Origin of the sequence: Arthrobacter sp. FB24, assembly GCF_000196235.1 — a bacterium.
In the GTDB taxonomy this organism is placed as follows: Bacteria; Actinomycetota; Actinomycetes; order Actinomycetales; family Micrococcaceae; genus Arthrobacter.
Window position 1 is genome coordinate 1 of record NC_008537.1, and the last position, 55,607, is coordinate 55,607.

Genomic DNA, 55,607 nt, shown 5'->3' on the forward strand with positions numbered 1-55,607 from the left:
TGGAGGGCCACTCCCGTGTCAGCGTGCGACCCCTCCGTTGAAAGGAACCCTTTGGCTGCGACCCCTCAGGAGCCCGGGAAACCGGTCATTCCAAGGGCACTGGCCTTTGCGCTCCGGCAGCTGCGCCGCGCGCCGGCCACACTTGGCTGGATTTTCATCTTTTGGGCCGCCGGAGCTGTGTCGTCCAGTCTCATCGACGGCCCGTCCGGGACCCTGCGACCGAACGTGGCCGCGGCGGCACACTCTGTGCCCGGCCACTGGTGGGCGCTGCCCGCCTCAGGTTTCTGGGCGCATAACCTGACCGGGTACCTGCTCGGAAGTGCCCTGATCCTGGTGGTGGGGCTGGCCCTGGAACCACGGATGGGCAGTGCGCGGTTCGCTACAGCCGCCCTCGGCTCCCAGATCCTGGGAATCGCCGCCGCTCTTGGCTTCCTGGCCGCCGCGCACCAGGTGATGGGTGCCTGGACACGCGAAATGAGCGGGCACCTCTTCATCGGCCCCAGTGCACTCATCACCGGGGCACTGATGGCCGGCACGGCGGGGATGCCAACGCTCTGGCGGCGGCGGATCCGCCTGGCCGTCTTCGCCCTGCTGATTCTGCTGGCCCTCTATACAGGCGGGTTCGCGGATTTGGTCCGGCTCGGAGCCGCCGTTGCCGGCGCCCTCCTCGGCCCGGTCCTGCATGGCAGGGCACCCCGGTTCGGCCGTCCCGTCACCTCCCGGCACGAAGGCCGGGTCCTGGTCGCCCTGCTGGTGGCCGTTTCCGCCGTCGGACCTGTCGTCGCCGGCCTGGCCCCGCACGCCGCCGGGCCCCTCTCGGTGTTGCGGTTCCTGTTTACGAACATCCAGCCCGTAGACCCGCAGACACTCCAAAGCCTCTGCACAGACCCTGGACAGGCCAAGGAATGCGCGAGGGCGCAGCTGCAGCTGCGCGCCGGTGCCGGTGGGATCTTCATGGCCGTCCTCCCGTCGATTTTGCTGCTGCTGCTCTCCGACGGGCTGCGGCGGGGACGCCGCTTCGCCTGGGCCGGCGCCGTGCTGATCGAGCTGGCATTGTCCGTTCTGGCAGGAATCACCATTGCCGCAGCGTTGTCCCCGGCGCCCCCAAACACCGCTGCCGGCGAAGCGGCCGGCCCTATCGAGGTCCCCGGCTACACGCACCCGCTGGCCCTGATACTGCCGCTGCTGCTGCCGGTGGCACTGACGCTGGTGCTGCTGCTGACCCGCAAATTGTTCCCCCTCACCGCCCCGGCAGGAACCTACCAGCGCCTCGCGGTCAGCGCCGGGAAAACAGCCGCCGCCCTGGCCTCGGTCTACCTGCTCGCCGGCATCCTCCTGGCCCCCGGCTTCACGCCCGTTCCGGCGCCGCTTGACCTGCTGGCCGATATTCCCGACAGGTTCCTGCCGCTGGGATACCTGCTCGATCTCTCCCCGGCGTTCTTCCCCCAAAGCACCCCCGCGGTCATCCTCTATGAAGGCACCGGCACCGTATTCTGGGCCGTCACCGCCGTCCTGATTCTCAAAACATTCCAGCACCCGGTCCCGGCCCAGCACGCCGCTGGGACCGCCCGGGCCCGGGAAATTCTGAAAACAGGGCAGGGCAGCACCCTGTCGTGGATGACAACCTGGCCGGGGAACACCTACTGGTTCTCCGCCACCGGAGAAAGCTTTATCGCCTACCGGACCATCGCCGGGATTGCCCTGACCCTTGGAGGCCCGGTCGGCCCCGGACACCAGGGAAAGTCCTCTTTGGCGGAGTTCACAGCATTCTGCACCGGTCACGGCTGGACCCCGTGCTTCTACTCCGTACCCCAACACCTGCGCGACCACGCAGCTTCTCTTGGCTGGGGATCCGTGCAGGTAGCCCAGGAAACCATTCTGGAACTGGACACGCTGTCCTTCAAAGGAAAAAAATTCCAGGACATCCGCACGGCCCTGAACAACGCGGCCAAAAACGGGATCCGCGCCGAATGGACCACCTACCATGACGCACCCCTCACCGTGTCCGCCCAGATCCAGGAAATCTCCGAAGAATGGGTAGCCGATAAAAAAGTCCCGGAAATGGGCTTCACCCTCGGCGGCCTGGACGAACTCAACGACCCCAACGTCCGCCTGCTGCTCGCCATCGACGACACCCACCAAATCCACGCCGTTACTTCCTGGCTGCCCGTCTACCGCAACGGCGCTATCGAAGGCTGGACCCTGGACTTTATGCGGCGCCGCAGCACAGGGTTCCGTGCCGGCATCGAATTCCTCATCGCCTCCGCAGCCCTGGACCTCCAAGCCGAGGGCTGCCGCTATATCAGTCTCTCCGGAGCACCGCTGGCCCGGCTGAGCGGAACCACACCATCCACCGTGGAAACCCCCGAAACGGGAGGAACCGGCGGCCTCGACCGCTTCCTAGGCCGGCTCGGCGCGGCCCTGGAACCTGTCTACGGGTTCAGGTCCCTGCTGGCATTCAAAGCAAAATTCCAGCCCCGCTACGAACCCCTGTACATGCTCTACCCTGACGCGGCCGCCCTTCCGGCCATCGGCAACGCCATCACCCGCGCATACCTCCCCGCCATCAAACTCCGCGAAACCCTGACGCTGGCCCGCCATGTCCTCGGACGCGCCAAATACAAAAAACTTCCCATCAAACACGCCCGACAGACCGGCCACCAGTCACCCTCCCGAAACCCCGGTGAGGCGCAAACGGTGAAACCTCACGCCGCGACACCGCCGCGGCCGTAACAACCGGTGCCCCCTCCGCCGGCCCAGGACGGCGAACGCGGCCGCAAACGAAGGACCCCCTTCACCTCCCCTTTGCGGAGCGGCGTTTCCTAGGGACCGGAACGGTAAACGTCGGTCCCGAAGGTGTTGACCCCCGGTTCGCCGGCGCCCGCGAGACGGGGCAGGGCGAAGATGTCTTCCATGGTGGCCAGCAGGCTGTAATGGTTGTAGGGGCGGTCCGAGCTGCTGCCCGGGGCGGTGAACGGGGAGAGCACCAGGGCGCCGACCTTTCCTCCGGTCGTGCCGCCGGTGACGCCCGTCGAGGGGCCGACGGCCCCGCCGTCGGCCTCGTCAAAGGTGATCACGAGCATGCCGTCCTGCTGGTAGGCGGGGGAGGCCAGGATCGCCGGCACCTGGCTCTTCAACCATTCATCCGCCGTACCGAGGCCGCCGGCGGTCCCGTCCACGCAGGGACTGTCGTGCCCGTCGTGGCAGAGGTTAGGGGTGATGTAGGAGAGGTTGGCCGTGGTGTTGACCGACTGCAGGTCCTTTGCGAGCTTGGAGTAGTTGACGACGTTTTTGGCGCAGTCCGGGGTGGAGGTCAGGGAACGGAAATAAACGAACGGGTTGTGGCGGGTGCCGTACTGGTCACCGGGGGAGGCCGCCACATGTTCGTCGACGGCACCGAGCTCCGGGTGCTGGCAGGGTGCGGACATGTCTTCCATGTAGCCGCGCCAGGCTTTCGCCTTGGCGCTCAGTTGCCCGGCGATGGTGGGCACCTCGGCAGGGAACACGCACCCGTCTCCCATCAGCCGTCCCTGCGAATCCAGTCCCGTGCCGGTAAACGGCGTGTAGACGGGGCAGTCCTTTTTGGTGCTCATGTTCGGCGGCTGCCCGGAGATCTGGGCGAGATAATTGGGCAGCGAGTTGTGCGAGATGCCGTAATAGTTGGTCAGCAGCACCCCCTGGGAGCGCAGTGTTCCGGAGAGGTACGGGGCCGGGGAGCCGCTGTCCCACACCCGGTCATAACCCTTGTTCTCCAGATTGATCACGAACACGTGGCCCGGCGTGCCGGCCCGTTGTCCCTGCACCGGCCCACCCTGCGACTGGCAGGCCGCCGCCGTGACGACGAGGGCGACCATCGCCATCAGCGTGGCGGTCTGGGATCGCCGCGGGAGCGTGCTCTTCCGTAGCGAACGAGTTCGGGCTGTCACGCTGAGCTCCTGTCCTCAGAATTTTCCTCGACGGATACCCCTGCGGTGACGCCGCCGCAAAGTTCCCGGCCCCTGCGACTGAGCCTGCCAGAAATGAGCCTTTGGGATGCTCTGATCTTCCTGCGGGCAACCGGTGAAGGAGCAGCCGCCGGAAAGAGCTTCGGCCGGTCCCCAGCGCCTCCGGCCCTTACCTTGTTCAGCATCTTTCGTGCTCCCGTCCCTGAGCGGCGGCGGTACGTCGTCGGCTCTTGAGCAGTTCCACTGCGATGGGGACGAAAGAGATTACAACGATGACAACGAAAATCAGGTCAATGTTCGAACCGATCCACTCGTAGCGTCCCAGCCAGAACCCGAGCAACGTCACCCCTACGCCCCACAAGGCAGCCCCGATGGCATTAAAGGCGAAGAAGGAATGGTAACTCATCCCGGCGACGCCGGCCGTGACCGGAAGGAACGTCCGCACCACCGGAACAAAGCGGGCCAGAACAACGGACCGGCGTCCGTACTTCTCGAAAAAGCGGTGCGCCTGGTCCACGTATCTGCGTTTGAAAAACCGGGAATCCTCTTTCCGAAATACCGCAGGCCCCGCTTTGCGGCCGATCAGATACCCGGCCTGGTCGCCTACGAAAGCGGCCACGAACGCGGCGGCCGCCAGAAACAGAATATTCACCTGAATAGTGCCGGTGGCCACCAGCAATCCCGCCGTGAACAGAAGCGAATCCCCCGGCAGGAAGAACCCGACCAGAAGACCGGTCTCGACGAACAGGAACACACACACGACCCCGACGACCCATGGAGCCAAGGCAGGATCACGCAGGAACTCGTTCGGATCAAGCCACGGCGGGAGCAGCCCGGCAACGGGTCGGGACAACACACCGGCAGGCAGCGCCAAAGAAACCATGGCCCTCACCGTAGGGCAACCATGCTGAGCAGACGCTGAGAACAGCTGCCCGGTGCAATCCGCAACGACCGGGCCCGTTCCTCAAACCCGGCACTCACACGCCGCCGGTAAATTCCCTGCCCGGGCCACAGCCGCTTCAGCTGACGCGACGACCTCAAGCCCGATCACGTCCAGGCGCGCCAAGCTGCGGACGTCCCGTTGAAGGGCATGTAGATCCGTCGACAGCCCACCCCGCCCGCACCCGGCCGCGGCCGCGGCAGCAAGACCTGTGCACCTGCCGGTGATAGCCTCTGCCTCGGCCGTGAGCCGTTCGGAAAGTTTCACCTCGAATACCTCATGACTGGCGCCATTGTCCGTCGTGGTGGCCATGACAACGATGTCACCGCCGCCGGCCAGGGCATGCCTTACGGCGGCATCCACGGCCGGACGATGCATCACGGTATCCGGGATAGCCCAGACACCCCCGGAAACGGCGACACCTCCGCCGTCAGCGAGAGCGGCGTAAACGCGGCGCCGATACCGGGGTGCAGCGCCACGGAGCCTGACTATCAGCACCAACCACGTCATGGACCCCAGCTTATCGGGCGCCGTTGGCCACACCCGGCCGCTCCGAATCCAGTGTGCGCACGGACTGCCCGGAACAATAGGTGTCCGCCACCCTTATCCGCGCCGTACAACCTGCCCCGGCGGCCAAAGAGACTCCGAAGCAGGGGCATTCCGACGGGAGAGCCCTACATGCATCGCAGCCCGCGCGGACATCACAGGCCCTCGGTACTTCAGCGGCAGCACAGCAGGAAGAAAAAGCCTCCGCCGCGGTCGCCGGAAGACTGCGGCCCCGGTAAGTGTGCGCCCGGTCCGTAGCTCCTAATGGCCGACCAGCCGCCCGCACAGCGTCGAAGGACTGGTGCGTCCGACCCCGGTGAAGCCGCCGAAACAGCGCCCCGAATTGACGCCGTCTTTTGGTGGACCATACAGGAAGCTCGGTTATGCTGGCGCAGATCGTGCAACTGCCGTCCGGCTGACCAGCACGTGCCTTCCATCCCGGCCGGTACCGATGGTTAGGCAGAATGTGATCAGATCTAGGAGATTGGGTACACATGACCACCGCCAACCCTGCACCCGGGGGACCTTTGTCCACGGCGCCGGATAGCCCCGCTGTCCGGGTCGTGGTCGTAGAAAATCCGCATTGTCTCCAGGAGGACCTGGCCGTCGCCGTGAAGCAGGTCCGGGACACCGCAGAGTCGGGGGACAGACGAGGAATCCTAATGACCCGCCTCGGCCAGTCGCTGTTCACGGTGGAGGCCAGCCCCGACGTACCGTACGGAACCACCCTCGAGAGGGACCTCTGGAGGCGCCGCGCCGTCCCGGGCTCTGATCAAGCAGCACCGGTCCTGTGATACCCGACCCCGACCAGGTCCAGGGAAGTCTGTGGAGAACGGACCCGATAACGCTGCGGGAAATCGTCCTGGACAGGGAGGCGCTGTGGGCCCGCCTCGACTCCTGCCCTGCCCTTGAACGGGTGTGGATCTTATCGCTTCTCGGCCAGCCAGAGGAAGCCATACACGCCGGCCACGCACTGGCGGCAACAGCCCGGGACCGGCTCCTACCCCTGTTGGTGCTCGCCCGCGCCTACCAGCGCCAATACGCCTGGCATGAGGCGGCCCGGGTCCACGAAGAAGCACTACAACTGGCCGGGACCCGCTTCCGCGAGGCCATGGTCCGATACCAGATCGGCAGGCGACTGTTCGACGAAGCCCGCTACCGCGAGGCAGCTGCCGAATTCGAATGGGCACGCGACCTCTACCGAACCTCGAACACACCCGGGCAAATGGTTCGCACGTGCCAAGACGCCCTCGACAGAGCCCGCGAGCTGCTAACCGGGCTCTAAGCCCGGCCGAACGAACGCAAACCGGGACGACGCCGGACCATGCCAGGGCTGTCTGTTCAATGACCACTACCCGGCGCTGGTCTGCTGGAGCCCACCGATCACCAACCGGCCACAGCCGGCCCACTTCGGCCCCTGTAGGGACCCTTACAGCTATCCGAGTACCCACAGCGTTCCGATTCTGGCCGCAGGAACGAGAGACCACCGAACCCGGGAACCATGAAGCCCGAAGCGTGGTGGTGAGGGCGGCGTGCATCAGGCAAAGCACGAAGAAAGCGCTTCCCACGACCGGACCGAAATTCCCTCTACAAGCACATACCGGCGCCCGGAGGACGCCAGCCTAATAACCGGCCCGGCGTTCGATAGGCGATTCCCTCGCGGCAGCGCGGCGACGAATATCGCCGCAAAAAGACCGCCATCTACCGCCGAAAATTGTCGTTTTCAGAAGTCGTCTGCACTCGCTCCCGCGGAATTCCGGCGTAGTGCAGACGAGTACGGACACGGAGATGTCACAAGTCCCCTGCACGGAATTGCATTCCGCTCAATAGTCCTCTTCACCAACCGTCACTTTTCAGAAGTCGCCTGCACCAAACAGCAGCGACTATTGCGTCGAAGCCCCAGTCGCGCCTGCTGCCGGGACCCACCGGTAGAGCGTCGGGACGGAGATGCCGAGGCTCGTGGCCACTTCCCGGGGCGGTGTTCCCTGGTTGAGTAGTTTGCGGGCTGAGCGGATCTTGGCTTCCGTCATGATGCGTTTGCGGCCACCTACTCGTCCCTGTTCGCGCGCGGCTCGGAGTCCGGCTTGGGTGCGTTCGACCATGAGCTCCCGTTCCATCTGGGCCAGGGATGCCATCACGTTGAAGAAAAAGCGCCCGGAGACCGTGGTGGTATCGATCGCGTCGGTGAGGCTGACGAAGCCTACGCCGCGGTTGTTTAGGCCGCCGGCGAAGTCCAGGAGGTCTTTCACGCTCCGGCCCAGGCGGTCTAGCTTCCACACCACCAGGGTGTCACCGTCGCGCAGGGTGTCTAGCGCCTGGCCGAGTCCGGGGCGGTGAGACTTGGTGCCGCTGATCGTGTCTTCGTAGATTTTGTCGCATCCGGCCTTCTTCAGGGCGCCGATCTGCAAGCCCAGGTTCTGGTCCCGGGTGGAGACTCGGGCGTAGCCGATTCGGTGTGCGGTCATGGGTGTTCTCTTCTCAAAACTCAGCCTGGTGTGTTGGTTCGACTGTACCGTTTTGATAACTATTTGTGAGAACGACCGGCCCTGAGCTCGGTTTTTCGTCCCAACGGCGGTTTTCTGTGACTGTTAGCTCGGAGTGGCGGTTTTTTCACAGCCCGGTTTGGCGGTTCTAACTGATTCCGATGACGAGGGTTGAGCGTGCAGCTTCAATGACGTCGTCGGTGATGGTGCTGAGTTCGTTGATTTTCATGACTCGTTCGATTTGGGTGAAGAGCCGGTCGATGAGGCGGAAGTTGCCTCGGGTGATCCGGGCGACGGCGGCGATGGCCTGGGCATCGGTGAAGTCTTCCGGGTCTAGGGTTTGACCGAGTTTGTGCCATCGGCGCTCCAGGACGAAATTCAGTTCTTCCTGTGCGAGTGGGCGGTATTCGTGGGCGAAGCCGACCCTGCTGTAGAGCTGTGCGTAGCGGCTGAACCATTTTTCAATCCCGGGCATGCCGATGAGGATCAGGGCTATGTTGTCGCGGTCGTAGCGGTCGCGCAGCAGCTCCAGGGCTGTGGCGTTGAGGCGCTCGGATTCGTCAATGATGAGGAGCTCGACATGCTTACCGGTGCGGGTGTGCGGTCCTGTTTTCTTGCCGATTTTTTCCAGGTGCTGGTCCACGCAGATCGATACGCGGGTGCTGATGTGCTCGAGTTCGGCGTGGATCTGTTTGGGTGAGGTGAGAACGGCAGGGGTGTAGAAGACTGTGCGTGCCCGGGCCAGGGCCGCGTAGATCTGGTAGTCGGCGTCGTCCCGGGGACCCCACTGTTCTATGAGGTTCTCGGCCTTGTGCCAGTTGGCGTAGCGCTTGGCGGAGAGGGTCTTTCCGATGCCGGCATGGCCGTAGCAGATGCCGATGGTGTGCTGGCGGCGCACTGCGTCGGCGAACTCGGCGAACCGGCGGTGCTCTTTGGTGGCAATGAAGCTTTGTGTTGTCATCGGTCGTCCTCCAGGTAGGTGCGGAGCTTCGGGCGCTTTGTGGGTTGATCGTCAGGGACCGGGGCGGGAGCCGGTTTCGCTGATGCCAGGTCCGGCAGGTGCCGGGCCACGACGGCTATGCGCTGGTTGATTTGTCCGCGCAGCTCCCGGCGCCGCGCCGATCGTGCGGCCTGGATGTCCTTAAGGGTCAGTGTCGAGGTTTCATGGTCGGGGTCCACGGCCTTGCAGATGAACTGATTCTTGTGAAAGACGCGGATCTCGGTAACATCCCGCGGGTCGTAGCGAACGACGACGGGTTCGCGGACGTAGGCGGCCAGCAGGGGCGAGACGTATCTGAGTCCTTGGAAGTGCAAGCCGTCGCGGTGGACGATGCGGGGTTTGGCCACGGTCAACAGGAGCAGGTTCAGATCGTCCATGGATGCCGGAAGCCGGGGCAGCCAGCCATCACCTACCCAGGCATCATGCGGTGTCGTCCTGATCTCGGGGTGCTCGCGCTGGTGGTAGTCCTCCGAGATGAAACGGCTGATCGCCGTGTCCAGCTCCTTGAGTGTCAGCACCGGCGCCGGTTGCGGGTGCCCGCGGGCCAGGCGTCCGGGCAGTTCGGTCAGCAGTTCCGTATTAATGGTGCCGTAGAACCGTTCGATCTTTCCCCGCCCTTGGGGTCTTGCGACCGTTGAGTAGGTGATTTCGAAGTGCAGGTCCTTCGCGGTTTGGGTCAGGTGGTTGCTGGTGAAGTCTGAGCCGTGGTCGACGTAGAGGATGTCGGGGATCCCGCACATCGGCCACCCGGCCCCGTTCTTGGGCCAGATTCCCTGCCGCAGTGCCAGCGCGGTATTCAGGGCGGACGGTGCTCCAAGGAAGACCATGTAGCCACAGATCGCGCGGGAGTAGTCGTCCATGATCGTAGTCAGCCACGGACGCCCGGGTTTCAAGTTTGCGTCCAAGACAAGGATGTCCAGTTCGGTGTGGTCTGTCTGCCAGATGGCATTGGGGCGTTCGGCCCGGTGTCGCCAGGCCAGTTCGTAGGTGTCCCGGTAGGCGGCCGTTCCCTTCTGGGCGAGCATTCTCATGCCGGGGTCAAGGCCCGTGGTGATGGAGCGGACCGTGCTGTAGGAGAGGGGCGGCCAGTTGTGGCCGGCGGCGACGCGGTTGGCTTTGCGGGCGATGGTGGCCACGGGCAGGCGCGGTTTCAGCAGAGCCAGACCTTCGACAAGTGCGATCAGCTCGGGAGTGCTCCTGCGTTGGGTGGTCCCGCGGTTTGCTGTGGCGAGTCCGGCGATGCCGCCGCGTTTGTGCGCCGCATGCCATCGCTGCAGTGTCCGCAGGCCGATGCCTTCGTGCGCGGCAAGGGCGGTGAGGGGCACACCCTCTTCGATATGCCGGCGCAAGATCTGCCAGCGCATCAAGGCTGTCTGGTCAGGCGTGGAGGCAGCAACCCCCGTCGAGGTATTGCTGCCTCCGACCGTCACCGGACTGTCTTCTGTTTTGTCGTAGACCGCCGCCGTGCCGCCGCAGGGACCGGTTCGCGCCGCAGGGCCCGATACACGGTGGTGCGGCTGACGCCGAGGACTTCGCCGATCTTCTCGACCGTCATGTCCTTCTGCTCATACATCCGGCGGGCGGTCCGGAGCTTGTCCTTGGTCAGCAACGGGGGCCGGCCACCGACGCGCCCGCGTGCCCTCGCGGCCTGGAGACCTGCGTTGGTCCGTTCACGGATCAGGTCCCGCTCAAACTCGGCAAGGGCCGCGAACACATGAAAGACGAGACGCCCACCTGAAGACGTAGTATCGATCGCCTCCTGCAAGGACCGGAACCCAATGCCGCGCTCCTGCAGGCCAGCCAGCTGATCAATCAAGTGCCGGATGGATCGGCCGAGGCGATCCAGCCGCCACACAACCAGAGTGTCCCCGGGACGGAGTTGGTCCAGAACCTTGGTCAGTTCCGGCCGGGACTCCAGAGACCCGGAAGCCGTGTCGGTGAAGACGCGGTAGCAGCCGGCCGCCTTCAACGCGTCCTGCTGCAGGGCCGCGTCCTGGTCCCCGGTCGATACCCGGGCGTAGCCCAACAGATGTCCCATGCGCCCAAATGTACCAATACCCGTCAACCAGCAGAAGAACCGGCACATAGAAACCGACACTGGGTTTCGCTACAAAATTCGGGAGTGCACCGAATCTTTTGAAGATCCTGTCCGCTTGTAGCAAATACGGTCGTATGTGGCACCGTTGGGGGTTTGTTCTCGCCTGCTCGGGCGCCCAGTGTGGGCGGCATCCGCGCGGGCAGTTTTTCGGTGTGTCAGTTGTTGGCGGCTCTGGCTAGGACAGCGATTTTTTGTCCGGCGGTGTCGCGGATTTCGATGGTTTCCACGTCCTCGATGGTCACTGGTGTTGCGCCCGTTACCTTGGCCCGGCCCTGGGCTGTGGCGTTCCAGCTGGCCGCCCGGTCATAGTTGCCCGATGTGTCCCTGACCCAGAGCGAGATGACTCCGCGGTCGGGAAGCCCGCGTCCGTCCAGGGCCAGCTCGGTTCCCCAGGCCTTCTTGACCAGGCCCAGCTGCACTTGGGGTCCGGAGGCGGCGCTGCTGGTATAACTTTCTTCCGGTTTCGGGGACCCTGTCAGGGCTGGGCCGGCTGCGAAGCCGATGACCAGGAAGGCTGCGGCCGTGCCGGAGACCAATCCCGTGGTCCGCCGTCGGGTCCGCCGCCGGCGGGTGGCCAGCTGCGCCATCAGCGGCGCCAGCCCGGGTTGGTCCGTCGCCTCCGGGGCGCCTGCACGGGGCGCGGAGCTGCCCCTGATCCTGTGGACCGGTCCGGCCGCTGTCTGGGGGGCGGCCATCCTGATCGCCGTTTCTGCGGGCACGGTATTAAGGAACCCCGCCAGGGCGCTCAGGGACTTAAGCTCGCCCGAGCATCGCGGGCACAGTGTCAGGTGCTGGTCGAAGAGTGCCCGCTCTCCGGGTTCCAGGGCGCCGAGTACATAAGCGCCCACCAGGTGGTGGAGGGCGTCGTGGTCTGCCGGGTCCGTGTTCACGGTTTCACTCCCATTTCATCCAGAACGGCGCGGAGGGCCTTGAGGGCGTAGAAAGCACGGGACTTGACCGTCCCGGCCGGGAGGTTGAGGACCGCGGCGGCTTCGGCCGCCGTGAAACGGCGGTAATGCAGGGCAATGATGACCTCGCGGTGCACGGCACTGAGCCGGGTCAGCGCTTCTTCCATCAGCACCTTCATCAACAGCCCGTCCACGTGCTCGACCGTAATCGCCATCTGCTCCAGGTGCTCCGTCTGCGTTTGCTGGGGCCGGCGCTGTTGATGCCGGAAATTGTCGATGACGATGTTCCTGGCCGTCCGGAAAAGGTAACCGCGCATACTGGTGGTGATCCCGGGCGCCTGCTGCCAGATGCGCAGAATCGTTTCCTGTACGACGTCTTCAGCCTGCTCCGGGCTGGATGTTATTCCGATCACGAAGCGCCGCAGCGCCGGTGCATGCTCCCGGTAGATCTCTGCGACTATCTGCTCATCCAATGGCATGGACGCCCCTGACATCTCGATGGAACGGGCTCTACCCGCTAAGACGCCCAATGGCCGGGAAAAGTTCAGCCGTAAAAAATTCCGCCCCCGGTTGAACCATTCTCACCACCTGCGCCGTCTTAGGGCATAGCGGCCAACCCGCGCCGTGCAGATCCACCGCAACGACCGGCTGAGAGCAGCCCGGGTGCATCTGTTCCAAAGATCTTCTTTAAGAGAAAAAATATTTCATGAACACGAGACTGAGCACAGCCATGGCAGCACTGTCCCTTTCCGCTCTGGCCCTGACCGGCTGCGGCGCATCAACATCGACCTCCACCGGAACAACGTCAGCCCCCACCACCAGTGCCGCCCCGGCAGATCTGGGGACCGCGAAAACCTCCCTGGGGACCACGGTTGTCAACGGTAAGGGCATGTCCGTCTATGTTTTCGACAAGGACGTCAAAGACTCCGGGAAAAGTGCCTGCACCGGGGCCTGCCTGTCCATCTGGCCGGCGGTGACCGCCGGATCCGGGACCCCGGTAGTGGAGGGTGTCACCGGAAAGGTCGGCGTGATCACCACCGACGCCGGGACCAGGCAGGTCACACTCAAGGGGATGCCCCTGTACCTTTACAGCAAAGACACCGCCCCGGGCGAAGTCAAGGGCCAGGGCTTCAACAAGATCTGGTGGGTCATCAACCCGGCCGGGGAAAAGATCAGCACCCCCGCCGGATAACACAACGCAGCGTCCTGGGCGCCACCGGCCTTTTAGCTGGCCGGCCGGGGATCGTGTGTCGGCAAGAACGGCTGCCACCAGTTACAGACCACGGTCCCTCGACCACTCCCTTGGTCCGCGATACAGCGCCGCGCAAATCCCGCCCGCGTAACTCAGCATCCGACGCGGCGAATTCCAGGCCAACCACGAAGAGTCCCCTACTGCCCTCGCGGGTACTGTGTTCTCTCCTTCGAACCCGTGTGCCCGCGTCATTCCACGGGCTGCCTTCCCCATCACGGAAAGTATTACAACCGTGCCGGATTTCACGTCTTCGGGCGGGTGCCGGTTCCTGAAGCAGCTTTGGCGGCGATGGCGGCCAGGTCACGGGGCGGTCCGGGCGGGGGTGTAGGGCCGGTCTGCCAGATGGCGGTCAGGGCGCGGCGCAGAGGCAGCCCGCGGACGGGGACTGCGACGAGCCGGTGCAGTGCGAGGTCGTCACGGACGGCCAGTGCGCTGAGTACTCCGGGGGCCGTGCCGGCTGCGATGGCGGAGCGGACGGCCGCCGTCGTAGAGAGTTCCACCAGCGGCTCTGCCAGGTTCGCGGTTCCGGCGGTGGTGAGCAGGTGCTCGAGGGCGTCCCGGGTTCCGCTGCCGTGTTCCCTGGTGACCAGCGCGGTTGCTGCCAGCTCGCCTGCCGTCACCGGGGTCCGGCGCCGGGCCCAGGGATGCCGCGGTGCGACGACCAGGACCAGGTCATCGTCCTGCACCGCCGCGGTGCTCAGGTCCGGGGGAAGGTGCGGGCTTTCGATGAAGCCGATGGCTGCCTGTCCGGATCGGACCAGGGCTACGGTGGCTTCACTGTTGTTCACCGCCAGCTCCACGACCGTGGGAGTAAGTCCGAGGGACTCCTGCTGGCGGCGCAGCGCGACCAGCCAGAGCGGCAGCAGGTGTTCGGCGATGGTCTGGCTGGCCGCGACCTTCAACTGCCGGGCGGTGTCGGATCGGAGCGAGGCGATCCCGGCATCGAGCCGTTCCCCGGCTGCGAGGACCTCTGCCGCCCACCCTGCGACCAGTTCACCTGATTCTGTCAGGGTGGACCCCCGCGGGGTCCGGGTCAGCAGGACGAACCCGATCTGGGACTCCAGGGAGCGCATCCGGGAGGAGACAGCCTGCTGGGACAGCCCAAGGTATTTCCCCGCGGCGGACAGGGACCCCAGATCATGAACAGCGGCCAGCATTTCCAGGGCGGAGAGCTCCGGTATGCGGGGGCTGAGCATCGGGGAATCTCCTTCGGAAAGTCACAGGCGGTACAAGTCCGACTTGTACCCTGACAAGTGTATGCCCCCTACTGTGGCAGGTCCGGGACCGGGAGCATGGAAGGTATGGGAACACTGCTGCTGACCGCCGATAAACACCACCCCGCACCATCGGCACAGACCCCGGGTGGCCGTACCGGGGGCCGGCGCGTCCTGCGCCGTCTGGAGAAGCCGTCGGAGCTGTTCGCGAACCTGACCCCTAACTGGTTCGCCTCCATCATGGGTACCGGGATCGTCGCGACCGCCGCCGCGACGCTGCCCCTGCAGTTCCCCGGCCTGCGCACCGGCGCCACCGTCGTCTGGGCCCTGGCGTCTATGCTGCTGATACTGCTAACCACCGCGACCGTGGTGCACTGGATCCGGCACCGGGAAACCGCCCAAAGCCACCACAGCCATCCGGTGATGGCGCACTTCTACGGCGCACCGCCCATGGCCCTTCTCACCGTCGGCGCCGGGACCCTGCTGCTGGGAAAAGACGTCCTCGGCGAACAGCTGGCACTCGGTATCGATACGGTGCTTTGGGTCGCCGGTACCGTGCTGGGCCTGGCCAGTGCCGTTGCCGTCCCGTATCTGCAGTTCACCCGGCACCAGGTCACACAGGACAGTGCGTTCGGCGGCTGGCTAATGCCCGTCGTGCCGCCCATGGTTTCGGCTTCCACCGGGGCGCTGCTGCTGCCCTACGTCCCGGCAGGGCAGGCGCGCCTGAGCCTGCTGATGGGATGCTACGCGATGTTCGGGCTCAGCCTGCTGGCCTCCATCATCATCACCACCCTCATCTGGAACCGGCTCGCAGGGCACAAAATCGGGGCCGCAGCGGCAGTTCCCACCTTGTGGATTGTGCTGGGGCCGCTGGGCCAGTCCATCACCGCCGCCAACCTCCTGGGCGGGAACGCCCACCTCGCCGTATCCGGGACCCTGGCCCAGGCCATGGAAGCCCTTGGCGTCCTCTACGGGGTGCCGGTCCTGGGCTTCGCGCTCATGTGGGCCGCCCTCGCAACCGCCATCACCATCCGCACCGCACGCCGGGGCCTGCCGTTCTCCCTGACCTGGTGGTCATTCACCTTCCCCATCGGAACCTGCGTCACCGGCCTAACCGGCCTCGCCGCCCACACCCACCTCGCCGTGTTCGACGCGATGGCCGTTGCCGGCTACACCCTGCTGGTCGCCGCGTGGATCATCGTCGCCGCCCGGACCTTCCACGGCAGCATCCTCCAAGGCACCCTCTTCCAGAAACCCGCAACGACCGCACCGTAGGCGGGGCCGCAGCGGACCAGCAGCCCCTCACGGAAACAAGCAACCGTTCACAGCGCCCGAAGGCGGCCTCATGAAACCCCGGACAACACCCGGTTCACAGCAACGCTCACCCACCAACACAAAAGGGTCCAAGTGGCCCGCCCGATTGCAGCGGCCGCTGATCGCCGTCGGCGTGCCACTCCTCCTCGCAGCCGGCGCGCTCACCTACGGGCTCACCGCAAACGGCAGCGGTCAACCGACCCCGGCAGCAGAGAACGACCCGACCATGATCGAAGGAGTCACCAGCTATGCCGGCCTGAGCAGAAACCACGTCCAGACCGCGGTGACCTATCCGCAACGTCCCGGCGTCGGCGGAGACCACTCACCGGTGTGGACGAACTGCGGAGCCTACGACCGGCCCGTACAGGAAACCCGGGCAGTGCACTCCCTTGAACACGGCGCCGTCTGGATCAGCTACCAACCCGGGCTTCCCGCCGATGACATCGCCAAACTCGCCCGGCTTGCAACCAACCAGAGCCACGTGTTGGTCAGTCCCTTTCCCGGCCAGGGATCCCGCATCGAAGCAACCGCCTGGGGAAAACAACTAAGCGTCACAGACCCGGCAGATCCGCGGCTGTCCGCATTTATCAAAGCATTTCAGCAAGGTCCGCAGACACCCGAACCCGGCGAGACCTGCAGCGGCGGAGTCAACGGATAAATCAGGAGACATACCGCCGCTCGGCCGATCAGCCCCGTTACCTTTTTCGTAGCCCGTTCCTGTTGCAGGATGAGGGTGTGCTGGCCTGCCGGCCCCGGCAGGATTGCCGCCCCCAGTCTTCAATGATCCGGGGGGTGTTGTCACCGGGGTCCGGTAGGTGCCGGAGAGACCGCTAATAGAGGCAGGACAGGTGGGGATCGTCGTGCGTAACGTGGATGCCGGGCTCTGACACCGCGGACAGTCCAGCACTGGGTATCAGCTGCTGTGACTGGGAGGTACTGGTGATCGGAAACCACGAAAGCATTGATGTCTTCATCGGCCTGGACGTCGGCAAGGGCGAGCACCACGCCGTTGCCGTGGACAGGGCCGGTAAGAAACTCTTCGACAAGGCTTTGCCCAACGACGAGGCCCGGCTGCGCGAAATCCTCGGCTCTTTGAATAGGCACGGCAGTATCCTGCTCGTGGTTGACCAGCCGGCCACGATCGGTGCACTCCCCGTCGCGGTTGCCCGGGCCGCCGGCGTCACAGTCGGATACCTGCCCGGGCTGGCGATGCGCCGGATCGCGGACCTGCACCCGGGCGAAGCGAAAACCGACGCGCGGGACGCGTTCATCATCGCCGAAGCGGCCCGGACCATGCCGCACACGTTGCGCTCCATCCAGATCGCTGACGAACAGCTCGCGGAACTGACCATGCTCTGCGGCTTCGATGACGACCTGGCCAAACAGGCCACCGCGACATCGAACCGGATCCGGGGCCTGCTGACCCAGATCCACCCCGCACTGGAGCGTGTCCTTGGCCCGCGGTTGGACCACCCGGCACTGTTGGATCTGCTGCGGACCTGGCCGACCCCCGACGCCCTCCGCCATGCCGGCCGGCGCAGGATCGCCAGCCGGCTCACAAAGCTTGCACCCAGGATGGGTGAACGTCTCGCCGACGAGATCATCAACGCACTGGACCAACAAACGGTCACCGTCGTAGGGACAAACGCTGCCACGATCGTGCTGCCACAGTTGGCGCGGATGCTCGCCGACATCCGGCAGGCCCGCGACACCGTTTTCATCCAGGTCGAAGCCCTCGTGGAGGCCCACCCTCTTCACCCGGTCCTGACGTCACTCCCGGCGGTCGGCGTCAGGACCGCAGCACGGATCCTCACCGAGATCGTCGGCAAAGACTTCGCATCTGCCAGGCATCTGGCCTCCTACGCAGGCCTCGCCCCCGTGACCTGGAGATCCGGAACATCCATTCGCGGAGACCACCCATCCCGGAAGGGAAACAAGATCCTCAAAAGAGCCCTCTTCCTCTCCGCCTTCGCCGCGCTGAAAGATCCTCCGTCGAGGGCCTACTACGACCGCAAGCGGGCCGAAGGCAAACGTCACAACCAGGCTCTAATCGCTCTGGCCCGCCGCCGCTGCGACACCCTCTACGCCATGCTCAGGGACGGCACCTTCTACGAACCACGGCTACCCTCAGCCGCTTGACGAAAACCATAGAGGCCCCCCACGCGCCGTCCCATGAACTGCCGATCACCCGTTGATGGCTCCCCGGACGGGACCACAAACCGCCAATCTAAACTGCGATTTAACCGCCATCTCCGGTTAAAAGTCACACATTTGTATGGGATTTTTCGCTGCTGGGAAGTGGGCCACGGGTGTCGCGGTGGGGGACCGGCTTACGGGACAGTGCTGCCTGGGAACGGCATAAGCTGAAACCTGAGGCATCTGACGCAAGTTCTGACTATGGGGGGAACGACTTGACCGATTACGGTGAGGACTATCTGCGGCGCCTACTCGACGCTGTCGGCCGCTTCGAGGACGCGTTTAACGCCTGGATCGAAACGCAACAAGAATCCGACCATCTTTCTTCTCGAGGCATTCTCCCGACCGTATGGGCAAAAGACGGACAAGACCCTGCTCTTGTGCGCCGTCTCGAACTCGATGTCGCAGAGGCCGCAGGGCTGGCCGCACGTGCAGTCGCCGTCACCGGGGCGTACATCTCTGTCGCGGGGATTGGCGTTATCGACCCGATTTCCAACTGGTCATTCATGTCATCACCCAAGGCCCCGCTTGCACCACGTGATATTCGAATGACGACTGCAAACGTCAAAGGCCGGCTAGAAGCAATGCTCACCGATGCCCAAGCCACTTCGGACTCGAGTTTGCCAAGTTTTTCTCCCGCAAAGCTTCACCCCGTCATCTGGGCGGGTGCAGCTGCGCACTGGACAGCTCACCAGTACCGAGTTGCCGTACGTGAAGCTGCCGAGGGGCTTACAGTCCATTGGAAACAGAAGCTCAAACGCAACGATGTAGACGACACCGTGTTCTGGCAACAGACCTTGTCGGCAGGCGAGGCGGTTGATGGCAAACCCAAACTCGTTTGGCCCGGCCCCGCCGAGGACAAGACTGCCAAGAGTATGCGTGGTGGCCTTGAACCACTTGCCAAAGCTTTGAACGCTCTGGCTACCGGCCTCAATCTGACGGTCCGAAACGTCACCACCCACACTAGAGACGAGCTCAGCGAGCAGCAGGCGATGGAGCGCCTTGCCGCCTACAGCTTTCTTGCCCAACTGCTCGATCAGTGCCAGATTGAGCGCTTCGACAGTGATGCCGCCCGGTAGGCGATCGGTTACGGCGCTACTAGCCCAAGACGCGTGTCGACTCGGGCGGCTACGATGCTCAGCGCGCCGCTAAGTAGAAGGCTGAGAGCAAGTACGCCAAGGCCGCAAGCAACGGCTAGCCCGAAGGCATCGGGTTCGGCGACAGAGTCAATGACAGGCTCTTGGTAGTACCAGATCGTGTACCACGCATTCATGCCGAAAACGCCGATGAGTACAGTCACGATCCAAGATACGACTGCCAGATGCCAAACTTTCATGCTTCCCCCAAGGACTAGCTTCCGACAAAGCCTAGCCGTAGCTCGAGAGCCGTCCGGCCGACCTCTACGGCGTCCGGTAAGGGCCGCTTACGGACAGACTGATCGGGGCCGGATGGCCGGCATCAGAATGCCCGCTTTGGGCTAGTCTTTGGTCATGTCAGACGACGCCGCCCGTCGAGTCATCCGCCTGTTCCCTGACTACGGGCACCGGTGGCCACTTTGGGAGAACAGCGCCCCCGGTCACCCGAGCAAATACACGATGGCGCCGGCTGACTTCGGACTGTCAGAAAACCCTAACTGACCGACTTCGTGCCTGGTACGACGCTTGGGATGCCGAGAATCTTTATGAGAACGGTTGGAGCTCACGCGCCAAGGAATTGGCCTGGAAGGCTGAGGGAGCCCGTATCGCCGAGCAACTTCGAGCAGAGGTCAAAGCATTCGCGGATGTGGAATACAGCGAGTAGCGGCCCCGACACCGCAGGTGTTGCGTAGAAGGATCCTCAGTCGGAGCGGCTGAGCGTGAGTTTCGAAGGTGCCGGGAACTTTTGGGGCTGGGACATGGGAGACCTGGCTACTGTCCGGGACGGATGATAACGTCGGCGTCCCACGTCAGGTGTGCTCCCTCCTTTAGTGGTAGCGCTTCGATGGCGGGGTCCTGCACTAGTGCCGCTATGAGTTCCTGGCTGCCTGCGACCACTGTGGAGTCGAAGTCTATTTCGGTCACCATGACCCAGCTTCTGTCTTCCGTCCAGAGTATGTTCGGTGATTGCGGGAATTGTGGGGAATGGTGCCAGGGCACATGATTCACCCACCCGCGGTCGCGGTAGAACTGCGGCGCGGCGTTGAAGAGGTAGTAGGCGCGCCCCGGCAGGCTGAGTGTTTCTCCGCGGATCACCTCTGCCGGCAACAGGCCCGAGCCGGGTCCCGTGTTCAGTGCGGCAGCATCGGTTGCATTATTTTCGGGGGTCGTTACGTCAGTGAACGTGAGTTGGGCATGGCCGAGGGAGCTTGTTAGGCCTCCCCATCCTTCCCAAATGGCGGTGACACCGTTGTTTGGCGTGGAGGTATGTTCACAGAGGCGTGCAGCGAGTGCTGCGAGGATGTTTGGTGCGAGGTTGCCGGTCAGGGGTGCGGCATATCGCCAGCCCTCACTGTCGAAAATTTCCTGCTGATTCGATGGGTGCCCAAGGAGCCGTTGGAATTGGGCCAATGGGTGCATCTTGGTCGCGAAAGCCATCGCAACGTCAGACCATCGGACCTGTTGTTCATCCAGCGGGAAGACGCCACCGCGGGGATGTCCGTACCAGGAGCCGCTGTCCGCTGGGCGGTCCCGGGTCACCGGATGGAAGATTCTGGCGTAGGCGGGGAATCCCCGTGGCACTACAACATGCATGTCACGCCACACAGAATCCATCAGAGGCTTGAGCCAGGCACCGGGAGCAGTGTTGGGCAACGATTCCATGGCGCCAGCCTAATAGTCAGCACGGGGCCACGACCGTAAGAGGTTGCGAATCGGGTTGGATTGAAGCGGGCGCGACCGAGCGTTGACAGCCCGAGGCAAAGGATCCCCTTACGGGCACCTGAACCCGGCGCCATCCCTGGATCCAGTTGTCTCATAACCTCAGTGTCTCGAATCCCTAGGGTTTCGAGACCCCCAGCGTGTGACGGTGGGGTAGCGCGGACTTCTGTCGGAATTTGCTAGCCGTGTACCGCGAATATTGGACCTATTCACCCTATTGCTCTTCCTGAAGCTTGGGGCTACCTTTGCACCATCAGATCGGCACAGATACTGGGGGTAAAGTGCGGGTTTTAATGACCATTGATGAAGCGAAATCTAAGCGCTCAAATAACGTGCGCAAAAGGGTCGTCGCAGCTACGATGCTTTCGGCTTTTGTTATCTCTTTTGGAGCGGGATCGGCCGTGGCTGGTGATGCCTGGGGCGACACAGGATACTACACGGTGTCCGGAATTCAATATGAAAACTTCGCTCGAGTCAGCACCTCGACTGGCCAGGCGACGGCTGAAAGCTGGGCTCGCAGAGTGGGCGGCAACACGCCCGTCGGGTATGCCGGTGCACGGGGAAGGCTCTTTACGAGCGGCGGCAGCCTCAGCTGCGAGGGAGTCGATAGATACAACCCATCCACGGGGTCCTATGCTGTTGGCTCCTCGTGCGCCCGATACAGCTCGGGGACTTGGTACAGCTATGGCGTCACCCAGGGTTGGAATGGGACAGGGTATACCGCGGTCTACACGTTTCGTACAGTTAATCAAAACAGCTAATACGCCGGGGGAGTATCAAGAATGCCAAAAGTAAAAAGGTCTATTGCCATTCTGCTGGGAGTTTTGGTCTGTACGGTCAGTGGTGTTGGGGCTGGAGCGGCGGTGGGGCAGGGGCTAGGAGTATTCAAGCCGGACGGCGTATCTTCCGCCTTGGGTTCTCAAGCCCAACCTATGCCTAAGCCGTCATACAGCACCAATGTCAATGGACAGAGCTTTGGTTCGGCGCTCATGGCCACCTCGCCTGAGACCGAGCCGGATCTTATTCAGGTTCAAGCCGACAATGGTAGGACTGGCTACGTCCTGAAAAAGCACCTTGATGATGCAAACGGAGCAACTGCTGCCAAAGGTTTCAGGAGCCCCGAAGAAGCCATCCGGTGGCAAAATACGGAGGGTAGGGCAAATCGACATATTCCCGTGTTCGAGGCGGACGGGAAAACCGTAGTAGGAACCTTCACTATCATTGGGTCAGCTGAGCAGGAGGCCATCATCGGCCAGTCCCCAGGTGCCCCGTAGGGTTACTGACCCTCCCTCGCGTATTTCCAGGCCGCGGCTGGCGACTCACGCCGGTCAGCCCCGGGACATTCCGCGGATCGTTGCCGTAGCTGTTCTTCTCGGAGATCACGCCGTCCTGGTTTTTGATGATGTGCTCGACCTTGTCGGCCCGGGCGGCTTCGCGGCCAGCCGCTACCGCATCCTCTTTGGTGCTGTAGCCGGCGTCGAACGCCAGGTCCGAGCCCTCGCGTTTGTTCTTCCACTGGCCATCTTCGTACGTCTCAATGTCTCCTTGAGCCACTGCACACTCCTTTAGCCGTTCGGTCCTGCTCTCTGACTTTGGATAGCGAAAAGCCCCGTGGCACTGGGGGTCCACGGGGCATTTCAGGGCTCCCTCTACCTGTTTGGGGTTCAGGCCGGGAAGCTAAGACCAAACTAATAGCAAGTAGGCTTACTTTTCAATCCCACGCGCCGACCGGCGCACCGGATACCTCTCCCATGGTCCAAGACTTGAGCCTCCGGGCCCGGCCCATTCCGAAGGGGGAGTTGTCTTCGGCAGGGGCGGTGAATGCAACCAGGTCCGGCAGTCCAACGTTGCCGTTCTCACTTTCACCGGCAGTCGGGAAAACCCCTAAAACAAACTGGAAAACCGTTTTCATTCACATGAATGCTCGGTAAAATGGGGGTAGCTGGAAAAGCAGACGAACCTAACTGACGTGATACGAAACCGAGGACTGGACAATGACTCTGACCATCTACACCAAGCCCGCCGGATGCTTTGGCTGCACCAAAACCAAGCAGAAATTCACCGAGGCCGGCGTACCCTTCCGGGAGGTCGACGTCACGACCAACCAGGCCGCATTCGAGTACATCACCGAAGAGCTGGGCTACTCCCAGGTTCCCGTCGTCGTCTACGACAAGGACGGCACGGAGAACCACTGGTCAGGGCTGAACCCGGGCGGTATCGAACAGATCATCGCCATCGAATCCCACGGCACCGAAGCCTGAACCGGGAAGGCAGGGGAGGGCTCTTATGTCAGGAGAAACCAGCACCACCGTTGCGGGCAATCTCACCGCGGATCCCGAGCTGCGGTTCACGGACGCCGGCACGGCCGTCGCCAACTTCACTATCGCTTCCACACCCAGGACGTTCGACCAGACCCGCGGCGCCTGGGTGGACGGGGAGACCCTGTACCTTCGGGCAAGCCTCTGGAGGGGCGCGGCCGAGAACGCCGCAGCGTCCCTGGCCAAAGGGACACGAGTCATCGCCACGGGGGCACTGAAGCCGCGCACCTACACGACCAAGACGGGGGAGAAGCGCACCGTGATCGAGTTCGACGTCGAGGAAATCGGCGCTTCGCTGCGCTACGCGACAGCGACCGTGCAGCGGTCCCCGAAGGCCGACACTGACGCCGCTGAAGACGACCGCCAGCACGAGGACACCCACCCGGCCGACCACTTCAATCTGAGCCCCCGCAGGTACTCCGATGATGAGCTGTGGTTTGGACTCGCCGCCAATCCGACAGGCGTTATCGACACCGCCGGTGTCGGCATCGATCCCACTGCAACCACAGGCGGATATTCTGAATCCCAATCGGGGGACACTGCCGCAACGATCAAGGCGCGAGGGACCCTATGACACACGAAGATGACCTCCGCGGCTGGGCTAAAGGCTCCCTCGCCACGGAGGCCGGCACCGAGCTACTGCTGCGCGGCTTCGCTGGCCGTTTTGCCACCCTGGACAACCCCTGGGTGTACGGACGGGTAAAGAAGTCGCCTACCTTCAGCGAGAGCGCGTGGATTGATTTCGAGAACCTTGGTGAACACGCAATCTACGGGGCTTACGCACCAGAGGAACGGCGGTTCCTGTTGGTGGCAGCGTCCCTAGTCTCGGATGCCGACGTGGTCCTGAGTGATGCGCTTCAAGGATTGGACCGGGTGCATCTGGACCTTGTACTTGCGGCTATCGCACATGCCGGAGGCAGCCACCAGCACTCCGAAGCGCGGGCGAACGGGGACGGGAACGCAGTGCTGCGCCCTGAATATTTGAACAGCCTCCATCAATGGCCCAGGAGTCTTCGTGCCGTCTAGGAAGACCGCTGCGTTCACCCCTTACTTCACCGAGGACGAGGCCGGCCAGGTCCGTGCTGCCTTCCTTGCCGCCGGCGCGGCCGAGGGGGATGCGAGCGTGTCCGACTTCATCGTGCGGGCCACGATGCGGGAAGTGAAACGCCTTCAGCGCAAACACAACCAAGGCGTGAAGTGGGACCCGGTCCCGTCGGGGTCCTTGCGCAGAGGACAGCGCACCAGGGACGAGCTGCGTCACCGGAACGAGAGCGAGTAACTATGGGTCAGTGGACTGATGACGTGAACAATATGCCAGCCGCCCAGGTCGCTCCGGGCCTGTCGAGAATGCTGACGCTGGAGCAGGTCCAGGAGATCCTGAACGTCAAGAGCAGCCTCGTCTACGCCCTGGTCCGTAGTGGGGAACTTCCCGCAGCTCAGTTCGGTGGAAGGGGTATTTGGAGGGTCCGGGAGAGTGACCTTGCCGCCTACATCGAGGGCGCTTTCGCCAAGACTGCGGAGCGGATCGCCGCTGGACAGATTCCGCAGGAGCACGTCACCGAAAACGACTGACCACGGCACTCAAAACAGATGAAGGCCGGCACCTCGCAAGGTGCCGACCTTCTGTGCGTTGTGGCCCTTTCGACCGCTGCGTCTACGGCTGAAAAAGGCCCAGCCCTTCGCGCGGCCGCCGGCCGGGAGCGCACGTCTTGGACCACGGGAAACTCTGCCGGTGGCGACCACTGACGGTCCAGGCTGTGCACGGACGCCGGTCCCTGCGGCGGGTCGACGGGATGTGGTTCCCTGGCGGTTGTGTGCAGCCGGTCAGGTGGGTCCCGTCGACCCCCTGTGTGCGGGAAAAGCAGCGGAGCGGTTGGGCTTTTGCCGTGCCCAGGTGGGCGAGGGGAACGTTACTGTTCGTCGCTGGTTTCGCCGCCGGAGGCGGCATCTGAGGCAGTCGCGGTGGTGCGTGCGGCGTTCTTGCGTCGGCGGCCGGCAGCGGGCGATTCCAGGCCGAGCTTCTTCAGTTCCTCGGGGCTCCAGCCGTCCTTCGTGGCACGGACATAGGCGCGCTTGTCTTCACGTTCTGCCTGGGCAAGTTGCTCGCGGAGGTCGGCAATCCGCTGCCGCGTCTTTACCAGGTCAGTAACGGACTCGATACGGGAGTCAAGCAGCGCTTTGGCCTGGTTGCGTGTCTGTTCAATGTCGATGGTTGCCATGCCCCCAGCCTAGCGCGTGGGTCCGACGATGAGCCGCAGCGACCACACCCCGAACGGTGACGGCAGTTGGGTCACCATCGCCCGGCGCCGACCCAAAGAGCAAAAGCCAACCTGACGGAGCAAGCTATACATTTACACGGGTGTAAGTGGCTTGCCGCGCTCGACACTGGCGGTCGAGTGCGGCACACTTGTCAGTGTGGTCCCCGGTTTCGGGGTCGCTGCGCTGGGCCAGAGAAAGGATGGATTGAATGTCGGATGAGCAAGCTCCCCGCCGGTTCAATCTGTCGCGCCGCCGCCGCGAGAATTCGCCCGCTGGGACGAAGAAGCGCCGTGACCTGTGGGTCACTGCCGAAGAAGAAGCGGCTCTGGTTGCCCGCGCCGCCCGGGACAAGGTGACTGTCCCGAATCTGCTGATCAGTTCTGCGCTTTCCGACGCGCAGGAAACGACGGTGGAGCGACGCGCGGCCATCGCCGAACTGATGTCCCTGCACAATCTCCTGGCTCGCTCGTCCAACAACATCAACCAGCTCGCCCGCCAGGCCAACGCGACCAGTGAATTCCCCGCGGAAGCGCGGGAAGCGCTGAAGCACATCCGGTCCGTCGCGATGCGTATTGACCGGACCATTGAAGGGCTGATGCAGGGATGATCCCGAACATCACCCGCGGCTCCCGGATGAGCGGCCTCATGGTCTACCTCGCGTCGACCGATGAGAACAAGACGAAGAACGCACACACCGATCCGCACTTGGTCGCCGGCGACGCCGCGATCATGGCGTGGTACGACGACGGCGTCCTGGACCGCGACGACGCTCTGGCCATTGCGAAGCACCTGGACCAGCCGCGCAAGGCGTACGGGGTGTCCGTCCAGATCAAAGACATGCAGTGGGATGCGTCCAAGAAGGAACGCGTTCACGTCGGCTACAAGGACGCAAGCGTGTGGCACTGCTCCCTCAGCTTGCGTGCCGAAGAGGGCTCGCTGACGGACCAGCAGTGGGGGGATATCGCCAACGAGTTCGTGGACGCCATGGGCTTCACCGAAGCGAGCGGCAAGGCCCAGTGCCGGTGGGCAGCGATCAACCACGGCACAAGCGAGAACGGCAACCACCACATCCACCTGGCCGTCTCCCTGATCCGCGAAGACGGCACCAAAGCATCGACCCACGGCGACTACAAGAAGGCACAGCAGACCTGCCGTGAGCTGGAGGTCAAGTACGGCCTCGAACAGCTCTCCAGCGTGCACGCCACCCGCGGCTACGACCGCGCCGAGAAGGCCGCCGCTATCCGCGACGAACGCGAGATGCACCGGGCCTCCCTGGCACGAAAGGTACGTGCCAGCGCCAGCGCGTCAGCGACCGAGGACGAGTTTGTCCGTCGGGCCCGCGCCACCGGGTTGCTCGTGCGCCCGCGCTACGCAAAGAACACCACAGACGTCATCGTCGGCTACTCCGTGGCCGAACGACCCAAGCCCGGACAGCGGCCCATCTGGTTCGGCGGCGGAACCCTCGCCTCGGACCTGAAGCTCGGCGCGCTCCGCGAGAACTGGATGGACTCACCGCAACTGGCCACGGCCGCTGCAGCAGAGTGGAACGCGGCCGCCCGCAACCGCCGCACCGTATCCAAGACGGGTCCCGAGAACGGAACACCGCCGGAACAGATGTGGGTCGAATACACCCGGAACGCGACCGCACTGGCAGACCAGTTGCGGTCCATTCCCCGCGACGACCACGCGACCTGGGCGAAAGCAGCAAGGGACGTCTCCGGCGCCTTCGCGGCATGGTCGCACCGGCTCGAAACAACGCCCGGACCGCTCGCCGCCACCGCCGCGGAACTGTCCCGCACGGCCCAGCTCCGGTCGCCCCGCCAGCACGGCAAGCCGGTCGCGCTACCCTCCATTGCGGGCACTGCCATGTTGTTCATGGCAGCCTCCAGCAAGAACAAGTCTGCAGCGCAGACAGCCCTCATGGTCCAGCTGATCAACACCGCGTTCGCGGTCTACGAAATGCACCAGCAGTCCGGACGAACCCGTGAGGCCCAGCGCATCCGGGCAGTAGTCGAGCAGCAGCTCGCACCCTTCACCGCCACCATGCCGAAACCGGTGCCGGTCGACGCCGAACAGCAGACCGCCAGCGGAGCTGCCGCACCGGCCAGGGCCGTCGACATCGCCCGGCGCGGAGTGGCGCCGATCCGCCCAGGATCGGCCATGCCACACACACCGACACCGGCGACTCCAGCGAAGACTTTCCAGCCCGGCCGACGCGACACCGGGCCGGGCCAGGACCGATAAGGACGAACACCACTAGTGCAAAGGGGAATCTCAATAGGGATTGTCAAGGACAATCATCGTTTCCAGCAGTGCTGCGCGGCACCCAAGGTGCCCCTAAAGCTATCCGCGGCTGGGGTCAATTCGGGTTATCCATGGCTGATTCTTTTGGGAGCCGTTTGGAGAGCTCCCTCGGCAGCGGTAGCGGTGGATAACTCATGAGGATTTGTCCCCGGCTGTGGGTAGCGGAGGCATTCCGAAGAGCCATGGCAATACAGGATGAATCCGGCCCAGCGCTACGGGTGTGAGTCTGATCCCGATGGGGTGTTTCCATAGATCTCTTCGCCGGGTCGCTGCGGTTGAAAATGCGCTCGCTCTCATCGTTCAGAGCGCATGGTCGCGGTGCCTTCCGTGTTCTGTTGTATCGGGCTTACCAGGGTGCCACGATATCTTCTACCAGCCGTCACACGAGCAGAGGGTCTTCGGAGATGAACGATTCAGTGGGTGCGTTCGCGGGGATTGGGAACACGCCCCTCGTGGAGCTGCGGAGGGTGGTGCCGGCTAACGGTGCCCGGATTTTCGTCAAGTTGGAGTGGGCCAACCCGACAGGGAGCATGAAAGACCGGATGGCCCGCGCGGCGGTCGAAGGCGCGGTGCGTGACGGGCGCCTTGTCCAGGGAGGAACTGTCGTCGAATACACCGCTGGCACGACCGGCATTTCGCTTGCGTTCGCTTGCGCTGTGCTTGGTTTCGGCCTCCACGTCGTCTTCTCCGACGCGTTCAGTGACGAAAAACGCCGGACCATGCTTGCGTTTGGCGCCACCGTCGAGGATGTTCCAAGTGACAATGGCGCAATCACCGAAACGCTGATCAAGCAGATGATCGCCCGCGCCGCTGAAGTATCGAAACAACCGGGCATGTGGTGGTGTGACCAGTTGAATAACCATGACGCGGTCACCGGGTATCTGCCCCTGGGGGAAGAAATTTGGACACAGACAAAAGGCCCGGATCGACGCGTTCGTGCACACGGTCGGAACCGCTCACTCCATTCACGGGGTCACGCGCGCGCTCCGCGCGCACAATCCGGACATCAGCGTCTTTGCAGTCGAACCGGCCGAATCCGCTGTCCTGTCCGGTCAACCGACCGGTGCCAACCGGATCGAAGGCATTGGTATCGGCTTTATTCCCCCGCTGTGGGAACCGGATGCCGTCGATGGCATCCTCACCGTATCCGCCCGACGAGGCAATGGATATGGCGCGGCGCCTGGCCCGGCAAGAGGGGCTCTTTGCTGGCACTTCCTCAGGGGCGAATGTTGTCGCCGCTCTTCACACCGCTGAACGTATGGGGCCTGGATCAACAATCGTCACCATCCTCTGCGACTCCGGACTCCGTTACCTCTCCACCGAGCTCTACCGACCCGAAAAAATCTAGCCTCCAAACCAGTGGGCGCCTGCAATTCCAACGACCCGGAAGCCTGGCGGAGGGATCCGTTGCCTGCTCGGCAGGCGCAGGCCTATACTCGGTCAGGCCGGCACCTTACCGGTTCGGACGATGACTAAGGAGATCACGGTGGCGCCTAAATTCGGAGTGCTTGCATTGGTTGAGGCGAAACCCGGGAAGGAGCAGGAAGTGTGGGATTTCCTGAACGGTGGCCGTGACATTGTGCTTGGCGAACCCGGCACACGTACTTGGTATGCCTTCCGCGCCAGTGAAACCACTTTCGGCATCTTCGACACTTTTGACACCGAGGAAGACCGCCAGGCCCACCTCAGCGGGGCAATACCCGCCGCCCTAGGCGAACACGGCCCGGCGATGCTGGCAGCGGAACCGGACATCCGGATAGTTGAGCTGATCGCCGTTAAGTAAGCCGTCCTGGGTTTCCAGGACCATTCCATCCGTCTTCTGCGTGGCGTGGCCACGAGCTTAGCCGGCGCTCAGAAAGCTTTGGCGTTGGGTTCTTGGTAGGGGGTGCCGTCGCGGAGCATGGCCCAGAGGACGTTGAGCCGGCGTCTGGCCAGGGATAGAACGGCTTGTTTGTGGTTTTTGCCTTCGGTGCGTTTGCGTTGGTAGTAGGTGCGGCTTTGGGGGGAGTAGCGTGCTGCGGATTGGGCGGCGAGATAGAAGGCATTGAGGAGTCGGCGGTCGTAGCGTTTGGGACGGTGGTGGTTGCCGCTGATCCGTCCTGAGTCGCGGGGGACTGGTGCGAGGCCGGCCACGCCGGCGAGGCGGGCTGCGCTTTCGTATGCGGTGATGTCGCCTCCGGTGGCGGCGAGGAATTCGGCTGCGAGCATGGTGCCGAAGCCGGGCATGCTGAGCAGGATCTGGGCGTGGTGATGTTCGCGAAACCGGGTTTCGATCTGCTTGTCGATCTTCGCCACCTCATCATGCAAATCCAGGACGGTGCGGGCGAGAGCGGCGACCATCCCAGCGCCGATGTCCTGGGCCTGAACGGTGATGCGCTGCGCCTGAGCAGCTGCGACGGCCTTGGCGGCGATTGCCTTTGCGTTGTAGCAGCCCTGGTTCCGCAGCCACGTTGCGATACGCGTTTCGCCTGCCCGGCGGATGCCGGCCGGGGTTGTGTACTTCGTCAATAGCACTACCGCGGCTTTGACCATGGCGTAGTCGAATGCTGCTTCCAGGGCGGGGAAGTACTCGAGCAATGTGGCGCAGAGTCTGTTGAGGGCGCGGGTTCGGTCGCAGACCAGGTCAGTGCGCCGGGAACTGAGCAGCCGCAGGTCGGTGCTGATTTGGTCGCCGCTGCGGACGGGTTGCAGATCCCTTCGCATCCGGGCTTGGTCGGCGATGATTGCCGCGTCTTTGGCGTCTGTTTTGCCGTCGCCCCGGTAGGTGCGGGCGGCGTGGTAGACGGTTCTTCCTGGGATGTAGACCAGGGTCTGGTTTTGGGCTTCGAGCAGGCCGATCAACAGCGCGGCCTCGCCTCGGTTCAGGTCGGTGGCCCAGAGGACCTCCCGGCCTGCCGCGAGGTCCGCCACTTCTGTGAGAAGTTCCGTGAGTGCGGCTTCGTCGTTGGCTACCTTTCGGGAGAGCAGCCGGTTTCCTTCGTCGTCGACGAGCACGCAGTGGTGATGAGCTTTTCCGGCGTCGATGCCGGCCCAGAGTTCAGGCATGTGTCCCTCCATCGCGTTGTCCTGGTAAGGCCCAAGCAGATGGCCGCGCCGTCGTGTCCTTACATTGCGATCGGGTCGCTTTTCTCAATTAGCGGTCGAGCCATCGCGGGGTGTCGGGCGGCCATTCCTTCGGAGCCGTGATGCAAAGTCCGGCCATTTAGCTTTTAGCCATACCCGGCACCCCTGGGTTGGTCGAGAGCCTACAATGCTCCCAATCCAGCCTCAATCACCGTAAGGAACGCGATGAGTGACTCGGACGGAATGGATGACCTTGTAGACGGCGGCCTGCGACAGTCGCTGATCATCGGCTCACGCATCGCAGAAACACTGGCCCGCCGACGGCAGGAATCCCAGCGCCAGAAAGAACACGCAGCCACCCAGGCGGCCTATAAGGCGAACGCCCGCCTCACAGCAGAGCGCAGCGCAGCACGCGCAGCACTCGCCCCGGTCAACAAAGACGAGTGGTGGGACAAAGCCCAGCCGCGGGACATCGCCACGGCCTACACAACCGCCGAAGCCTGGAAGAACCACGACCCCGCAGCCCTGTCCGCCGCGGAGAAGATCCGGCACGAAGTGCTCAACCGCTACGGCATCGACACCCGCGACGCCGCAACGAACAGCTCCTCCCTCGAAGCCGGCATCCAGAACGCCGCGACCGACAGCACACGGCAGGACGCGCTTGTGCGGAGTCGGGAAGAAGCCCGGGCTGCAGCCGCTGAGCACGAGAAAGCCATGAGCCTCCTCGCAGCAGCCAGCATCGAAGACCTCCGCGCCCAAGCCGCAGTGCTCGCACCCGAAATGGAACGCCACCAGGTCCCCGTCGAGTACCTGGCCAACCCCGAACTCGCGGCCGCCCTGCAGACCGCCCACGCGGCCAAAACCCCCGCAGCGGTAGCAGCCGCGGACGCCACAGTGAAGGAACGTCTCTACCTCATAGGCAAGGACGGCATCAACGGCCCCGACATCGACCAGCTCCGCAAAGAGACAGCCGAAAACGTCAACGGTGCCGGCAACGAGCACTTCGAAGACCCCGGCTTCGTTCAGGCCGCAAAGGAGATGCACGAAACCAAACTCCTGGCCGAGGCCGGCTACACCGGCTCAGAGCGGACCCCGATGGAACAGCGGTACGAGCAGGCCGAGAAAGAACTTTTCACCCGCATGGAAAGCGTCGGCCGCGAAATCGAGGACCGTGTCACCGGCAACGACAGCAGCCGCCTCAAAGACCAGGGTCTAAAAGCAGAAAGCGCGTCGGCCGCCGGATACGGTTCAGCGGCACACTTGGGGAAGTTCGCCGATTCATTGGAAAGCAGCGGGGCGAGCGAAGCTCAGGTCCGTGGGCGGCTTGTAGCCGCCCGCAGCGAGGGCACCCACCCTAGGTCAGCCCTATCGCCAGGGAAGGGTGCGGCCAAGGCGAGGAAGACCGGAGGCGGCAAGGCCCTCGGCGCGGAAAGAACCAAGAGCGGCCCAGCCCGATAGGCCACTGATACCCGGCCGTGGCCGCGGACCGTCCGGGCCTTCTCTGGGGAGCGATAGGGATACCTGGGACCCAGTTATCCAGACGGAGTCTGGACAATTGCGTTCCCGCATTTTTCGGCGAGGCAGTGTTCCACCATGCAGCCGGTACATGCGGTACCGCTCGCCTGATAATTATGTAACCGTACGGTGGCATAATTGCTCTCATGGACATGAATCCGGAGGCCTTCGGGCGAATGGTGCGAGAGAGGCGTAAAGCTCGGGGCTACACCCAGCAGTCTCTGGCCGAGGCGATCGGCGCTTCCCGGAAATTCGTCGTGGACCTGGAGGCGGGAAAGAGCGGGGCATCCCTCGGCCTTGCTCTGAAGGTGATGCGGGTCCTCGGTCTAGACATCACGGGAGACGACGCTGCTGCGGGCAGCCCGTTTGCAGATGATTTCGCGCAGACGATCCGTGAGGGGGACTATCACTTCGCTCTGCGCCTGGTAGGGGAGTATGCCGCAGCCTCTCTTTCGGCCGGGCGACCACTCATGCCACTCGCTCCGGCCATCAGTGACGCCGACTACCGGACAGCCCTCGGAGCGGTCACCAGGTGGGTGGCAGCAAAGACCGGCACCCCGGTCCCGCGTTGGGCCAAATGCGCTGGAGAGTCGACTGACCCAATCTTTCTTGCCGAGAAGCTTCACCCGGTCAGCGACCGGATGAAAGAGCTCATCCGACGCGAAACTCCCAGCGAAATCGCTGCTATGAACGTCTGGATCCGCGAACGCGATCTGGCGACAGTTTGACCAGGGAACGAGGTTTCCGGCGCGCCGACGTCATTGACCTTCTGCGCGAGGTCGAATCGCGACTCGCATCCCGCGGCGTCGCCTTGGACATCCAGGTCGTCGGCGGAGCCGCGCTGCTGCTCCACGGTGTTCTTGATCGGGCAACCGGAGACATCGATGCCCGGTACACCTCCGCAGAAATCGTCGAGGAGGTGGCCGCCGACATGGCGCGTGAATACGGTCTTCCCCCAAAGTGGCTGAATCGCAGCGCCGCCGCGTTCCTGCCAGAAGATGCGCGGTGGATTGCTGGCCCCGCCGGGACATCGTCAGCGGTAAGGCTCGCTGACCTGCGCACGTTGGCCGCGATGAAATTGGCTGCAGAGCGGTCCAAAGACATCGAGGATCTTGGGCATATCGCCCTCGCGTTGGGGATCGAACACGCGGACCAGCTCGTCCGGCTGGCCTTCGAAAAATACGGGCACCATTCCATAGCTCTGAGCGCACCGGTCGATAACTACGAGATCGTCGCGGAAGAAGCAATCAATGCCGCCAGGGCACTACGTCTCCGCCGGCAGCACCGCTAGTCCACGAACCCGGCCCGGGTGAGGAGGGGGCAGCGTGTGATTGCTGGATCCCGGCAGCAGGCCGTCGCCCCTGCCGGGGCAGGGGCGACGGGGCTTGTTGCGTTTAGGCGGGTTGGCCGGCGAGTCCGTAGGCTTCGTCATCGGATGCCTGGGGGATTTTCATTTCAAACGTCTCGGTGACGGAGGTGTAGTCGTGGTAGCCCATGCGCGCCAGGGGCCGGATCTTGGGGATGTCGAGTTTGCCGTCAACGGTGAGGACCTCATCGTTGATGTGGATCCGTTCGACCTGCGCGAAGACGATGTCGATGGTGCCCACGTTGGAGTTGCCCGTCATCCGGTGGGTTGAGAGGTACCTGCACTCGAAGTGGACGGGGCTCTCGGCGACCATTGGGGTGGGGGAGAGCTCGGCGTACCGTTTGGTCACCCCGGCGTGGTCGAACTCGTTCTCGGCGAAGGGCAGTGCCATGGCGCTGATGTTGACGGCTTCGCGGAGGTCATAGGTAGCCATGTTCCACACAAACCAACCCGTCTGCTCGGCGTTAAGAACGGTGTCCTTCCGCCGGCCGTCCGGGTACTGGTTCGCGGAGAACATCACCATGGGCGGGTCGAAGGTCAGATTTTGCCATTGGCTGTACGGGGCAAGGTTCTCCACTCCGTCGGGGCTGATGCTTGAGAGCCAGCCGATGGGCCGGGGAACGGTACAGCTCTTGAAAGGGGAATACGGCAAGGGGCTGGATTCGTGTGCGGGATCGTATTTCACAGGGATTCCTCAGTGTTGATGGTGACCGCGGCCGGAACGGCGGGCCCGTGTGGATGGGGGTGAACGGGTGCTGGGGTCGGCACAGCAGCGCTATTGCGCACGGAGCGGGACATCGCATAGTACAGAGCACCTGCGGTGACGAGTCCGATAAGCCACGCGATTTCAGCGCCGCCGAGGAGATCGGCGATGGGGCCGACGTAGAGGGAGCTGTTCATGAAGGGGATCTGGATGAGCACACCGACGGCGTAGGCGAGGAAGGCGCCCTTGTTGAAACGGCCGTATTCGCCGTCGCGGAGGAACAATTGAGCGATGTTGTAGCGCTCCCTGCGGACCCAGTAGTAGTCAACGAGATTGATGGCGGACCACGGAGTCATGAAGTACAGCAGGAACAGCAGGAAGTTTGTGAAGTTGGAGAGGAAGTTGCTGGTGGCCGCCAAAGCAATGGCCAGGGATACGGCCGAGATCGCTACGACATAGACGGTCCGCTGGCGCGGGCCGACCCGGTCCTGTCCGATGAGGCTGGTAATGATCGTTGCCAGGGACATGTAGCCGCCGTAGGAGCTCAAGGTGTTGCCGGTTAGCTTGCCCAGAATCACAGCGAGCAGCACGAGAGGCCAGATGGCGCCGCCAAGACCGGCGAGGTAGCCGACTTGATCGTTGCCGAACGCTTTGCCGCCGAGGGCGGCTGCGAGGGCGCCCAAGGTCATGGCGAGCGAACCGCCAAGGACGCTGCCCAGGAACGTCCAGCCGATCGTGGCCCGTTTGGGCGTATTTTCCGGCAGGTACCGGGAGTAGTCAGCAATGTAGGGCCCGAACGTCAGTTGCCACGACGCCGAGAGGGAGACACCAAGGACAAATGCCGCACCGTCAAAGGCGTGCGTCTCGACCACTGCCCCGATATTCCCGTCGCCGATGATCCGCACGAGCAGGATGATGAACACTACGGCACTGAGCACGGCGGCGATGTGCGAGAAACGGTGAATGTAGCGGTAGCCGACGATCGCCAGGGCTGTCGACATGAGCGCGAAGATCATGGCGCCGAACTGGGGGGAGACGTGGAAAAGGGTACCGATTGCCTGGCCGCCCAGGACCAGTCCCGTAGCGTAGAAGCCGATGTAAATCATCAAAGCGAGCACCAAAGGCAGGATCGCGCCGAAGTAGCCGAACTGCGCCCGGCTCTGGATCATCTGGGGCACGCCCAGCTTTGGGCCCTGTGCGGAGTGAAGTGCGGTGAAAAAGCCGCCGACGGCGTTGCCGAGAATAATCGCCGGGATCGACCACAAGGCGCTGTTGCCAAGGATGACAAACAGAGCCCCGGTCACCACCGCGGTGATGGACGTGTTGGCGGCGAACCACACGAACGCCAGGCTTCTGGGTTTACCGTACCGCTCTTCAGGCGGGATGAAATCAATGGAACGCCGCTCGACGGTGGCCATTGCAGACCTCAAATCTCTTAGGGTATGAAACGCGTCACACCAGTATGCGACCGATATATTGGTTGCACAAGGGCCTCCGCTAAAGTTGAGACATGATGCAACAGGGGAAAGCGGCGCAGGCCTACGAGGCAATCGAACACCTCATCGTGTTTCAGGAGCTGGCACCTGGCTCGCTGGTGTCCGAGACCGTCCTGATGGACAAAACAGGTTACGGGCGTACCCCTGTCAGGGAGGCGCTTCAGCAGTTGGCCCGGAACCGCCTGGTCGAAATCCACCCGAATAAGGGCGTTCTTGTTCCGCCGGCCTCCGTTGAAGCACAGCTGCGCATGCTCGAGTTGCGACGGGTTCTGGAAGCCCTCGCGGTCCAGCTCGCCTGCCAGGCCATGACCGGCGAAGACCGGAGCGGCATGCGGGGAATGGTCGAGTTGCTCGACGCTGACGGATTCACGCTCCCGCAATACCTCGAAACCGTCAAGGGAACCCACCAGTTGATCGTCGCTGCGAGCCACAATGAGTACCTCGCCGACGCCATGGCCCCGCTTCAGGGGCTGTCCCGACGCTTCTGGATCGCGCACGTCCGTGACGAGCAAACTGAAATCAGCGAGGGCTCCCGACTTCACGCCCGGATTCTCCGCGCCGTACTGGATCAGGACGCCGCCGCTGCCGAAAAGGCCAGCCATGCCCTCAATGACTACCTCGTGGAGTTCGCATACCGCTCAGTAAGGGCGCCGATCGCGAGCCGATGAGAGTGGGAAGCGCGGCAGCGAACGAAATCAGGATGTCGGCCGGCAGACGTGAGTCATCCCGGTGCGCGCACCTCTGACCTTCCTGCCATTCGACGGTGGCGTCAAGGGAGCTTCCTGGAAGGCGTCCGGAGCAGAGACCGGGCGGAGATCCTCGGTGACGTCGGCCCGGGTGCAGTCCATCTGGCGCTAAGCCCGCCGCAGCCGTTCGCCAGGACCGGCCTTAGGGCATGGGAAGGCTAGTGGGCGGGTTGGAGGGCGAGCTTGACGCCGAACCCCAGGAGGACGGTACCGGTGATGCTGTCGATGATGCGCATGCTGCTGGCTCCCATTGAGCCAGCGGGCGGCGTAGCCTGTGCCAAAGATCAGCACAGTGAACCACGATCACACCGAACCGCCACGGCTGCACACCGGTTGCGTCTCGTCAGCGGCTGCTTTGTCCAGGAACTTTCCCACGTGACCCACGAGCAAATGTGCCGCAGGCTGTGGCGCATTTCGGCCGAGTGTGTGAAGCTCCTCCATGTTCTCTTCCGTTCGCCGTCGGCACCGGAGGCGGACTGTCTTGGACCCACCGCGGGCGACCCGCTGCGGTGCCGGTGCCATTTAAGATGTGGTCTTAGGCGATCGAGCCCGAGTCGACCAGTCAGCTGGGGGTGACCGGTTTCGAGGCCTGTTTTAGCCATGGCGTGATCGACACCAACCCCGACGGTGTGCTCTCTGCCCATTCGAGCAGATCGGGTGTCAGATAGGGAACGAAGACATCGATCTGGATGTCTCCGGTAGGCCCGAGGCTCTCACCAGGCAAGGACGGGATCAACGGTCCCGACATTGACCAGCTGCGCAAGGAGACCACCGCGAACATCAACGGTGCCGGCGACTCACACTTCGAGGATCCCGAGTTTGTGAAAGCTGCCAAGGACATGCACGAGGCCAAGCTCCTGGCCGAGGGCGGCTTCAAAGGGACGGAGCGGACGCCCGTGGAGCAGCGGTACGAACGAGCCGAAAAGGAACTCTTTGCCCGTATGGAGAGCGTCGGCCGCGAGATTGAAAACCGCGTCACCGGCAACGACAGCAGCCGGCTCAAAGGCCAGGGCCTGAAAAGAGAGACCACGTCAGCAGCCGACTACGGATCAGCGGAACGCCAGGAAGCTTTCGCCGCATCTCTGGCAACTACCGGAGCCAACAAAACCCAAGTCCGAGGGCGCGCCGCTGCGGAACGCAGCGAGGGCACACACCCCAGCGCAGCCGTCACCATGGGTAAAGGCGCAGGCATGGCCAAAAAGACCCCCATAGGGGCAACAATGGGTGCTGATCGGGCTAAGAGCGGTCCCTCCCGCTAAGCAGTTTCCCGGCCCGTTTTGGCACCCACGAGGACTTTCGTCTCTGCCCGCTTAGGTGACTTATCGGTAGCGACCCCCGCCGGCGCAGTATGTGGTGGTGGATGTATCCACACCTCTGATCGTTGGAAATGCTTCAAGCCGGATGAGTCCTCCCACCGTGCAGCTACACCGCGATGACCCAGATCGCTTCGGACGCCGATGCGCCCAGATCGATGTCCCGGTCTCGTCCCTGAAGGCGGATGGTTGTGACGTCTGCATACGGACGGTGTTCCCGAACAAAGAGCCTTGTGTCCGGCGCGAGGCCAAGTTCGGTGAAGTAGCGCAACATCTGTGGATCCGCATCGGAAATACGGGTGATTTCGACCGCCCGGCCGGTGTCGGCTGCGGAAAGCTGGGTGGCGGCCGGCAGATGCGGATGACCCTCGGGGGTCGGTATCGGGTCGCCGTGCGGGTCCCGCGTCGGATGTCCTAGTTTCTGATCGATGCGCTCGATCAGCTTCTCGGAGACGGCGTGCTCCAGGATTTCGGCCTCGTCGTGGACCTCGTCCCAGCCGTAGCCCAGCATCTGGACCAGGAACGTTTCCAGGAGGCGGTGCCGGCGGACCATGGCCACGGCATGTTCACGGCCCGCATCGGTGAGTTCGATGCTCCCGTATGGTGCGTGCGTCACGAGGCCCTGCTTGACCAGCTTCTTGATCCCGTCGGACGCGGTCGAGGGCCTGACGCCCAGGCGTTCGGCTATTGAACTGACGGTCATGGGGGTCGCGGACCACTCCGTGGCTGACCAGATCAGCTTCAGGTAGTCCTGGGCTGTAGAGGACAAATCAGAAACCGGCATGCCATCAAGGGTACCAAGCCTGAGCAAAATGTTAGGCTTAACGAACAATTTTCTTAGCCCTATGAAGTGACAAGGAATCGGCATGCCGAAAAAGCTCTCGGAGACGTTACCGAGCAGGCGGTCCATGCTGTCCGGCGCTGCCGCGTTCGCCGCGCTCCCGGCCTTTTCCGCGCTCCAGCCCCAGGCTTCCGGCGGGCATGACGGACACGGCGGGTCCGGTAACGGCGGCGGGGTCACACCCCCGCCGAACCCTGGCTCAGTTTCGGGCGGACATTCCGGCGGCGGCACGGGAGGGACGAGTCCCACGGCGATGACGAACCATGCCGGCCACGCCGGATTCGCGGGCGGATCCGTGCTGGCGGAGCGGGCCGGCATCGATCCCACCGCCATCCTGCGGGACTTCGACCGCGGCCGGACCAGCACCCTGCCGGACGGCCGGACACTGCGCGAGTGGGACATTGTGGCGGTGGACAAGGACTTCGAAATCGCCCCGGGCATCATCTTCAAGGGGTGGAGCTACAACGGCCGCATCCCTGGCCCGACGCTGTGGGCGCGGGAGGGCGATGCGCTGCGCATCCACTTCACGAACGCCGGGGCGCACCCGCACACGATCCACTTCCACGGCGTCCACCGCGCCACCATGGACGGCACACCAGGGATCGGCGCGGGTTCCATCGCCCCGGGCCAGAGCTTTACCTACGAGTTCGATGCCACACCGTTCGGCACGCACCTGTATCACTGCCACCAGTCACCGCTGGCCCCGCACATTGCGAAGGGCCTCTACGGCGGCTTCATCGTCGAGCCCAAGGAAGGCCGGCCGCCGGCCGACGACGAGATGGTGATGGTCATGAACGGCTACAACACCGACGGCGGGGATGACAACGAGTTCTACTCCGTCAACGGCCTCCCGTTCCATTTCATGGACTTCCCGGTCAAGGTCAAGCAGCACGAACTCGTGCGCATCCACCTGATCAATGTTCTCGAATACGATCCGATCAACTCGTTCCACATTCACGGAAACTTCTTCCATTACTACCCGACCGGGACCATGCTGACGCCCAGCGAGTACACGGACACCATTTCCCAGGTCCAGGGCCAGCGCGGGATCCTGGAACTCCGCTTCCCCTACCCGGGCAAGTTCATGTTCCACGCCCACAAGACCGAGTTCGCCGAACTGGGCTGGATGGGCTTCTTCGAAGTGAGCGCATCATGACTCTCGATGAGAAAAGAAGCTCGGCGCAGGCCGCCGAACGGCACCGCCGGCCACCGCTGCCACGCTGGCTGCTCGGGCTCGGGCCGCTGGTCCTGATCGCGATCGTGCTGGGTCTCTTTTCCCTCCTGAACGCGCCGGGACTCTCCAAACTGTCCGAGGGCATTCCGCCCAAGGAGGAGATCGCCGTCGAGGACATCCGGCTGACACCCGGCCAGATCTCCATCACCGTCCGCAATGAGGGCCCGGATCCGGTGGCCATCGCCCAGGTCAACGTCTCGGACTACTACGCCCTGTTCACCCAAACCCGCGAAACCATGGCACCGCTGGAGGCCTCCACCCTCACTGTCGACTACAACTGGGTCGACGGCGACCCCTACGAAATCGCCCTCGTGACCACCACGGGCGGCAAAATCCTCGCCGAGATCGCGGCGGCACCGAGCCCGGAACGCGGCAGCCAGTTCTTCGGACTCATGACACTGCTCGGCGTGTACGTCGGCGTGATCCCGGTCGCCCTCGGGATGCTCTGGATGCCCTTCGTGCGCCGCTCCTCCAAGTCCTGGATCAGGGTCCTGCTCGGCGTCACCGTCGGACTCCTCGCCTTCCTGGCCATCGACGCGACCCTGGAAGCCGTCGAGCTCGTGGCCAACAACGGCGCCTTCGGCGGAACCATGGTCGTGTTCCTCGGGGCCCTGACCTCCTATTTGGTGCTGGAAGGAACGGACGCCTGGATGCGCCGGCACCAGAAACCCGGCAGCACCGGCCGGCCGGAGGCCCTGCCGCCCCGGCGCCTGGCCCTGCTGATCGCCATCGGCATCGGACTCCACAACCTCGGCGAAGGACTCGCCATCGGCTCCGCCTACGCAGTCGGCTCCCTGGCCCTGGGGGCCTCACTGATCGTCGGCTTCGCCATCCACAACACCACCGAGGGCCTGGCCATCGTGACCCCTCTCGCCAAGGAACCCCCCGGGCTTGGCTGGCTTGCTGTCCTGGGGCTCATCGCCGGGGCACCCGCCGTCGCCGGGGCACTGATCGGAGCCACCGTCTACCAGCCAGCCCTCTCCGCGTTCCTGCTCGGCATCGGCGCCGGCGCCCTAACCCAGGTGGCCATCAAACTGCTTCCTCTCCTGAAGGACCGGCAGGGAAAAACCTTCACCGCGCTCACCACCCTCGGCATCATCCTCGGACTGGCCGTGATGTTCGTGACCGGACTCCTCGTCCAGGCCTAAGAGACGGGGCCGCCGGAAATTACACAATTGCGTGAATGCATTGCCGCAGGTACTTCGTGGCCATGGAAAGCCACCCGCACGCCCCTGTGCTGGCCCGCTTCGGCTACGCCGGAATCAGCCTTTATCGATGACGAAGTCATCGGCCTGAACAACCCCGGAAAACCACTCCCGCCATCCCCTCCGCCCAGAAGAGCCGGGACACAGCGGACCTGGCAGGTAGCGACGACGACTCCGCGGAAAAGGAGATCTCCGGCCCCCACCAGCCGCGTCAGCGTCAGGACCGCAAGGTAGGGGAATGCTATTGAAAAGGTCAACGGGTCGGGCTGCGGCAGGTTCCCGGAGTGAATATTCAGAACGTGACATCGTGGTGGTGGTCTGCTGCTCCATCGCACGCTGAAAGCAACTCTTTGTGATCGCAGTCCGGCTTTCGAGCAGTATGGGGTTGGCCAGACGCCAGGGTGCGTCGATGAGGCGTCTCACCGGACTTCGATGGCACTCATCATGCCGAGGTCCTCGTGGTCCAGGATGTGGCAGTGGTACACCGAGCGTCCCCGGAAGTCCCTAAAAGCCACCCTGACATTTACACGACCGTTCGCGGGTACGTTGACCACGTCCTGCCAGATGGGGGTGTTCGTCCCCTGGCCGTTTTCCTCGATGATTTGCATCGGCCAGACATGCAGGTGGAACGGGTGATCCATGGGACTGGTGTTGATCAACGTCCATTCCTCCACATCCCCGGCCGCGACCGTTGTGTCTGTTCTGGCCTCGTTGAATTCCCTGCCGTTGATGGTGAAACGCATCATGCTCCCGCCCCCGCCCCCGCCTCCGCCCATGCCCATTCCCATGCCGGCGGCCAGGACGATCTGCCGGCGGGCCGCGACGGCGCCTGACCGCAGGTCTCCCAGCACCTGCTGGGTGGGCACGGCGGTCAGGGCTGCGACCGGTTCGCCGGATACGCGGAGAGTGGCCAGTGCGGCGCCGTCCGGCTGGTCTGCAGGGTTGCGTGCGCCGAATCCCGGGCCCATCATTCCCGGGAAGCTTCCCCGGTTCTGATAGAGCGTGCGCAGCACGGAGTCCCCTGTCGTTGTGGTCACGAGGAGGTCTGCCCGGTTTCCGGGCATCAGCAGAAGTTCATCCACACTCTCGGGTGTCGGGAAGCGGCCGGCGTCCATGCCGAGGAGCTGAAGCCGCTGCCCGTCGAGCCGCAGACGGAGGTAGCGGGCCACGCACGTGTTGATAATACGCCACCGTTCGCGTTGTCCTGGGCGGGCGCTGAATTGCGGGTTGCTTTGGCCGTTGACCAGGATAAGTTCACCCTCCCGGCCCATCATCCGTTCCATCGCCGGGACTTCCGGGATGTTCCCCAGGCCGTCCAGAGTGGTGTCCGAAATGACCAGTACCCGTTCCGCACTTGCCTCGATGGGTTCAAGGTCCTCGACGAGGATTGCTCCGAAGAGTCCGGCGAAGATCTGATCGGCGACCGTGCCGTGGTGGTGGGGGTGGTACCAGTACACGCCCGGGGGATGGTCCTCGGGAAGCTTGTATTCGTAGTCGAAGGTGCCGCCGGGGTCGACCGAGACGAAGACGTTGTCCCCGTTGCCCTCGGGGGAAACGTGGAGGCCGTGCACGTGCAGGTTGGTGGCCTGGGTCAGGTTGTTGACGAGCCCGATCTTCAGGACATCGCCGGCGCGTACGCGCAGTGTCGGGCCGGGGATGCCGCCGTTGTAGGCAAGGGCTACGGCCTGCCGGCCTGCCAGCAGCAGCTGTCCGGGTGCAGCTTCGAGCCGTACCTGCAGCTGGCCATTGGTGCTCCGTTCCTCCGGAGGCTGGGTCAGGTCGCTTCCCGTAACGGGGGCCTCGCGCGAGGTCAGGGTCCAGATCAGCCCGGCACCGCCGGCCGCTGTCCCCGCAATGCCGAGCCCACCCAGCAACAACGCCTGGCGGCGGCTGATGGGCTGCACTACGGGCCCTCGCCGAGCACTTTGAGGTGTTCGCGGTACTGGTCTGCGGTGAGTTCTCCTCTCGCAAAGCGCTCGTCGAGGATCTGACGGGCCCTGCTCGCCCAGACAGGCGGCGGCCCGACTGTCCCCTGTGGGCCTGTGGGCCCGTATCCGCCACGGACGCCGCCGCCAAAGACTCTGACCGCCAGCAACACCAGCAGCGCAATCCCGATGAGTAGCAGAAGAGCCCAGAGCCACATCCATCCCATGCCTTGTCCGTAACCCCACATCATGACCGGTGCCTTTCGTTTCCAGAGTTACTCCCGACTCTTCGCGCGGCCTCGGCCGACAGGTAGAGTCCGAGGTCCCGGTCTACCCTGGGCCGTCATCGCATCCGCAGCAGTCGGCCCGGTGTGCGGCGTGCGGGGTCACCAGCAAGCCGAAAGCCGGGGACTGCTGCGTCTTCTGCTCGTACGGCGACACCAGATGCCCGCCGCTGCAATCCCCGTGATCGCGTCCTAGGAAGTAGTCCCGCGGGGAGCGAACATGATCACGGCCACCCCCACCAGACAGATCACGGATCCGATGACGTCCCAGCGGTCGGGCCGGAACCCGTCGAAGACCATTCCCCACACCAGGGACCCCGCGACGAACACGCCGCCATACGCGGCCAGAATCCGTCCAAAGTGCGCGTCAGGCTGCAAGGTCGCAACAAAACCGTACAGACCCAGGGCAATGATCCCGAGCCCGGCCCACCACCACGCACGGCCCTCCCGCACGGCCTGCCACACCAGCCAGGCACCACCTATCTCGGCGACAGCGGCCAGAATAAACAGCAGCACGGACTTGGCAATCGTCATGAACCTCATCATGCCGCACGTTTGGAGGCAGCCCGCGTCGGCCGGAAATCGTCAGAACTGCGACGAGGGTCTGTAGGTTAGGAGCCCTGACAGTCCGGCCGTCCGACGGCTGCCCCTCCCTGCCGTGCCACCTAGGCCGTGCTGGTTCCGAACAGCATTCCCAGCAGATACGTCACGGCTGCAGCGCCATAGCCGATTCCGAGTTGGCGCAGTGCCATTTTCAATGGAGCCCCGCCGGAGAGCAGCGCCACAATGGCGCCGGTGGTCAGCAGGGCCAGACCGACGATGATGCCGGCGACGATCAGTGCGGTGATGCCCTGGAGCCCGAACAGGTACGGGAGTACGGGCAGAATGGCGCCGGAGGCGAAGAACAGGAAGCTGGAGGTGGCCGCGCCCAGCCCGGTGCCGACGGCTTCGTGCTTGTCGTGGTCGGGGGGTGTCGCCACGGGTTTCTCGTGGGGGTTTTCCAGCGTCTTGACGGCCTTTGCGTTTGCTTCCTCTTCTGCCATTCCCCGCGCACGGTACAGGAGGGCCAGTTCGTTGGCGTCGACGTTCAGGTAGGGAAGCCGGGCGTGGGCGTCCTCGTTCGGGGTGGAGGCTTCGAGGAGTTCGCGCTGGGAGCGGACGGAAACGTATTCCCCGGCACCCATGGACAGGGCGCCGGCGAGCAGCCCTGCCACGCCACTGAGCAGGACCACGCCATTGGACGCGCCGCTGGCACTGATGCCCATCACGAGGGAGAGGTTGCTGACCAGCCCGTCGTTGGCGCCGAAGACGGCGGCACGGAAGCTCCCCGAGAGCCTGTTACGCCCCCTGGTGGCCAAGGCGCGGACGATTTCCTCGTGGATTTGTTCGTCGGCCGCCATGGTGTCGGTGGCGTGGACATCGCCTGTGTACGGGGAACGCGCCTCGGCGCGCTGGGCCAGGGCGAGGACGAACACGGATCCGAAGTGGCGGGCCAGGAAGCCGACGAACCGGGTGCGGAGGCTTCCCTGGCGCGGCTTGCCGACCTGGTCTCCGAGCATGTCCAGCCAGTGCTGTTCGTGGCGGGACTCGGCCTCGGCCAGGGCCAGCAGTATCTCGCGCTCCTCCCCGGTCCGGCGGCCGGCAAGGTCCCGGTACACGGCCGCTTCGGCCCGTTCGTCGGCCAGATACTGGCGCCAGCGGCGCAGGTCCGCGTGGCTGGCGCTCCGGGAGGGGGCTGCTGTGTCTGTCTGGGGCAGGTTGTTCATGGTCATCCTCAAGGCAATACCCTGGACCGGACCCGCTTGGTTTTAAGGGAACCCCGGTCAGAGTGGTGTCTGACCGAAGGTCTCGCTCGCCCGGGTCCTACAAGGCCCGGGTGGCGCACCGGGCATCCTGTTGGAGGATGCCAGTATGTCGATGCGCCGCTGCGTCCGCGGCACGCGGACGGTGGGAACTACTCCCCTTCGATAAGACAAGTCTTCCATATATTCGAAGTCACTGCATGCGTTTGCATGTTTTTCGGATTGCCGAATCTTCATCTCCTGGAAGGCCTCCAGGCGTCATTTCGGTGTGCCGCGGGATTCTTTAGCGCCAGGCGACTGCGGAAAGTGACCGCTAGCCTTACCTGCGTCCGTCGTCGCCGCACGTGGAGGCACTTTTGCCACGACATGAGGACGGTCCGGTTGGTTGGCCTTCCGCGGGTGCAAACAGCGGGGGAGTGCGCGGCTTTGAGTGGCCGGGTTTCGCGGAAGCTAGACACCTCTCTGTCAACAAATGCAAGTCCCTGCAGGCGGCCCGGAGACTTGGAAAGAAGCTTGGGCCGGCCGCCTTTTCTGCTCGCCTGCACCTGGGGGCTGTGACATTTATCCCGTGGCGTTATCAGAATGTGACAATCCTCTCTTACTTAGGGTACGGTCGATTCCGTGCCGGTTCTCTCCAGGGGCGGCACTCCCGGGTCGATTGCCTAACTCTGCCGCTGCCGGGGATCCGTTCGCAGAATTCGTCCGGCAGAGACGGGGAAACCACGTTTGGCCTGGTCCAGGCCTTGGGGTGAAGCCGCGCTACTGCATCTGCAGGAGTTGCGGCCGGGTGACTCCCATCCGAATCCGACAGCTAACCCCGCAGGCATTGGGAGAGGCTACTTTGTCATGTCCACACGCGTTCATGGCCGCCGTCGCGCGGTTACCGTTCACACCAGTCCGCTCGCGAAGATTTCCAAGTCTGCCGCAGACAACTTTGGCGGAGCGGGACGGCAGGCCGCCGTCATCGCCGTTGCTTCAGGCCTCGTTTTATCCAGTGGTATCGCTGCCCAGGCCGCAGAGGCTCCGGCCCAGCAGGACGCGACACTGCCCTCCACGCAGGAAGTGACCGCCCAGGCGTCCGCTCCGCTCAGCGCCGACGCCAGCGTTCGGATATCCTTCGAACGCCCGGCCGTCACCACTACCCCCGCACCGGTCATCGAAGCGCCGGCGGCTGTCGAAATCCCTCAGCCCACACCGGTGGCCAAGACACCGGTGGCCAAGACGCCGGCGGCCCAGTCACCGGTCGCAGCGCCCAAGGTCACCGTTCAGGCGGCCCCGGCGCCGGCCGCTGCCCCTCAGGCAGCGGGCGGAGTCAACGCCACCATGCTTTCGGCCGCGTACGCGCAGCTGGGCCTCATCCAGGACTGCACGCGCCTCGTCGAAAAGGCCTTGGGCGCAGCAGGCATCCCTGTCGGCGACATTGGCCCCATGGCGTTCATGAAATACGGCAAGACTGTCGGCACCCCGGCCCCGGGTGACATGGTTGTTCAGTCCGGACACGTTGGAATCTACGCAGGCAACGGCCAGGTGATCAGCTCGGGCATGAACGGCAAGAACCAGACAGTGGTTCATCCGCTGTCGTGGTTGACCGCAACGGGGCCCGTTACGTTCGTACGCGCCGGCGCTTAGTAACACCCGCGCCCACGGCCGGTGAGGTGCTGCCTTGGGGGTAGCGCGTCACCGGCCGTTGGCATATCGCCCTCCGGTTGATAAAGGCCCGCCGCCGGTGCGGGGACGGTGCCAAAGCTACGGACGGCCCGGACGCCGTTGCCGAAATCCCGCACTGCAGATTTGGATGGCGATTGTTGTTGGTACGCAATGCGGTTCCATGTCTGATTCACGGCCAGGACGACGCCGATCATGTCCTCGGTCCCGTGGCCAGCTGGGCGACCGAGTTCGTACTGGGGTGGCGAAGCAGTCACTGTAGCTGTATCCGACGGCCCAGAACGACGTCAACAAATTCTAGACCTGGATTTCACCATCGCAGTCGAGCTACGCCGGCCCTGGCCGGAGTATCCTTCGGCGCATTCGATCAGATCCCTCTCCGCACTGGCCACCAGATGCCGTAGGAGGATCATGATGTGGCATCGGCAGGAGTCCTTTGCGCGCTGGATTGCCTGCGTCCTCAAATGAATGAAGCCCAGCCGGCCGGTGCAGCGCCTCAGTCAGCGTCCGCCCGCCAGCGCGCGGGAGCCTCAAGGAACGCGTCTACGCCATCTTCACCAGACTGGCTGTCGTGCTGGCGCTCCGCAGCCACGCGGACCAGACCACGCCCGGTGCGGCGGCGGCGACCCTCAGCATCGTGGTGATCTGCTCCCTGCTCGGGATCTTTGTCGCCGATCTCCTGAGCCTCCTGACGGTGCATTCGAGGCTCCCCTCCGGTGAGGAACTGCGCCATATGATCGCGTTCGGGGTGGAGGGTCCTGGTCCTGGTCCTGCTCCTGCTGGCCGCGGCCGGCCTCGGGTTCATGTCACGGCTGTAGCGCTCGGGTGGGCGGTAGGGGTGCTCGTGGTCTCGCTCGCCGTCGTGGGGTTCCTCGCGATCCGGCGCTTCGAGATCCCGTTGCATCACAAAGTCGTCATCATGCTGGCCGAGGTTGCGTAGCCTCTTGATGATCGGCCTTGAACTGCTGGCCCACAACCTCTAATTGCGGCCGCACACGGCGTTGCATACGCGCACCGGAAACTCCTCCGCAAGCGGGGTCAGGTTCGTCCCGACGCGTCGGGGAGAACGGAAGCGGCCCACGGCCGGCGCCGCAATCACATCATGCGAAGACGGACGGCACGGTATTGCCAGAATTTAGCTGAAGCGGAACCGGTCCAGACAGAGGCTCCGGAAGGCAAATGGCGTCACTGGTCGGTGAAAAAGCCACACCGGCTGCCCAACTGAGGGCAGACCAACCGAAGGCAGGCGGGGCCCGCCGCGGCCAACGCCCGCAAGTGCGCCCGCGGCTGGACGGCTCTGACCTCCCTGCCGGGCGCGCATGCAATCGACCAGGCTCTCTGAACGCTAGCGAAGCGAACTTTGCCGGACCGTCACTTGCGGTTCGGCGCGCTGTGGTCCGACGGGCGCCGGGACGCAGGGCACGCAACGGGTCGTCGCTCTGCGCCTTCAGTTCCTTGGTGAGCTTGCTGAGCGGGCGGATAAGTGGCATCAGCCCAACGTTCCGTTCACCGTGTCCGGCGTCGGGCTGCGACGGCGTCGATCACGAGGGCGAGCATGAGCAGGAACGCCACCGGCAGCCCGTAGAGGGCTGCGGAGGTGATCCACGCAGGAGAAACAGTGTTATTGAAGGCCATGGCCATAACAGCGCCGACGGAAGCCAGGGAGAGCGCGGCAACTGCCGCGGCAAGAATCAAGAGGACGTGCCGGAAGCGCTGTGGTGTCATAGAGGCAACGCTAACAGTTTGCCGCGCCCAGATGGGGGAGGGGGAACGGTACCCCCCGAGGTTGCTTTCGTTCTGCACGGCCGAAGCGCTCTCACCCGCTGCGCGGCAGGGCGGGCGAGCCCCGACAGGGCCGCGGCCGTTGCCGGCGACCCGGAGCTGGACGCGTCCAACGAGGGCCGGCTGCCCGGCTGTCGGACACTACACCGGCTTGCGCTTCTCTTTAGAAGCCTGACGTGCCGATGAAAACCTGGATGAAGGCGAAGAAGATGCTGGCCATCACGGCCGTGTAGAGCAGTGCGGTGATGATCCAGCCGGAATCGCTGATGATCCTGCCGGCGCCCGCGGGTACCTTGATGATTCCGTGTGTGATGTTTCGGGCGGTCACCCACACGACCATAGGGATCATCACAGCCCAGACTGTCATGCAGAGGGGGCAGAGGATGTGAATCGAGTACAGAGCCTGGGACCACAGCCACACCACAAAGGCAAAGCCGAGTGTGACGCCGGTCTGCAGCCCCGCCCAGTACCAGCGCGCAAACCTCGCCCCGGAGAGCAAAGCCATGCCAACGGTGACGATGACGGCGAAGGCAACGATCCCGATAAACATGTTGGGGAAGCCAAAAACGGAACTTTGCCAGGTCTGCATGACCTGGCCGCAGGAAATCCAGGGATTGATGTCGCAGGCGGTCTGGTAGGCGGGGTTCTTCAGTACTTCAAGTTTTTCCAGCACCAGAGCGCCGGAGGCCAGCCAACCGATGAGCCCGGAGATGACCAGGAGCCACCCGAACGGCCTGTCGCGGGTCATGCGGGGCTGTTCCGGCTGGGCGGTGTTATGCGTAGTGACGTCGTCGGCTAGCTTCACATTCCCGGCAGAATCGGTGGTGCTGGTCATAGGGTGTGGTTTCCTTTCAGATCGGTCGCCCGGGCGGGTGGTAATGCGGGGTTGCAGCCGCGGCGTCGGAGGACCGGGGGAGTACGTGGCGTTGTAGTCGGCGCCGCTGGCGCTGGGGACACCGGTGGCGCTGACCGCCCGGACTGCGATGGATCGCCCCTTCCGACTCCTCTTCCCTTTACCCCAGGGGCGGATCAGCCGGGTGAACGGTGAACGGCAGCAGGCTGTTAATCGCCGGTCCGTGTTTGCGGGGCCCTTAGAGTGCCCAGGATCAACAGGACTACGCCGGTGGTGACGAAGACGTCGGCGAGGTTGAAGGTGGGAAACCAGCCGCTGTGAAGGTAGTCCACGACACCGTCCCCGCCGAGCCGGTCAATGAAGTTCCCAACGGCTCCTCCGAGCAGCAGCGCCGCTGCTGCCCGCGAAAGTCTGGTCATGGCAGGAGCGGAGGAGACGGTGTACCAGGTCAGGGCCGCAATGATCAGACCGGTGGCGGCGATGACAATCCAGGGTGCCAGGTCCGCGCCGAGGCTGAACGCGACACCGCGGTTGTAAAGCAGCCGGATGTTGATTGGGCCCAGGTCGGTTGTCGTGCCGTCGGACAGCATGGCTTCGGCCAGAGCCTTAACGGTCAGGTCGGCCCCGGCCAGGAGGGCTGCCCAAAGCAGCAATACCGTCCTGAACCGTCCTGTCGACCGAACCGGCACGACGGGCCGGGTGGTCGCGTCGGCGCTCATACTGACGGTTCCAGTGCAGGGGAGGGCTGGGCGGACGTGAACGCGGTCTTGCGGCTGATCCGGCCGGCCCGGACGCCGTTGGCGATGACCACGATTTCGGCCAGTTCGTGGATGAGGACCACGGCGGCCAGGCCGAGGATGCCGAACAGGGCCAGCGGGATCAGCACCGCGATCAACAGCAGGGACAGCCCCACGTTCTGGAGCATGATGGCCCGGGTCCTGCGCGCGTGGTCCAGGACCTGGGGCAGGTGGTTCAGGTCCTCGCCCATCAGGGCGATGTCGGCGGTTTCGATCGCGACATCGGTGCCCATGGCACCCATCGCGATGCCGGTGTCGGCCGTCGCCAGGGCGGGGGCGTCGTTGACGCCGTCCCCGACCATGGCGGTGGGCTGGCGGGCCTTGAGCGTGCGGATGATCTCCGCCTTGTCCTCGGGACGGAGATCGGCGTGGACCTCGGTGATGCCCGCGGCCTTACCCAGCGCGGTGGCGGTGATGAGGTTGTCGCCGGTGAGCATGGCGGTGGTGTAGCCGGACGCCGTGAGCCGGGCGATGACGTCGCGGGCTTCGGGGCGCAGCTCGTCACGGACCGCGATCGCGCCGATCACCTGGCCGTCGTCCTCGATGAGGACGGCGGTGGCGCCGGCGTGCTGCATCCGCTCGACCTCGGCGGTCAGGGGACCGGCGTTGATCCAGCCCGGGCGGCCGAGGCGGACGGTCCTGCCCTCGAGCCGGCCTTCCAAACCGGCGCCGGGGACGGTGTCCACATCGGTGACAGCCGCCCGATCCGGTGCGGCGGCGAGGATGGCGCGGGCGAGCGGGTGTTCGCTGCGGGCCTCCAGCCCGGCAGCGACGGCAAGTACGCGTTCGCTGGTCGCGGTTCCGGTGGCAGCGACGTCGATCACGGCGGGCTTGTTGCGGGTGAGCGTTCCGGTCTTATCCAGCGCGATGGTGCGGATTTTGCCAAGGGTTTCCAGGGCGCCTCCGCCCTTGATGAGCACGCCGATGCGGCTGGCCGCACCGACGGAGGCGACGACCGTGACGGGGACGGAGATGGCCAGGGCGCAGGGTGAGGCGGCGACCAGGACGACGAGTGCGCGTTCAAACCACAGCAGCGGTTCCCCGACGATGAAGCCAAAGACGATGATCAACGCGGCGACGACCAGGATGCCCGGGACGAGCTTGCTGGCGATGGAGTCGGCCAAGCGCTGGCCCGGGCCCTTGCGGGACTGCTCGGCCTCCACGATGTGCACGATTCTGGCCAGCGAGTTGTTCTCCGCGGTGCTGGTGACTTCGACCTCGAGCGGGCCGGTGCCGTTAATCGACCCGGCAAAGACCTCGCTTCCCGGCCCGGCCTCCACGGGCACGGATTCGCCGGTGAGCGCCGAGGTGTCCAGGGACGTGCGGCCGGTAATGATCCTGCCGTCAGTGGCCAGACGCTCCCCGGGCCGGACAACCATCCGGTCCCCGGGGACGAGTTCTGCCGGCGGGACTTTGACTTCCGTGCCGCCGCGCAGGACGGCCGCCTCGGCCGGGACCAGGTCCAGCAGGGCTCGCAGGCCGCGGCGGGTTTTCGCCATCGAGTACTCCTCGAGGCCTTCGGAGATGGCGTAAAGGAAGGCCAGCATGGCGGCCTCCTCGAACTGCCCGAGGGCGACCGCACCGACGGCGGCGATCGTCATCAGCGTCCCCACGCCGATCTTGCCCTTAGCAAGGCGCCGCACGGTCGAAGGAACAAACGTCCAGGCTGCAACCAGCAGCGCAATGATCTCCAGGGGAAGCCTCAGCCACTGGGGCCCCGCGGCCAGCGATGCGATCCACGCCGCGAGGAGCAGGACACCGGAAACGGCGGCCGCCCGGACCTCGCGGACCTGCCAGAACCCAACGGCTTCCTCTGCCTCTTCGGATTCGCCGGTCCCGGTCTTCTCATCGCTGCAGCCGCAGGCGTCACTCATTGTGTGTTCTCTTTCGTCAAGGGCGCGCCAGGGCTGCCGGTGCCGTAGTTCGGGCACAGGCTGACCGCGTTGCCGGTGGCGGCAAGCAGTACCTCGGCCTGGGCGAGCATGTCCATCAGTTCGGGACGGGACAGCGAGTAGTACACGCTGCGGCCCTGTACCCGGCCCTCCACCAGGCCGCAATCGCGCAGGCACGCGACATGGGCAGATACGGTGGACTGGGCCAGGCCCAGCTCTGCGGTGAGGTCGCCGACGCGGACTTCACCACCGGCCATCCGCTTCACAATGCTCAACCGGGTCGGGTCGCTGAGGGAATGAAACAGCGCCGCTGCGGGATCGAGCCGGCTGCACGGATCGGCGGAAATCACAGGTTCAATCGTCATGTGACGATGATAGCGTATTTTTATGATGCCATCGCCCTAATACTGTAACGTCGACAAGGCGGCTCGCGGCGTTCCCTGCGTCCCGCGCTTCCATACGTAGAGCCCGGACATGAGTGCTCCTTCGCCCCGGGACGGGCGGGGCGATGCTGCTGCCGGGTTGGCGGACCATCGAGATTTTGACCGAGGAGACACCGATGAGCATTGGCGGATATTTCGCCGAGATGGTGCAGTCCGGTGCCTTGTTGGTGGCGATGCCGCTGGCTATGACAGCCGGCGTCGTTTCTTTTATCTCTCCGTGCATCCTTCCGCTGGTGCCGGGGTATCTGGGCTATGTCTCCGGTCTGACCGACCCGTCACGGCCGGATAACCGGCGGCGGGTCTTGACCGGCGTGGGTCTTTTCATTCTCGGTTTCGCCGCGGTGTTCACCCTGTATGGAGCAGCGTTCGGTGTGATCGGCGGCTGGATGGTGCAGTGGCAGGACACGCTGATCCGGGCGCTGGGTGTGTTCGTCGTATTGATGGGCCTGGTGCTGGTTGGCAGTTTCTCTTTCCTCCAGACCACGCGGAAACTTTCCTTCCGGCCCAGGGCGGGCGTCGCAGGGGCCCCGCTGCTGGGTGTGATCTTCGGCCTTGGATGGACCCCGTGCATGGGTCCGACGCTCAGCGCCGTCCTGGCGCTGAGCACGACCACCGGGGACCCCTGGCGCGGTGCCCTGCTGGGTTTCATCTACTGTCTGGGACTGGGAATTCCGTTTGTCTTGGTGGCACTGGGCCTGAACTGGGTTACCAGGACCCTGGGTTTCATCCGCCGGCACATCCGCACGTTCAACATCATTGGCGGTTCGCTGCTCATCCTCGTCGGGCTCCTGATGGTCTCCGGGGTCTGGATGGTCTGGATTTACCAGCTGCAGAACCTCGCCGGGACCATCACCACCCCGGTATAAACGCAAAGGACTGGATCATGAACGCCTACCGCCCCGCCCCTGCCGCCGGTGCATCCCTGCCCCGCCGGCGCACCCTCCTGCTGGGCATCGCATCCGGGGCGCTGCTGCTGACCGGTTGTACACCCCCGGATTCCCTGGCTGCCCAAGCCCGGGCCGGGGACAACAAGAACTACATTGCCGGCGACGGCTCCGTCTCCGAGTACGCGCCCAACGACAGGAGCGCTCCGGTGGAGATGGAGGGCCGGCTCTATGACGGCACCGTCGTCAAGTCCTCTGATTGGCGGGGATCGGTGACGGTTCTGAACGTCTGGTACGCCGCGTGCGCACCCTGCCGCACGGAAGCCCCCACGCTGGAGACCCTGTATCAGGAAAACAAAAGCGACGGAGTGCTGTTCTACGGGATCAACCTGCGCGATACTGCCGCGACGGCCGCCGCCTTCGAACGGACCTTTGGATCAACCTATCCGAGCTTTAACGGCGCCGACGGGGCTATCTTGCTGGCCTTGTCCGACTACGTTCCCCCGCGCGCGGTCCCCACAACCCTGGTTCTGGACAAACAAGGCAGGGTCGCGGCACGCGTGCTCGGCATCGCCGAGAAAAGCATCCTGAAAGCCCTCATTAGCAGCGCGCTGAATGAGTCCTGACAGGCGAACAAAGGGGCGCGGCTCCCAGCCCGCCGGAGCGCGCTGCCCAACCGAACAAGTGATAGCTAACTACCGATATCTGATATTATGTCGCCCTGTACTCTGCGTATCTCATCAGATGAATCATTCAGGCCCCTCTCCCGAGGAGTTCCGCGCCAGGCGTTCGAGGCCCCTTGTGCCGCAACGTGCAGGGGTTTTGTCCGAGTCCAGTCGATGTTCCCATCCATACCTGCAAGAAGAAATGAAGGACAATCCGGAATCCTCCAAGACCAGTGACCTCTCGACTGCGGCGACCAAGAGCGTGTCCGCCTCGGGTCCGCCTGCCACGTCAGTCCAAAAATGAGGGTGGTCGGAGCTGCGACCCCCTCATCCCGCCCCAGGTTGACACTTACCAATAGATTCATAACTGTTAGCGTATTGACACTACCCGTTAAACACGGAACCATTAGCGTATGGATGTAATGCGAGATATAACGGTGGCCGAGGCTGCCGACCGGCTCGGCCGCAGCACGATGTCGATCCACCGTCTGATCCACTCAGGCCAGCTGACAACCACCGGGAGGGTGGGTAAAGCCCTGTTGATAGACCGGTCATCCGTTGAGCGTCTGGCCGCCACCGGTACGCGGCCCGGCCGGGCGTGGACGGCGAAGACAGCGTGGGCCGCCATGGCCCTGCTCTCCGGCCAGAACCCCACCTGGATCTCCTCCTCCGAAAAGTCCCGCCTGAAGAGCCGGCTCCGCGAGCTTGACGCCGACGCCGTCTGTGTCCTGGCCCGGAACAAGGATAAGACCATCCGCTTCCGCGCTACCCAGGACGGACTGGCCGCGCTGAACAGCCACCTGATCGCCAGCGGCGCCTCCGCCATGCGGGACGAAACCACCGCTGACACCTTCGGCATGTCCGGCGGCGGCGGGATCGCCGAAGGTTACGTCATGGCCGGTGACGCGGCCGCGCTGGCCAATGCCTTCGGCCTGGTCGAAGACCCCGACGGCAACGCCATCATCCACGAGGTCGAGCTGGCCGAGCCTTTCACCGAAGGCCGGGCGCCGGTCGCCGCGGTCGCGGTGGATCTGATGGGATCCCTGGCCACCCGCGAACGCAGCGCCGGCCGACGCGTCATCGATGAGCTCCTCCATGTCTGAGCCGGCCATGGCCGAGGTGGCCACCGCCGACGGCCGCGAAATCTGGGACGTCCCGGTGCCCCCGGGCGGCTGGGGAACCCCGTGGCCGCAGTGCGTCGAACTGGCCAGGGCGCTGCCCTCAACCCAGTGGACACTGGTCGGCGGCCTTATGGTGCAGCTGCATGCGGCCGCGGCCGGCATGGCCGTTTCCCGGCCAACGGCTGACGTCGACATCGTGCTGCACATCGAAACAGGGGCGGCCACGACGGCGGCCGTGATGGCAGTCCTGTCCGGGCTGGGCTACACGCTTGAAAAGTCCATCTCGGATGACGCCCCGGCCCACCGGTTCGTCCGCGGCAAGCAGCAGATCGACGTTATGATCGCCGACCACCTTACCCCGGCCAAGGTTCCCAGGATCGG

57 protein-coding genes, 2 pseudogenes and 1 riboswitch (1 of these 60 running past the window's edge) are annotated in these 55,607 nt (G+C 64.2%); of the genes and pseudogenes, 33 read left to right on the top strand and 26 right to left on the bottom strand.

Annotated elements, in window-relative coordinates:
* Positions 1–51 precede the first annotated feature (51 nt).
* Positions 52–2,733, top strand: a complete 2,682-nt coding sequence (locus tag ARTH_RS21160; protein WP_156810868.1) for a bifunctional lysylphosphatidylglycerol flippase/synthetase MprF — start codon at positions 52–54, stop codon at positions 2,731–2,733.
* An 89-nt stretch (positions 2,734–2,822) separates the two neighbouring features.
* Here ARTH_RS21160 and ARTH_RS21165 read toward each other — a convergent pair whose 3' ends face one another.
* The 3 genes from ARTH_RS21165 to ARTH_RS21175 form a co-directional block, all read right to left on the bottom strand.
* Complete coding sequence (locus ARTH_RS21165; RefSeq protein ID WP_011689555.1) at positions 2,823–3,926, bottom strand: alkaline phosphatase family protein; 1,104 nt, start codon at positions 3,924–3,926, stop codon at positions 2,823–2,825.
* A gap of 196 nt (positions 3,927–4,122) precedes the next feature.
* Positions 4,123–4,827, bottom strand: coding sequence for a DedA family protein (locus ARTH_RS21170; protein WP_011689556.1), 705 nt, complete (start codon positions 4,825–4,827; stop codon positions 4,123–4,125).
* An 81-nt stretch (positions 4,828–4,908) separates the two neighbouring features.
* On the bottom strand, positions 4,909–5,394 hold the full coding sequence (locus ARTH_RS21175; RefSeq protein WP_156810869.1) for a Chromate resistance protein ChrB: 486 nt from the start codon (positions 5,392–5,394) through the stop codon (positions 4,909–4,911).
* A 530-nt stretch (positions 5,395–5,924) separates the two neighbouring features.
* Here ARTH_RS21175 and ARTH_RS21180 point away from each other — a divergent pair.
* Positions 5,925–6,224, top strand: a complete 300-nt coding sequence (locus ARTH_RS21180; RefSeq protein ID WP_011689558.1) for a hypothetical protein — start codon at positions 5,925–5,927, stop codon at positions 6,222–6,224.
* Positions 6,221–6,715 (top strand): hypothetical protein, encoded by a 495-nt coding sequence (locus ARTH_RS21185; protein ID WP_011689559.1) that lies wholly within the window; start codon positions 6,221–6,223, stop codon positions 6,713–6,715. The genes ARTH_RS21180 and ARTH_RS21185 overlap by 4 nt, the downstream gene beginning before the upstream one ends.
* A gap of 598 nt (positions 6,716–7,313) precedes the next feature.
* Here the strand turns inward: ARTH_RS21185 and ARTH_RS21190 are convergent.
* From ARTH_RS21190 to ARTH_RS21215, 6 genes are all read right to left on the bottom strand, one after another.
* A complete protein-coding gene (locus ARTH_RS21190; RefSeq protein ID WP_011689560.1) occupies positions 7,314–7,895 on the bottom strand; it encodes a recombinase family protein in 582 nt (193 codons plus the stop codon).
* A gap of 166 nt (positions 7,896–8,061) precedes the next feature.
* Positions 8,062–8,874, bottom strand: a complete 813-nt coding sequence (locus ARTH_RS21195) for an AAA family ATPase (RefSeq protein WP_011689561.1) — start codon at positions 8,872–8,874, stop codon at positions 8,062–8,064.
* A complete protein-coding gene (locus ARTH_RS21200) occupies positions 8,871–10,277 on the bottom strand; it encodes a Mu transposase C-terminal domain-containing protein (protein ID WP_011689562.1) in 1,407 nt (468 codons plus the stop codon). Before ARTH_RS21200 ends, ARTH_RS21195 begins: the two co-directional genes overlap by 4 nt.
* A gap of 62 nt (positions 10,278–10,339) precedes the next feature.
* Positions 10,340–10,951 carry a recombinase family protein gene (locus tag ARTH_RS21205; RefSeq protein ID WP_043431383.1) on the bottom strand — a complete coding sequence of 204 codons (612 nt, stop codon included), beginning with the start codon at positions 10,949–10,951 and terminating at the stop codon, positions 10,340–10,342.
* 215 nt (positions 10,952–11,166) lie between these two features.
* Positions 11,167–11,901, bottom strand: a complete 735-nt coding sequence (locus ARTH_RS21210; RefSeq protein WP_011689564.1) for an anti-sigma factor family protein — start codon at positions 11,899–11,901, stop codon at positions 11,167–11,169.
* Positions 11,898–12,398, bottom strand: coding sequence for a sigma-70 family RNA polymerase sigma factor (locus tag ARTH_RS21215; protein ID WP_011689565.1), 501 nt, complete (start codon positions 12,396–12,398; stop codon positions 11,898–11,900). Before ARTH_RS21215 ends, ARTH_RS21210 begins: the two co-directional genes overlap by 4 nt.
* A 227-nt stretch (positions 12,399–12,625) precedes the next feature.
* Here ARTH_RS21215 and ARTH_RS21220 point away from each other — a divergent pair, with 227 nt between their 5' ends.
* Entirely contained in the window at positions 12,626–13,111 is a 486-nt protein-coding gene (locus tag ARTH_RS21220; protein WP_011689566.1) for a COG4315 family predicted lipoprotein, read from the top strand.
* A gap of 302 nt (positions 13,112–13,413) precedes the next feature.
* Here the strand turns inward: ARTH_RS21220 and ARTH_RS21225 are convergent, their stop codons facing one another.
* Positions 13,414–14,367, bottom strand: coding sequence for a LysR family transcriptional regulator (locus ARTH_RS21225; RefSeq protein ID WP_011689567.1), 954 nt, complete (start codon positions 14,365–14,367; stop codon positions 13,414–13,416).
* Between the two features lie 105 nt (positions 14,368–14,472).
* On the opposite strand from ARTH_RS21225, the gene ARTH_RS21230 reads away from it, so the two are divergent.
* The 4 genes from ARTH_RS21230 (at position 14,473) to ARTH_RS21245 (ending at position 18,974) form a co-directional block, all read left to right on the top strand.
* On the top strand, positions 14,473–15,660 hold the full coding sequence (locus ARTH_RS21230; RefSeq protein ID WP_011689568.1) for a TDT family transporter: 1,188 nt from the start codon (positions 14,473–14,475) through the stop codon (positions 15,658–15,660).
* 70 nt (positions 15,661–15,730) lie between these two features.
* On the top strand, positions 15,731–16,357 hold the full coding sequence (locus tag ARTH_RS21235) for a DUF3105 domain-containing protein (protein WP_011689569.1): 627 nt from the start codon (positions 15,731–15,733) through the stop codon (positions 16,355–16,357).
* A 215-nt stretch (positions 16,358–16,572) separates the two neighbouring features.
* Positions 16,573–17,838: an IS110-like element ISArsp5 family transposase gene (locus ARTH_RS21240; RefSeq protein WP_011689570.1), complete on the top strand. Its 1,266-nt coding sequence runs from the start codon at positions 16,573–16,575 to the stop codon at positions 17,836–17,838.
* Positions 17,839–18,110: 272 nt separating this feature from the next.
* Positions 18,111–18,974, top strand: a complete 864-nt coding sequence (locus tag ARTH_RS21245; protein ID WP_011689571.1) for a TIGR02391 family protein — start codon at positions 18,111–18,113, stop codon at positions 18,972–18,974.
* Positions 18,975–19,802: 828 nt separating this feature from the next.
* On the opposite strand, the gene ARTH_RS21255 is transcribed toward ARTH_RS21245, so the two are convergent.
* A complete protein-coding gene (locus tag ARTH_RS21255) occupies positions 19,803–20,693 on the bottom strand; it encodes a hypothetical protein (RefSeq protein ID WP_011689573.1) in 891 nt (296 codons plus the stop codon).
* An 839-nt stretch (positions 20,694–21,532) separates the two neighbouring features.
* Between ARTH_RS21255 and ARTH_RS23635 the strand changes: the two genes are divergently transcribed.
* The gene (locus tag ARTH_RS23635; RefSeq protein WP_011689575.1) at positions 21,533–22,024 is read left to right on the top strand and encodes a hypothetical protein; all 492 of its coding nucleotides are present in this window, start codon (positions 21,533–21,535) and stop codon (positions 22,022–22,024) included.
* Between the two features lie 58 nt (positions 22,025–22,082).
* Here ARTH_RS23635 and ARTH_RS21260 read toward each other — a convergent pair.
* Positions 22,083–22,304, bottom strand: a pseudogene (locus ARTH_RS21260) (DUF2188 domain-containing protein); the annotation flags it as partial.
* 440 nt (positions 22,305–22,744) lie between these two features.
* Between ARTH_RS21260 and ARTH_RS21270 the strand changes: the two are divergent.
* Genes ARTH_RS21270 through ARTH_RS21290 form a run of 5 tightly spaced genes read left to right on the top strand, consistent with a single transcriptional unit; the run spans position 22,745 to position 24,640 of the window.
* Entirely contained in the window at positions 22,745–23,011 is a 267-nt protein-coding gene (locus ARTH_RS21270) for a glutaredoxin family protein (RefSeq protein ID WP_011689577.1), read from the top strand.
* Positions 23,012–23,036: 25 nt separating this feature from the next.
* Positions 23,037–23,642 (top strand): single-stranded DNA-binding protein, encoded by a 606-nt coding sequence (gene ssb / locus ARTH_RS23270; protein ID WP_011689578.1) that lies wholly within the window; start codon positions 23,037–23,039, stop codon positions 23,640–23,642.
* Complete coding sequence (locus ARTH_RS21280) at positions 23,639–24,094, top strand: hypothetical protein (RefSeq protein WP_011689579.1); 456 nt, start codon at positions 23,639–23,641, stop codon at positions 24,092–24,094. Before ssb ends, ARTH_RS21280 begins: the two co-directional genes overlap by 4 nt.
* On the top strand, positions 24,084–24,347 hold the full coding sequence (locus ARTH_RS21285) for a ParB family protein (RefSeq protein WP_011689580.1): 264 nt from the start codon (positions 24,084–24,086) through the stop codon (positions 24,345–24,347). Before ARTH_RS21280 ends, ARTH_RS21285 begins: the two co-directional genes overlap by 11 nt.
* A 2-nt stretch (positions 24,348–24,349) precedes the next feature.
* On the top strand, positions 24,350–24,640 hold the full coding sequence (locus tag ARTH_RS21290) for a helix-turn-helix domain-containing protein (RefSeq protein ID WP_011689581.1): 291 nt from the start codon (positions 24,350–24,352) through the stop codon (positions 24,638–24,640).
* Positions 24,641–24,978: 338 nt separating this feature from the next.
* On the opposite strand, the gene ARTH_RS21295 is transcribed toward ARTH_RS21290, so the two are convergent.
* Positions 24,979–25,287 carry a hypothetical protein gene (locus tag ARTH_RS21295; protein WP_011689582.1) on the bottom strand — a complete coding sequence of 103 codons (309 nt, stop codon included), beginning with the start codon at positions 25,285–25,287 and terminating at the stop codon, positions 24,979–24,981.
* A gap of 248 nt (positions 25,288–25,535) precedes the next feature.
* Here ARTH_RS21295 and mobC point away from each other — a divergent pair, with 248 nt between their 5' ends.
* The 5 genes and pseudogenes from mobC (at position 25,536) to ARTH_RS21315 (ending at position 29,414) form a co-directional block, all read left to right on the top strand.
* Positions 25,536–25,934 carry a plasmid mobilization relaxosome protein MobC gene (gene mobC, locus ARTH_RS21300; RefSeq protein WP_011689583.1) on the top strand — a complete coding sequence of 133 codons (399 nt, stop codon included), beginning with the start codon at positions 25,536–25,538 and terminating at the stop codon, positions 25,932–25,934.
* A complete protein-coding gene (locus tag ARTH_RS21305; protein WP_011689584.1) occupies positions 25,931–27,571 on the top strand; it encodes a relaxase/mobilization nuclease domain-containing protein in 1,641 nt (546 codons plus the stop codon). Before mobC ends, ARTH_RS21305 begins: the two co-directional genes overlap by 4 nt.
* Before the next feature lie 464 nt (positions 27,572–28,035).
* Positions 28,036–28,497 (top strand): annotated as a pseudogene (locus ARTH_RS24495) (pyridoxal-phosphate dependent enzyme); the annotation flags it as partial.
* A 302-nt stretch (positions 28,498–28,799) separates the two neighbouring features.
* Positions 28,800–28,979, top strand: a complete 180-nt coding sequence (locus tag ARTH_RS24500) for a pyridoxal-phosphate dependent enzyme (RefSeq protein WP_332248826.1) — start codon at positions 28,800–28,802, stop codon at positions 28,977–28,979.
* A gap of 138 nt (positions 28,980–29,117) precedes the next feature.
* Entirely contained in the window at positions 29,118–29,414 is a 297-nt protein-coding gene (locus ARTH_RS21315; protein ID WP_011689585.1) for a putative quinol monooxygenase, read from the top strand.
* Between the two features lie 68 nt (positions 29,415–29,482).
* Here the strand turns inward: ARTH_RS21315 and ARTH_RS21320 are convergent, their stop codons facing one another.
* Positions 29,483–30,676 (bottom strand): IS110 family transposase, encoded by a 1,194-nt coding sequence (locus ARTH_RS21320; RefSeq protein ID WP_011689586.1) that lies wholly within the window; start codon positions 30,674–30,676, stop codon positions 29,483–29,485.
* A gap of 243 nt (positions 30,677–30,919) precedes the next feature.
* Between ARTH_RS21320 and ARTH_RS21325 the strand changes: the two genes are divergently transcribed.
* From ARTH_RS21325 to ARTH_RS21335, 3 genes are all read left to right on the top strand, one after another.
* The gene (locus tag ARTH_RS21325; RefSeq protein ID WP_011689587.1) at positions 30,920–32,152 is read left to right on the top strand and encodes a hypothetical protein; all 1,233 of its coding nucleotides are present in this window, start codon (positions 30,920–30,922) and stop codon (positions 32,150–32,152) included.
* A gap of 203 nt (positions 32,153–32,355) precedes the next feature.
* On the top strand, positions 32,356–32,937 hold the full coding sequence (locus tag ARTH_RS21330) for a helix-turn-helix domain-containing protein (RefSeq protein WP_043431359.1): 582 nt from the start codon (positions 32,356–32,358) through the stop codon (positions 32,935–32,937).
* Entirely contained in the window at positions 32,934–33,500 is a 567-nt protein-coding gene (locus ARTH_RS21335) for a DUF6036 family nucleotidyltransferase (RefSeq protein WP_011689589.1), read from the top strand. Before ARTH_RS21330 ends, ARTH_RS21335 begins: the two co-directional genes overlap by 4 nt.
* 103 nt (positions 33,501–33,603) lie before the next feature.
* Here ARTH_RS21335 and ARTH_RS21340 read toward each other — a convergent pair whose 3' ends face one another.
* Complete coding sequence (locus ARTH_RS21340) at positions 33,604–34,260, bottom strand: flavin reductase family protein (protein ID WP_011689590.1); 657 nt, start codon at positions 34,258–34,260, stop codon at positions 33,604–33,606.
* Positions 34,257–35,696, bottom strand: coding sequence for a purine-cytosine permease family protein (locus ARTH_RS21345; protein ID WP_011689591.1), 1,440 nt, complete (start codon positions 35,694–35,696; stop codon positions 34,257–34,259). Before ARTH_RS21345 ends, ARTH_RS21340 begins: the two co-directional genes overlap by 4 nt.
* Positions 35,697–35,788: 92 nt before the next feature.
* Here ARTH_RS21345 and ARTH_RS21350 point away from each other — a divergent pair, with 92 nt between their 5' ends.
* Complete coding sequence (locus ARTH_RS21350; RefSeq protein WP_011689592.1) at positions 35,789–36,442, top strand: GntR family transcriptional regulator; 654 nt, start codon at positions 35,789–35,791, stop codon at positions 36,440–36,442.
* 767 nt (positions 36,443–37,209) lie between these two features.
* A complete protein-coding gene (locus ARTH_RS21355) occupies positions 37,210–37,779 on the top strand; it encodes a hypothetical protein (RefSeq protein WP_011689593.1) in 570 nt (189 codons plus the stop codon).
* 163 nt (positions 37,780–37,942) lie between these two features.
* Here ARTH_RS21355 and ARTH_RS21360 read toward each other — a convergent pair whose 3' ends face one another.
* Positions 37,943–38,617 (bottom strand): metal-dependent transcriptional regulator, encoded by a 675-nt coding sequence (locus tag ARTH_RS21360; protein ID WP_011689594.1) that lies wholly within the window; start codon positions 38,615–38,617, stop codon positions 37,943–37,945.
* An 82-nt stretch (positions 38,618–38,699) separates the two neighbouring features.
* Between ARTH_RS21360 and ARTH_RS21365 the strand changes: the two genes are divergently transcribed.
* Both ARTH_RS21365 and ARTH_RS21370 read left to right on the top strand, forming a co-directional pair.
* Positions 38,700–39,830: a multicopper oxidase domain-containing protein gene (locus ARTH_RS21365; RefSeq protein WP_011689595.1), complete on the top strand. Its 1,131-nt coding sequence runs from the start codon at positions 38,700–38,702 to the stop codon at positions 39,828–39,830.
* Positions 39,827–41,056, top strand: a complete 1,230-nt coding sequence (locus ARTH_RS21370) for a ZIP family metal transporter (RefSeq protein ID WP_011689596.1) — start codon at positions 39,827–39,829, stop codon at positions 41,054–41,056. Before ARTH_RS21365 ends, ARTH_RS21370 begins: the two co-directional genes overlap by 4 nt.
* 476 nt (positions 41,057–41,532) lie before the next feature.
* Here the strand turns inward: ARTH_RS21370 and ARTH_RS21375 are convergent, their stop codons facing one another.
* A complete protein-coding gene (locus tag ARTH_RS21375; protein WP_011689597.1) occupies positions 41,533–43,017 on the bottom strand; it encodes a multicopper oxidase family protein in 1,485 nt (494 codons plus the stop codon).
* On the bottom strand, positions 43,017–43,289 hold the full coding sequence (locus ARTH_RS21380; protein ID WP_011689598.1) for an SHOCT domain-containing protein: 273 nt from the start codon (positions 43,287–43,289) through the stop codon (positions 43,017–43,019). Before ARTH_RS21380 ends, ARTH_RS21375 begins: the two co-directional genes overlap by 1 nt.
* Before the next feature lie 5 nt (positions 43,290–43,294).
* Here ARTH_RS21380 and ARTH_RS24435 point away from each other — a divergent pair, with 5 nt between their 5' ends.
* Positions 43,295–43,507 (top strand): GDCCVxC domain-containing (seleno)protein, encoded by a 213-nt coding sequence (locus tag ARTH_RS24435; protein WP_083812764.1) that lies wholly within the window; start codon positions 43,295–43,297, stop codon positions 43,505–43,507.
* A gap of 7 nt (positions 43,508–43,514) precedes the next feature.
* On the opposite strand, the gene ARTH_RS21385 is transcribed toward ARTH_RS24435, so the two are convergent.
* Positions 43,515–43,856, bottom strand: a complete 342-nt coding sequence (locus tag ARTH_RS21385) for a YnfA family protein (protein ID WP_043431361.1) — start codon at positions 43,854–43,856, stop codon at positions 43,515–43,517.
* Positions 43,857–43,987: 131 nt separating this feature from the next.
* On the bottom strand, positions 43,988–45,088 hold the full coding sequence (locus tag ARTH_RS21390) for a VIT1/CCC1 transporter family protein (protein ID WP_052309830.1): 1,101 nt from the start codon (positions 45,086–45,088) through the stop codon (positions 43,988–43,990).
* A 716-nt stretch (positions 45,089–45,804) separates the two neighbouring features.
* Positions 45,805–45,964, top strand: a riboswitch (cyclic di-AMP (ydaO/yuaA leader).
* Between the two features lie 6 nt (positions 45,965–45,970).
* Here ARTH_RS21390 and ARTH_RS21395 point away from each other — a divergent pair.
* Together ARTH_RS21395 and ARTH_RS21400 are read left to right on the top strand one after the other, a co-directional pair.
* The gene (locus ARTH_RS21395; RefSeq protein WP_011689601.1) at positions 45,971–46,753 is read left to right on the top strand and encodes a hypothetical protein; all 783 of its coding nucleotides are present in this window, start codon (positions 45,971–45,973) and stop codon (positions 46,751–46,753) included.
* A gap of 607 nt (positions 46,754–47,360) precedes the next feature.
* Positions 47,361–47,729 carry a hypothetical protein gene (locus ARTH_RS21400; RefSeq protein ID WP_011689602.1) on the top strand — a complete coding sequence of 123 codons (369 nt, stop codon included), beginning with the start codon at positions 47,361–47,363 and terminating at the stop codon, positions 47,727–47,729.
* A 566-nt stretch (positions 47,730–48,295) separates the two neighbouring features.
* Here ARTH_RS21400 and ARTH_RS21405 read toward each other — a convergent pair.
* The 5 genes from ARTH_RS21405 to ARTH_RS21425 form a co-directional block, all read right to left on the bottom strand.
* Entirely contained in the window at positions 48,296–48,514 is a 219-nt protein-coding gene (locus ARTH_RS21405; protein WP_011689603.1) for a hypothetical protein, read from the bottom strand.
* A gap of 220 nt (positions 48,515–48,734) precedes the next feature.
* A complete protein-coding gene (locus ARTH_RS21410; RefSeq protein ID WP_011689604.1) occupies positions 48,735–49,406 on the bottom strand; it encodes a vitamin K epoxide reductase family protein in 672 nt (223 codons plus the stop codon).
* 227 nt (positions 49,407–49,633) lie between these two features.
* Complete coding sequence (lspA, locus tag ARTH_RS21415) at positions 49,634–50,143, bottom strand: signal peptidase II (protein ID WP_011689605.1); 510 nt, start codon at positions 50,141–50,143, stop codon at positions 49,634–49,636.
* Positions 50,140–52,095 (bottom strand): heavy metal translocating P-type ATPase, encoded by a 1,956-nt coding sequence (locus tag ARTH_RS21420; protein WP_011689606.1) that lies wholly within the window; start codon positions 52,093–52,095, stop codon positions 50,140–50,142. The genes lspA and ARTH_RS21420 overlap by 4 nt, the downstream gene beginning before the upstream one ends.
* Positions 52,092–52,478, bottom strand: a complete 387-nt coding sequence (locus tag ARTH_RS21425) for an ArsR/SmtB family transcription factor (protein ID WP_011689607.1) — start codon at positions 52,476–52,478, stop codon at positions 52,092–52,094. The genes ARTH_RS21420 and ARTH_RS21425 overlap by 4 nt, the downstream gene beginning before the upstream one ends.
* A 194-nt stretch (positions 52,479–52,672) precedes the next feature.
* On the opposite strand from ARTH_RS21425, the gene ARTH_RS21430 reads away from it, so the two are divergent.
* The 4 genes from ARTH_RS21430 to ARTH_RS21445 all read left to right on the top strand — a co-directional run.
* Positions 52,673–53,422, top strand: coding sequence for a cytochrome c biogenesis CcdA family protein (locus ARTH_RS21430; RefSeq protein WP_043431404.1), 750 nt, complete (start codon positions 52,673–52,675; stop codon positions 53,420–53,422).
* A 17-nt stretch (positions 53,423–53,439) separates the two neighbouring features.
* Positions 53,440–54,066, top strand: coding sequence for a TlpA family protein disulfide reductase (locus tag ARTH_RS21435; protein WP_011689609.1), 627 nt, complete (start codon positions 53,440–53,442; stop codon positions 54,064–54,066).
* 461 nt (positions 54,067–54,527) lie between these two features.
* Positions 54,528–55,208 (top strand): helix-turn-helix domain-containing protein, encoded by a 681-nt coding sequence (locus ARTH_RS21440; RefSeq protein ID WP_043431406.1) that lies wholly within the window; start codon positions 54,528–54,530, stop codon positions 55,206–55,208.
* Positions 55,201–55,607, top strand: partial view of a hypothetical protein gene (locus ARTH_RS21445; RefSeq protein ID WP_156810871.1) — the 5' end (the start) only. Its footprint extends 409 nt past the window's final position; the window shows 407 of its 816 coding nt (coding positions 1–407); the start codon lies at positions 55,201–55,203; the stop codon falls past the right edge of the window. The genes ARTH_RS21440 and ARTH_RS21445 overlap by 8 nt, the downstream gene beginning before the upstream one ends.

Coding starts and splice junctions, on each gene's coding strand:
- ARTH_RS21170 (WP_011689556.1), bottom strand. CDS start 4,827: ATGGTTTCTTTGGCGCTGCCTGCCGGTGTGTTGTCCCGACCCGTTGCC.
- ARTH_RS21175 (WP_156810869.1), bottom strand. CDS start 5,394: ATGACGTGGTTGGTGCTGATAGTCAGGCTCCGTGGCGCTGCACCCCGG.
- ARTH_RS21180 (WP_011689558.1), top strand. CDS start 5,925: ATGACCACCGCCAACCCTGCACCCGGGGGACCTTTGTCCACGGCGCCG.
- ARTH_RS21190 (WP_011689560.1), bottom strand. CDS start 7,895: ATGACCGCACACCGAATCGGCTACGCCCGAGTCTCCACCCGGGACCAG.
- ARTH_RS21195 (WP_011689561.1), bottom strand. CDS start 8,874: ATGACAACACAAAGCTTCATTGCCACCAAAGAGCACCGCCGGTTCGCC.
- ARTH_RS21200 (WP_011689562.1), bottom strand. CDS start 10,277: ATGCGCTGGCAGATCTTGCGCCGGCATATCGAAGAGGGTGTGCCCCTC.
- ARTH_RS21205 (WP_043431383.1), bottom strand. CDS start 10,951: ATGGGACATCTGTTGGGCTACGCCCGGGTATCGACCGGGGACCAGGAC.
- ARTH_RS21215 (WP_011689565.1), bottom strand. CDS start 12,398: ATGCCATTGGATGAGCAGATAGTCGCAGAGATCTACCGGGAGCATGCA.
- ARTH_RS21220 (WP_011689566.1), top strand. CDS start 12,626: ATGAACACGAGACTGAGCACAGCCATGGCAGCACTGTCCCTTTCCGCT.
- ARTH_RS21225 (WP_011689567.1), bottom strand. CDS start 14,367: ATGCTCAGCCCCCGCATACCGGAGCTCTCCGCCCTGGAAATGCTGGCC.
- ARTH_RS21230 (WP_011689568.1), top strand. CDS start 14,473: ATGGGAACACTGCTGCTGACCGCCGATAAACACCACCCCGCACCATCG.
- ARTH_RS21235 (WP_011689569.1), top strand. CDS start 15,731: ATGAAACCCCGGACAACACCCGGTTCACAGCAACGCTCACCCACCAAC.
- ARTH_RS21240 (WP_011689570.1), top strand. CDS start 16,573: ATGCCGGGCTCTGACACCGCGGACAGTCCAGCACTGGGTATCAGCTGC.
- ARTH_RS21255 (WP_011689573.1), bottom strand. CDS start 20,693: ATGGAATCGTTGCCCAACACTGCTCCCGGTGCCTGGCTCAAGCCTCTG.
- ARTH_RS23635 (WP_011689575.1), top strand. CDS start 21,533: ATGCCAAAAGTAAAAAGGTCTATTGCCATTCTGCTGGGAGTTTTGGTC.
- ARTH_RS21270 (WP_011689577.1), top strand. CDS start 22,745: ATGACTCTGACCATCTACACCAAGCCCGCCGGATGCTTTGGCTGCACC.
- ssb (WP_011689578.1), top strand. CDS start 23,037: ATGTCAGGAGAAACCAGCACCACCGTTGCGGGCAATCTCACCGCGGAT.
- ARTH_RS21280 (WP_011689579.1), top strand. CDS start 23,639: ATGACACACGAAGATGACCTCCGCGGCTGGGCTAAAGGCTCCCTCGCC.
- ARTH_RS21290 (WP_011689581.1), top strand. CDS start 24,350: ATGGGTCAGTGGACTGATGACGTGAACAATATGCCAGCCGCCCAGGTC.
- ARTH_RS21295 (WP_011689582.1), bottom strand. CDS start 25,287: ATGGCAACCATCGACATTGAACAGACACGCAACCAGGCCAAAGCGCTG.
- mobC (WP_011689583.1), top strand. CDS start 25,536: ATGTCGGATGAGCAAGCTCCCCGCCGGTTCAATCTGTCGCGCCGCCGC.
- ARTH_RS21305 (WP_011689584.1), top strand. CDS start 25,931: ATGATCCCGAACATCACCCGCGGCTCCCGGATGAGCGGCCTCATGGTC.
- ARTH_RS24500 (WP_332248826.1), top strand. CDS start 28,800: ATGGCGCGGCGCCTGGCCCGGCAAGAGGGGCTCTTTGCTGGCACTTCC.
- ARTH_RS21320 (WP_011689586.1), bottom strand. CDS start 30,676: ATGCCTGAACTCTGGGCCGGCATCGACGCCGGAAAAGCTCATCACCAC.
- ARTH_RS21325 (WP_011689587.1), top strand. CDS start 30,920: ATGAGTGACTCGGACGGAATGGATGACCTTGTAGACGGCGGCCTGCGA.
- ARTH_RS21330 (WP_043431359.1), top strand. CDS start 32,356: ATGGACATGAATCCGGAGGCCTTCGGGCGAATGGTGCGAGAGAGGCGT.
- ARTH_RS21345 (WP_011689591.1), bottom strand. CDS start 35,696: ATGGCCACCGTCGAGCGGCGTTCCATTGATTTCATCCCGCCTGAAGAG.
- ARTH_RS21350 (WP_011689592.1), top strand. CDS start 35,789: ATGATGCAACAGGGGAAAGCGGCGCAGGCCTACGAGGCAATCGAACAC.
- ARTH_RS21355 (WP_011689593.1), top strand. CDS start 37,210: ATGTCTCCGGTAGGCCCGAGGCTCTCACCAGGCAAGGACGGGATCAAC.
- ARTH_RS21360 (WP_011689594.1), bottom strand. CDS start 38,617: ATGCCGGTTTCTGATTTGTCCTCTACAGCCCAGGACTACCTGAAGCTG.
- ARTH_RS21365 (WP_011689595.1), top strand. CDS start 38,700: ATGCCGAAAAAGCTCTCGGAGACGTTACCGAGCAGGCGGTCCATGCTG.
- ARTH_RS21370 (WP_011689596.1), top strand. CDS start 39,827: ATGACTCTCGATGAGAAAAGAAGCTCGGCGCAGGCCGCCGAACGGCAC.
- ARTH_RS21380 (WP_011689598.1), bottom strand. CDS start 43,289: ATGATGTGGGGTTACGGACAAGGCATGGGATGGATGTGGCTCTGGGCT.
- ARTH_RS21385 (WP_043431361.1), bottom strand. CDS start 43,856: ATGACGATTGCCAAGTCCGTGCTGCTGTTTATTCTGGCCGCTGTCGCC.
- ARTH_RS21390 (WP_052309830.1), bottom strand. CDS start 45,088: ATGAACAACCTGCCCCAGACAGACACAGCAGCCCCCTCCCGGAGCGCC.
- ARTH_RS21395 (WP_011689601.1), top strand. CDS start 45,971: ATGTCCACACGCGTTCATGGCCGCCGTCGCGCGGTTACCGTTCACACC.
- ARTH_RS21405 (WP_011689603.1), bottom strand. CDS start 48,514: ATGACACCACAGCGCTTCCGGCACGTCCTCTTGATTCTTGCCGCGGCA.
- ARTH_RS21410 (WP_011689604.1), bottom strand. CDS start 49,406: ATGACCAGCACCACCGATTCTGCCGGGAATGTGAAGCTAGCCGACGAC.
- lspA (WP_011689605.1), bottom strand. CDS start 50,143: ATGAGCGCCGACGCGACCACCCGGCCCGTCGTGCCGGTTCGGTCGACA.
- ARTH_RS21420 (WP_011689606.1), bottom strand. CDS start 52,095: ATGAGTGACGCCTGCGGCTGCAGCGATGAGAAGACCGGGACCGGCGAA.
- ARTH_RS21425 (WP_011689607.1), bottom strand. CDS start 52,478: ATGACGATTGAACCTGTGATTTCCGCCGATCCGTGCAGCCGGCTCGAT.
- ARTH_RS21430 (WP_043431404.1), top strand. CDS start 52,673: ATGAGCATTGGCGGATATTTCGCCGAGATGGTGCAGTCCGGTGCCTTG.
- ARTH_RS21435 (WP_011689609.1), top strand. CDS start 53,440: ATGAACGCCTACCGCCCCGCCCCTGCCGCCGGTGCATCCCTGCCCCGC.
- ARTH_RS21440 (WP_043431406.1), top strand. CDS start 54,528: ATGCGAGATATAACGGTGGCCGAGGCTGCCGACCGGCTCGGCCGCAGC.